The sequence below is a fragment of the Mesorhizobium sp. WSM4810 genome, from assembly GCF_055811235.1.
The window spans coordinates 1-57,671 of sequence record NZ_JBVVQV010000034.1; the positions used below are offsets into that span (position 1 = coordinate 1).

Below are 57,671 nucleotides of genomic sequence, written 5' to 3' on the forward strand. Positions count from 1 at the left end.
TGAATAGTGAATAGTGAATAGTGAATAGTGAATAGTGAATAGTGAATAGTGAATAGTGAATAGTGAATAGTGAATAGCGACCACTCAGTAGTGATTAGTGATTAGTGATTAGTGAAATAATGGCGCTCTCACCACCCTTCACCCTTCACCCTTCACCCTTCACCATTCACCGAACCGTGCCATGATCGACGGTCAAAAACTGCGCGCGTCCGTCGAGACTGGAAAACAGCGCCGCATCGGTCCCGGTCATGAAAGCCTGGCAATTCAGCTCTTCGAGGATCGAGAACAGCGCGGCGCGTCGGCCCGCGTCGAGATGGGCGGCGATTTCGTCGAGCAGCAGGATCGGCGTCATGCCAGACATCTCGCCGGTCAGCCGGGCGTGCGACAGGACCATGCCGACCAGCAGCGCCTTCTGCTCGCCCGTCGAACAGAGTTCGGCCGGCATCGCCTTGGGCCGGTGCCGCACCACGAGGTCCGACCGGTGCGGGCCGTCGAGCGTGCGCCCGGCGGCGCGGTCGCGATCGCGAGCTTCGGCAAGCGCGCGGCGGAACCGCTCCTCGACATCGACAGCCGCGCTGGTTGTGACCTCGCTTTCCAGCGAGCCGGACAGGCCGATGTCGGCTTGCGGAAATGGACCGGAGCTTGGCAGCCTGTCGATCATGGCGGTGAGCAGGCGCACCAGTTCGGCACGCGCCGCGGCAATCGCCACACCGGTTTCGGCCATTTGCGTCTCGATCGCATCGAACCAGGCGCCATCGCGCGAGCCTTCGGCGAGCAGTCGATTGCGGCCGCGCATCGCTTTTTCGTAGTCGAGCGCGCGCTGGCCGTGGCCCGGATCGATCGCCAGCACCTGCCGGTCGAGAAAGCGCCGCCGATCTGCGGCCGGCCCGGTGAACAATGCATCCATCGCCGGTGTCAGCCAGACGACGCGCAACCATTCCAGCATGTCCTCCGCCGAGCGCGCCGCCGCTCCGTTGATCCGCACCCGCCGGCCGCCTTCGGCGGCGTCGCCGCCCGCGATGCCGGTGCCGATCTCGGCCGGGCCGACCGGCCCATCGAGCCGGGCATGAATGGCAAAGCCGCCGTCGCCGCCTTCGCGCGCCACGTCGGCATAAGGCGCACGGCGCAGGCCGCGCCCCGGCGTCAACAGGGAAATCGCCTCCAGCAGATTGGTTTTGCCGGCACCATTGTCACCGGAAAAAACCACCGGGCCGGGATCGAGATCGATCGAAAGTGTTGTGTAATTGCGGAAATTGGTAAGCGAAAGCTTACTTATATGAGTCTGCTGATCGCGCTCAGGCTGCTTCGCAACTCCGGTCATGACAGCAAGATGGCCTCGTTCGGGCCTAAAGCGCGCCGCGTTTGACCGGCCTCATGGGACGCGCTTTAGGTTTGTTGTTTTATGCATGTCGTTATCGCAAAACCGCTGCACACTTTTGCGCGACATGCATCAGACCCGCATCGGCATCAGCACGTAGAGGGTGGTTTCGTCGGCCATGTCGTGGATCAGCGTTGGCGAGCCGGCATCCGCCAGCATGAATTTTGCCTCGGTGCCGGTCAACTGGGCGGCGACGTCGAGCAGATATTTGGCGTTGAAGCCGATTTCGATCGCGTCGGACGAATAATCCGCGGCCAGTTCCTCGGTGGCGCTGCCCGAATCCGGATTGTTGACTGCAAGCGTGACCTGGCCTTCTCCAATCGAAAGCTTCACCGCCCGGCCGCGTTCGGACGAAATGGTCGAGACGCGGTCGACGGCGGCGGCGAAACTCTGGCGGTCGATGATCAGCTTCTTGTCGTTGCCGGTCGGGATCACCCGCTGATAGTCCGGGAAGGTGCCGTCGATCAGCTTCGAGGTCAAAACGACGCTGCCGATGGTGAAACGGATCTTGGTGTCGGACAATTCGGTGGTCACCGCGATATCAGGGTCGTCGACGAGCTTTTGCAATTCGCTCACCGTCTTGCGCGGAATGATGATGCCCGGCATCCCTTCCGATCCTGCCGGCGCGTCGATCTCGGCGCGCGCCAGCCGATGGCCGTCGGTCGCTACCGAGCGCAGCTTCAGCTTGCCGTCGGCGTCATGCGTGTGCAGGTAGATGCCGTTCAGGTAATAGCGCGTCTCTTCGGTGGAGATGGCGAATTGGGTCTTCTCGATCAGGCCCTTGAGCGCGACCGAATCGAGCCGGAAGATATGCGAGAACGATCCGGCCGAAAGCTCCGGGAAATCGGATTGCGGCAGGCACTGCAGGCGGAAGCTCGAGCGGCCCGAGGTCACCGTCATGGCGTTGCCGTCCTCGTCGGTCTTCAGCATGACCTCCGCGCCGTCGGCGAGCTTGCGCACGATGTCGTAGAGCAGGTGCGCCGGGACCGTCGTCGCGCCGCCGCGCTCGACCTTGGCGGGCGTGGCTTCGGTCACCTCCAGGTCGAGGTCGGTCGCCTTCATTTCAAGGGTGGCGCCTTCGGCGCTCAGCAGCACGTTCGACAGGATCGGTATAGTGTTGCGCCGTTCGACCACGCGATGAACGTGGTTGAGCGACTTCAGGAGATTTGACCGTTCCAGGATAACACGCATGACGAAACAGGCTCGCTTGAATGAATGAGCGGGTCTCCGGCAAGCGGCAACCCGCGAAAGGTCTGAACAGGCTCAGAATCTGCACAAACTGACAGGAAAAAACCCGTGAACGCAAGCCCGTGCTGACGGTTCGGGCCGGTTACGCGGGCTTTCTTGGGTTAAAACCGGCGAAGCCCGCAAGCCATGCCTGTCGCCCAAAAGCATGCCCTCGGGTCAGGCCCGAGAGTGTGCATGGGCTTTGCGGCAACGACGTGCATAAAGACAGAGATTTCAAGCGCGTTGCAGCCATCCAGACGCGACACGCTTCTGTTTTTTCGGGCCGGTCAGGCCTGGTCGTTGATCAGTCTTCTCAGCAATTCGAGCTCCTGCGCCAGCGTGTTGTCGACGCCTGAAAGATCCTCGATCTTGCGCACGGCGTGCAGCACCGTCGTATGGTCGCGGCCACCGAAACGCCGCCCGATCTCCGGCAAGGAGCGCGGTGTCATCACCTTCGACAGGTACATCGCGACTTGCCGCGGCTTGACGATGGTGCGGGTGCGCCGGTTGGACAGAAGTTCCGTCTTCGACACATTGTAGTGGCGCGCGACGATGCGCTGGATGTCCTCGATGCGCACCCGCTTCGGCTCGCCCGAACGATAGATGTGGCCGAGGATCTCATCGATGCGGTCGATGGTGATCTGCGGTTCGAACGACTGGCGGAACAGAAGCTGGTTGAACGCACCTTCGAGTTCACGCCCGCTGCCGGTCACCGTGCGGGCGACATGGTTGAGGATCTCCTCCGAGATGTCGAGCGATTGATCGTCGGCCTTGGCGGTGGCAAGGCGCAGCTTGAGCATGCCGATCCGCATGGCGAAATCCGGCGCCGACATTTCGAGCGCGACGCCGCCGTTGAGGCGCGAGCGGACGCGGGGCTCCAGTGATTCCAGTTCCGACGGCGGCCGGTCGGCGGCGACCACCACCTGCTTGGCGCTGTCGAGCAGCATGTTGATCAGATGGCAGAATTCATGCTGGATCGACTTGCCCTGCAGGAACTGCATGTCGTCGATGATGAGGAGGTCGATGTCGCGCAACTGTTCCTTCAGCGTCAGCGCGTTGTTATCGCGGATCGCGGTGGCAAACCGCCACATGAAATATTCGGCCGTGAGATAGACGACGCGCGACTTCGGATTCTGCTTCAGCGATTCCGCCGCGATCGCCTGCAGCAGGTGCGTCTTGCCCAGCCCCACCGTCGCGTGCAGAAACAGCGGATTGAAGCGCACCGCGCTCGACTGCGATTCCGCCACCGCCTTGGCGGCGGCGAAGGCCACCCGGTTCGACGGTCCTTCGATGAAGGAGCCGAACGTGTAGCGCGGGTCAAGCGGCGAACCGAGCACATTGTGCCGGAACTCGGTCTCGGCAGGCATTCCCGGGCGAGGTGCCGGTACCCGCTCCACCCTGCCGGGGGCCGCTGTTCCCGCGGCCAGCGCCGTTTGCGCTTGCCTGGTCATCTTGCGCGCCGGGGCCACTTCGGGCTCGACGCCGTTGCGCCCCGGGCGGGTAGCGGTGCGCACGACGATCTCGATCTTGAGGATTTCAGGATCCTCGTGTTTCCACAGCTCGGCGATGAGGTCGAGGTAGTGGCCGTTGATCCACGAGCGCAGGAAGGCGGTGGGCACCGAGATGCGGACAATGCCCCGGGACGCCTCGGCGACCTTCATGCGCCCGAACCAGCTCGAATAGACTTCGGTTCCCAGACGCGCCTTCAACTGGGCCTTGACCCGGTCGAACTTTTGTTCCGCGTCGATGGAAGCCGACATAGCGTCCCCTCCGGTTAAGGTCCCAGGGAATGGGAGGTCGCCCGTAAGCTCCCTTTCGATGCCGCTCTGCATGATCGAGTTCCTTGTCCTTTTGTACCTTTTTCCGCCGGGAATGCGCCTCCTGCATCCATGTTTCCGGCGACCGTGTCCTCACAGCGACACCATCGCCGCCGCCGGCAGCTGATGTCGCCTCATTGTCGGGGAACCGGCGCCGGCTCCTCGGAGCCAGCCCGCTTTGGTCATGTCAGGGCAATGCAATTCCGCCCGGCGAAACGCCGGCGCGTCATTGATCTGCCATGTACAATTACGCCATTCCCCTACCGTATCGAAAAGGCAAACCAAACCCGTACGCGGAGATGATCCGCGTCATGAATTCTGCCACTTTTTTGCTGGCCGATTCAGGCTGGGTTAAGGGCCAACGGCCCGTCCCTCTCGATAGACAGACCTTAGCGAAATCGCTGTGGATAGGGCAAGGCCACGACTAACGGATTTTTAAGGAATGTGGTTAGCGCAAACGGGTTCGGAGCCTGCGTTGCACTGGCTTGTTTTGACAAACCCATTGTGATTCAAACCCTTTTCCGGCGAATGTGAAAAAGGCCGCGTCGCGCGAAATTTTATCAAATAATTTTCTTGACAGGCAATTGTCCCCCATCCCTCGCACCCGATGTGAACAAGCTGTGGATGACCGTCCGCAACCGTTTGAAAAATAAAGGTCATTTTCGACAGTTGATATTTTCGCCGTGAACGCTTTCAGCGGCTGCGCCTGTCAGCCGGCATGTATATGCCGGCAAAGCAATTCGAACTTCGAAATCGTGCGGGGTGTTGCTTGCGGGCTTTCTTTTTAAGTACTTGCCGGCAAACGAAAAAACCCGGCACGAGCGGCCGGGTCTGAAAAGGACAAGTTTAGTAAAGGTATATCAGCCCGGATATCCGGGTTAGGCCGACAACACCTTGAGGCGCTGGGCCAGGCGCGACACCTTGCGGGATGCCGTATTCTTGTGCACCACGCCCTTGCTCGCGGCGCGCATCAATTCCGGCTCAGCCACCTTGAAAGCAGCCTGGGCGGCCGCCTTGTCGCCCGAGGCGAGCGCCTCTTCGACCTGGCGGATGTAGGTCCGCACGCGCGAGCGGCGGTTCTTGTTGATCGCCGTGCGGCGGGCGATCTTGCGCGTTGCCTTTTTGGCCGAGGAGGTATTGGCCATGATGCCTCTCTTCTGATCTGGTGGGCGCATGCGGGATGCCGCAAGGCGCAAAAAACAAACGGGCAGCCACAGGGCCGCCTCGGTTGGTGCGGCTTATAGTTCAGCTTTTCCGGCGCGTCAACGCTGCTTCGCCTTCTTTTTGGGCCGCTGCTGTCGCTCGCTCCCGGCTGATGTCGTCCCCATCTACCAGTTCGATAAATTTGGCTACCTGTTCGAGAAATTTGGCTTCCGCTTCTCGACAAAGGCCGCCATGCCTTCCTTCTGGTCATCGAGCGCAAACAGTGAGTGAAACAGCCGGCGCTCGAACCGCAGCCCCTCGGCCAGTGTCGTTTCATAGGCGCGGTTGACGGCCTCTTTCGCCATCATCACCGACGGCAGCGAAAAATCGGCTATCTTGGCCGCCGCCTTCAACGCCTCCTCGAGCAATTCGCCGGCGGGCACGACACGCGACACCAGGCCGCAACGCTCGGCTTCCGCCGCATCCATCATCCGTCCGGTCAGGCACATGTCCATCGCCTTCGACTTGCCGACGAAACGGGTCAGGCGCTGCGATCCGCCCATGCCCGGCATGACGCCGAGCGTGATCTCGGGCTGGCCGAACCTGGCGTTGTCGGCGGCGATGATGAAATCGCACATCATCGCCAGTTCGCAGCCGCCGCCGAGCGCATAGCCGGCCACCGCCGCGATGACAGGCTTGCGCGCCCGGGTGAGCTCTTCCCAGCCGATAAAGAAATCCTGCACATAGGCGTCGACAAAAGAGATCGCCTGCATTTCCTTGATGTCGGCACCTGCCGCGAAGGCTTTTTCGGAGCCGGTGATGACCATCGCGCCGATGTCGGCATTCGCGCAGAAGCCGTTCACGGCCGCGACCACGTCCGCCAGGACCTGCGAGTTCAGCGCATTGAGCGCCTTCGGCCGGTTCAGCGTGATCAGCCCGACCTTGCCGCGGGTTTCGACGATAATCGTTTCATAGGCCATGACTGTATCTCCTCACTCGGTCATCTCCTTGCATCAGGCGTCCAACTCACACCCGGCACCTGGCTTACACCCCCACCTAAGTCACAACTGACAGGTCCGGCAATAGAAGGTGGAACGCCCGCTTTGCACGATGCGTTCTATATGGCCGCTGCAGCCGTGCTTGGAGCAGGGCTCGCCCTCGCGATCATAGACGGCGAACGAATGCTGGAAATAGCCCAGGGACCCGTCGGTCTGCACGTAGTCGCGCAGCGACGATCCACCGGCGGCGATCGCATCGGCGATCACTTCGCGGATTGCTTCGGCCAGGGCGTCGCGCTGCTGTTTGGCCTTCTTTCCAGGCTTTGCGATGGTGCCCGCCTCGCGCAACGGCGACAGGCCGGCGCGCCACAGCGCCTCCGACACATAGATATTGCCGAGCCCGGCGATCAGCCGCTGATCGAGAAGTGCTGCCTTTAGCGGCGACTTCCGGCCTTTCAGCAGCGAGGCGAGCAGCTCGCCGTCCAACGCATTGCCTGTCGGCTCGACGCCAAGCCCCGCCAGCATCGGATGCGTGTCAGGCGTCCCTTCGGAAAACAGCATGAAGCCGAAACGGCGCGGATCGTTGAAGGTCACCCGGGACCGGGCGCCTTGGGGAGAGACGATATGGAAGACGACATGGTCGTGCGCCGCGCTCTTCGGGCGCTCGTGATAAAACGCGCCCAACATTTCGTTGCTGTCGGGTATTTCGCCGCCATCGGAGGTTTCGATGCGGAACGAACCCGACATGCCGAGATGGCAGATCAGCACCGGACCGCCTTCCAGGTGCATCGTCAGGTATTTGGCCCGGCGGCCGAGCGCCGTAATCGTCTTGCCGGTCAGCCTCTCCAAAAATTTCTCGGGAAACGGAAAGCGCAGGTCGGGCCGGCGCGCCTCGACACGGGCGATGCGGGCACCTTCCAGAACCGGCTGCAGGCCCCGCCGCACCGTTTCGACCTCAGGCAACTCAGGCATGGCCGCCTATCGCTGTGTAGAAGGAGGTGCCGTGACGGCCGCGTGCCAACCCAAGATGTTCGGCGACGGTTTCACCGATGTCGGCGAACGTCGCTCTCAACCCGATGTCGCCACCAAAGCCTGGTCCGGTGCCGATCACCGGAATGCGTTCGCGCGTATGATCGGTACCGTGCCAGGTCGGGTCGTTGCCATGGTCGGCCGTCAGGATGAGAAGGTCGCCTTCCCTGAGCCGTGCAAGCGCCTCCGGCAGCCGCCGGTCGAAGGCCTCGAGCGCGGCGGCATAGCCGGCAACGTCGCGCCGATGGCCGAACTCGGTGTCGAAATCGACGAAATTGGCGAAGACGAGATCGCCGTCGCCTGCGTTATCCATCGCGCCGAGCGCCTTGTCGAACATCGCCATGTTGCCGGCGGCCTTGCGGACTTCCGAAATGCCGCGATGCGCGAAGATGTCGCCGATCTTGCCGACAGCGATGACCCGGCTGCCGCGCGCCGTCAGCCGGTCGAGCAGGGTCGGTTCGGGCGGCGGCACCGAATAGTCCCGGCGGTTGTGCGTCCGTTCGAAGCTGGCGCCAGTTTCCCCAATGAAAGGCCGCGCGATCACCCGTCCGATGTTCAGCGGATCGACCAGCCTGCGCACCACCTTGCAGAATTCGTAGAGCCGCTCCAGGCCGAAGTGAACTTCATGCGCGGCGATCTGCAGGACGGAGTCGACCGACGTGTAGCAGATCGGCTTGCCGGTGCGGACATGCTCCTCGCCGTACCGCTCGATGATCTCGGTGCCCGGAGCATGGCAATTGCCGAGAATGCCCGGCACCTCTCCTTCGCGAATGATCGCTTCGGTCAGGTCGGCTGGAAAGGCGGGAACCGTGTCCGGGAAATAGCCCCAGTCGAAGCGGACCGGCAAGGCGGCGATTTCCCAATGGCCTGACGGCGTGTCCTTGCCGCTGGAAATCTCCTGCGCCGCGCCGTGGAAGGCGGAGGCAAGCAGGCCGCCGCTGTCGAAGCAGAATCCTGTCGCGGTTTTCGCCGCGTGCGCCAGGCCGAGCGAGAGCATGTTGGGCACGAAAAGCGGGCCTTTGCGCAGCCCCTCGCGATCCGCCCGGCCTTCCGCGCAGGCTCGAGCGATGTGTCCGAACGTGTTGGAACCGGTGTCGCCATAGCGCTCGGCGTCGGCCGCGCCGCCGATGCCGAAGGAATCGAGAACAAAAAGGAAGGCGCGCGCCATGCAGGGGATCATTATTATCGTTTGTCTGTCAGCCCAGACATAGGCGGCCGCGCCGCCATTGGCAATTCGGAACCAGACGGCTGTGTGCTCGTCCGGGCGCGATGGTAGAATTGTCGCCGGCATCGGCGTGGATCGACGAAAACGAGAGGGAACTCACATGCGACATGCAAGGCATCCGCGGCTATCGTGCGCCTGGTGTCAGGCCGATAGCAATGGCGATCGGGCGCCGTCGTTCAGCAGGTGTCGCAGGTAATCGTCGGGCTCCTGCGGGGCCTGAGATAATAAGTTTCGCCCATCGATATCGAGTTGAAAGCCGAACTGAAGCCAAGCCGCTTTTCACTATCCGCCGACCAGGTGATGATCGGCTCGTATGCCAGATTGCTTTCGACGCGAACGAGAAACGTGCCCTTGACCTCGAGCTGCGGTGCAACCGTGGTGACGGAGTTCTTGGCGGCGCCGGCGCTGAAGGCATCGCCGACCATCTTGCGTGACCAAGCGACCAGCACCCGCGGCGTCGGCTGGTTCGTGACCTCTATTGCGGTGATGGTGATTTCCGGGGTCGATCGGTTGTACGGCTGAAGGGTGGAGTTGCCGATCTGCATGATCGCATCGAGTTCGGCCGGCGTGACGGTCTGCTGCTGGGTGACGAGATCCGCCACCATGCTGCCGATGCGACTGACCTTCTTGTTGGTCTCGATGGCTTGCGAGGCTTCCATGGTCAAGAAGTACATCATCAGCAGGACGGGCACGATGAAGGCAAACTCAACCGCCGCGACACCGCGGCGATCACGGCAGAACCGTATGGCTTTCGCGCAGATCCCAGCGGTCCTCATATGTGCCCCCGCACGCCCCATGCTATCGTCCTTTTCCCACGCAGCGGTTTGCATTTTCAGTCGTCGAACGGCTCGTTCTTCCAGGTCATCGATGCGAAATGCAGCGTGTTGCCGTCTTTCAGATTGGCCATCGACTTGGCCATGAAATCGGTCATGACGGGCCATTTGTAAAAAACCCGCAGCATGTTTATCGATTCAGCCAAGCCCGGGGATACCGTAAAAGTCGAGGGGGTCGTCCCGGTCAAGGCGATTTCGCCGTCTTGGATATTGAAGCCCGCCTGGGCCGCAGCGGCGAAGCTCGGATACCCGCGCAGATCCACTTCCAATCCCGGGCAGTCCTTGACGACCATGATCTCCAGCCGGCTGCAGATCATGGACTTCAGCGTCGCCTCGGTCACGTTGGCCTGCCTTATCTGGCCAGTCCGCAGCTGGCGCGCGACATCGTCGGTGATATTGGCCATCACCTCTTGCCCGGCAAATGAAATGCAGCTCTCCAGTATGGCAAAGACGAGGGGCGCAAATGGCACCGCAAGCATCGCGAACTCCAAAGCGGTGCTGCCGCGCCGGTCGCCAACGAAGCGCGCCGAAAAGCCTGATCGTCCTGCTTTGCTCATGTCCCGTGCCTGCCGATCCCTTAGGGGTGTCGGAGCAACATTAGCGCAAACCCATTGAAGTGCGGTTTGGATGATCGTTAAATTCGGCTGGAGGGTTTTAACAGGCCGATAACCGAAGCGGCTTTTTCAGCGAGACGAAACGGTCGGGTCGCTTACTGGCCGGCGCTCATCTCGGCTTCCGAGGCCTTTTCCGCCTCGCTTTTATATGAGCTTTCGCAATACGGCGTGCACGACATGGTCTGTATTTCGGCGCGTCGATAGATGCGCACCGAGGACGCGTCCTGTCGCACGACGGTGATCTGCTCGTCGACGATCGGACGGCCCTCCTGATCGAGGACGACGAGATTGGTGACGCCGAAGCCCTTGCCCGTCAGCACGATCGTCGAAGCATCCTGCACCGAGGCGTCGGCGATCGCCGGATTGCCGACGACGATCGTATCGGCAGCGCGCGACAATTTGACGATCTTCGCCTGGTTCATGGTGACCTCGATGCCGGCGCCGGCCTTGGCCGTCACCACGAAGGCGGTGGCGGCAAGCAGCGCGGCAATTGGAAAGGACGATCTCGGCCCGGTCATTGAAGCGCTCCACGGCGGCAATTTGCTCAACGGAACATGAACGAGATTGGTGAAGCAAGGGTTAAGCGGAGGGGAGCCGTGATGATGTCGGGCTCGGCCCTTTGATCGCCTGGAGCTGGGATCGCCAGGAGCGGCCCGCCCCTTTCTCAGGCCGCTAAATTGCGCCTTTCGCAGCCTGCTGCGCCTGTCGGGTCCATAGGCGTCACTTAGTCTACGGTTAACCACGCAATGTCATCGAAGCCGGAAAGGAATCGGTAAGGCTGTTTATTAAGCCGATTGAAAGAGCTTCTCGATAGATTGGCAGTATCCGATCAGCCAACAGAGAAGTTGACGGAATTGCTGTAACACCTGGAGTAGGAGCTCTCGAATGTCTAATCTCATTGCACGTTTTGTGAAGGACGAATCCGGCGCGACCGCCATCGAATACGGTCTGATCGCCGCTCTCATCGCGCTCGCCATCATGGTCGGCGCCGGCCAGCTCGGCACTGCCCTGGACACCAAGTTCAAGGCTATCGGAACCGCGGTGACCAACGCCCCCAACGCCCCCGCCACCCCAACCCCCTAAGGCAGCTAACGGCGCTCAGCTGTTTCCAGATAGGGCCGCCGCACTGGCGGCCCTTATCCATTCATGCCGCATGATTTGAATTTTCGGCCTCATCAATCGTTAATCGGACATGCCTAGGCTGAGACCAGCACAGTTCGACCACAGGCGCCACGCCCATGCTTGAAGCCCTGATCTTCGTTGTCTTTCCGTTCTGCATGCTTTTCGCCGCGATCTCCGACATGCTGTCGATGACGATCGCCAATCGCGTGCCGGTGCTGCTTGTCGCCGTCTTCGCCCTGGTCGCGCCGCTGACCGGCATGGACTGGGCAAGCTATGGCTGGCATTTTGCCGCCGGCGGCCTGGTCCTCGCCGTGACCTTCGGGCTGTTCGCGCTCGGCGGCATGGGCGGCGGCGACGCCAAGCTGCTGGCCGCCAGCGCCGTCTGGATGGGGCTGAACATCCACCTCGTCGAATACCTCCTGGTCTCGACCGTCCTCGGCGGCCTGCTGACGCTCGCCATCCTCGTCTATCGGAAATCACCGCTTGCGGCCGTTACCAGCCATAGCCGGTTTTTACGCCATTTCGCCGACGAGACATCAGGCGTTCCCTATGGCATTGCGCTTGGCATTGGCGGCCTGCTCACCTTTCCGGCTTCGCCGTTGATGGCATGGGCGCTCGCAAGCCTGGCAGGCTGATTCTTCCCGCGTCAGGCCAGCCTACCACATTCGATTTGGCGTTGGAGCAGGCGGCTTGGCCGCCTTTATTGCTGGCCGGACCGGATGCTTCAAACTTATATAAACCTTAAATTAATCACGATCGTAAGTATTAAATTAACCTTGTTTTGACGATTGCCGCTGCAAGGTCCGGCTTGGCTAGGTTGTTTGCCAAGGCGAGGTTCGGACAGATGCCAGCATCCCGACTGATCATTCTAGGCGTGGCGGTGGCCGCGGCGGGTGGCGCAGGATATGTCGCAAAAAACATGGTGGCGGCGCCGCCGCCTCAAATTGTCGATTCCGGCCCCGAGGCGCCGGCAATCGCGTTGCAGGACGTGCTTGTCCTGTCGGGCGACGTTCCGATGGGCAGTCCGCTGGAGAACAACATCAGTTGGCAGTCCTGGCCGGCCGACGGCATCAACGCGAATTTCATAACCCGCGCCGCGGAGCCCGATGCGTTGGAGAAGCTGAAAGGCGGCGTCGCCCGTGTGGCGATGTATGCCGGTGAGCCGTTGCGGCGCTCCAAGCTGATCGGCGAGGGACAGAGCTTCATGTCGTCGATCCTGCCCTCCGGCATGCGGGCCGTCGCCACAGCCGTATCGGCCGACACGTCGGCCGGCGGCTTCATTCTTCCCAACGATTTCGTCGACGTCATCATGACCCGCAGAGCCGATCCGGCGGCCGGCGGCAGCGGTTTTACCACCGAGACCATCCTCAAGAACATTCGCGTCCTGGCGATCGACCAGACCATCCAGGAGGACGAGGAAGGCAAGCGGACCAGGGTCGGCCAGACCGCCACCCTGGAACTGACACCGCAGCAGGCGGAAATCATCACCGTCGCCCAGCAGATGGCGGATCGCCTGACGTTGGCGCTGCGGTCGATCACCGACACCCAGGAGAAGAACCTGGGCGAGGCCGACTATCTCGTTTCCGGCAATGGCCGGCGCGGGACAGTGCGCCTGATCAAGTCGGGCGAAGTTTCAGAAGTGGGAGCAAGGCAATGAGGTTAAACGCTCCGGTCGCACTGGCTGCGGCAATCGGCCTGTTCCTGCTTGCATCGAATGCGCATGGCCCCCTCGAGGCGAATGCGGCAGGCGCCGAGGTGTCGGCTTCGACCGCCACCCAGCGCGTCAAGCTCGGTCTCAACAAGTCGGTGGTCATCGACCTGCCGAGCGATGCCTATGATATTCTCGTCGCCAACCCGGCTGTCGCCGATGCGGTGACCCGCACCGCGAGGCGCATCTATCTCTTCGGAAAGGCGGTCGGCGACACCAACATCTTCGTCTTCGGCCCTAATGGCGAACAGATCGTCAGCCTGGATCTGGCGGTCGAACGCGACGTCGCCGGACTGGAAGACTATATCAGGCGCTTCATACCGTCTTCGAGCATCACGGTCGAATTGCTGAACGACAACGTCGTCCTGACCGGAACCGTGGACACTCCGCTGGATGCCAAGCGCGCGGTCGATCTGGCCACCATCTTCGTGTCCGGCGGTGAAGCGACCACGGGGCAGTATTCGCAGACCGCCTCCGGCGGCTCGGCCGAAGCCGGTGTCGACATCGACAATCCGGATTCCGAGCGTCGCGTCAGCCAGATCGTCAACCTGCTGCAGATCATCGGCGACGACCAGGTGACGCTGAAAGTGACGGTGGCCGAGGTCAGCCGCTCGGTGATGAAGCAGCTCGGCGTCAACCTGATCGGCAGCGGCAGCAGCAACGGCATCAGTTGGGCCGCGGTAAGCGACAATTTCACCGGCCTGGGCAAGTCGCTGTCGAACTCTGGCCTGGCTATCGGCACCTCGACGCTCGACGCCTACATCAACGCCATGGAACAGTCAGGCGTCATGAAAACCCTGGCCGAGCCGACGTTGACGGCCGTATCCGGCGAGAAGGCGACCTTCAAGGTCGGCGGCGAGTACAATATGGTGACCGGCGTTTCCCAAGCTGTGTCCGACGATAACCAGACCGGTGTGAAGACGTATGACATCGAGAAGCTCGAATACGGCATTGGCCTGGAATTCCAGCCGGTGGTGCTGTCTCCCGGCCGCATCAGCCTGAAGGTCAGGACTTCGGTTTCCGAGCCGACGACGGAGGGATCGGTATCCTTGTCCGAGGGTGTAACCAGCCCCGGCACGAACGTCCTGTCGCTCCGCAAACGCTTGGCCGACACGACAGTGGAGCTGCCTTCCGGCGGCTCGATGATGATCGCCGGCCTGGTACGGGATGACATCAGGCAAGCCGTCAACGGCCTGCCCGGGCTGACCAAAATCCCGGTGCTTGGCACGCTGTTCCGCAGCCGTGACTTCGTCCGCAACGAGACCGAGCTGGTCATCATCATCACGCCCTATCTGGTCAAGCCAGTGACGCGCAACGCCCTTGCCAAGCCGGACGACAATTTCAACGCGGCCAGCGATGGCGCCGGCATGTTCCTTGGCCGTGTCAATCGCGTCTACGGCACCATGCAGACCGACAAGCCCAACGGCCGTTACCACGGCGTCGTCGGCTTCATCTACAAGTAAGCGGGGAAGCGGACATGTCTCAGTCAGCGTTGAAGCCAAGCACGATCACCGCAGCGACGCGGTCCGGCCGTTCGCGGATCTGCCGGCCGGTCCTGGCGATTGCGGTCGCGGCATTGTTGGCGGGCTGCGCCAACCGGGACAGCATCACGGTCGGCGCTGTTCCGGACGACTATCGCACCAACCATCCGATCGTCATTACGGAGAAAAACCAGAAGATCGACCTTCCGGTCGGCGCCGGCGATCGCGGCATGACCGGGTCCCAGCGCGACACGCTTCTCGGCTTCCTGGATGGCTATGACAAGAGCGCCGCTCCGACCCTGACGATCTCGATCCCGAGCGGTTCGGCCAACGAGATCGCCGCGACCGCGGCCGGTCGCGATTTCGCCAGGCTTGCGATTGCCAGCGGCATCAGCCGCAACCGGATCGTCATCACCACCTACCAGTCGGTTTCGGCCGAAGCGTCCGCCCCGATCCGCGTCGCCTATGTCTCGGTGAAGGCACAGACCGACAGGTGCGGACGCTGGCCCGAAGACCTGATGCAGACCTCGGAAAACAAGCACTATGCCGATTTCGGCTGCTCGTATCAGAACAATCTTGCCGCCCAGATCGCAAATCCGACCGATCTGCTCGGGCCGCGCAAGCAATCCGATATCGACGCGGAAAATCGCGGCGCGGTAGTCGACGTCTACCGCCAGAGAGGCATTTCGGACGAATTCCTCGGCAATTCGGAAGTCGAGTATTGAGCTCGAGCCGCCCAAGTCACGGGAAGACAAGTCACGGAAAGAAATGACAATGAGCAATCTTGCCTACGACACGGCGATAGATGGCGGCGATACCTCTCAGCAGGATGTCGCCGCCATGCAGGCGTTGCGGCCGATCCCGCGCATCTCGATCCAGGCATTTTGCGAGACCGAGGGCGTTGCCAATCCGGTCGAGCGCGCCGGCGAGGATCGCCGCATGGCGAAGGCCCATCTGAAGGTCCATATGGGTGGTGTCGCCACCGCCATCGAATTCTACCAGTCGGCGCCGACACCGAACCTGATCCTGCTGGAATCGCGCAGCGAGCCGAAGCAATTGCTCGAGCAGCTCACGCAGCTCTCCGAATACTGCGATCCGACCTCGAAGGTCGTGGTCATCGGCCACTACAACGATGTCGGGCTCTATCGCGAGCTCATCCGCTCCGGCATTTCCGAATATGTCATCGCGCCGGTATCGATGGCCGATATCGTCAGCGTGATATCGACGATCTTCGTTGATCCGGAAGCCGAGCCGATCGGCCGCTCGATCGCCTTCATCGGCGCCAAGGGTGGCGTCGGCTCCTCGACCATTGCCCATAATGTGGCTTGGGCGATGTCGTCGCTGTTCAAGTCCGAAGTGGTTGTCGCCGATCTCGACCTGGCTTTCGGAACGGCCAACATCAATTTCGATCAGGATCCGGCGCAAGGCATTGCCGAAGCTGTTTTCTCACCGGAGCGCCTCGACGAGGTCTATCTCGATCGGCTGCTTGCCCAGTGCGCCGAGCATCTGTCGCTGCTTGCAGCGCCTTCAACGCTCGATCGGGTCTACGATTTCGACCCGGAGGCTTTCACCCAGCTTATCGACACGGCGCAGCGCAGCGTGCCGCTGCTGGTGCTCGATGTTCCGCACGTCTGGACGGGCTGGACCAAGAACATACTGGTCAAAGCCGACGAGATCGTGATCACGGCGACGCCGGAGCTGGCCAATTTGCGCAACACCAAGAATCTGGCCGACATGTTCAAGCGGCTTCGCCCGAACGATCCGCCGCCGAAGCTGATCATCAATCAGGCCGGCGTGCCGAAGCGCCCGGAGATTTCGTCGTCCGACTTCGCCGACTCGCTCGGCCTGTCGCCGATGTCGGTCATTGCTTTCGAGCCGCTGCTGTTCGGAAACGCCGCCAACAACGGGCGCATGCTCGGCGAAATGGATGCCAGGAACCCGGTTGTCGGCATTATCAACGAGATTGCGCATGTGCTGACCGGGCGCAGCGAAATCAAGGCAAGAAAGAAAGCGGGCCTCGGCAATCTCCTTGGCAAGCTCTCGCGCGGCAAGAAGTGATGCTTCCGGAGCGGAATTGGTAATCGATCATGTTTGGTAAAAAAGGCAGCGACGACGGCAGCCGATTCACCCCGGAATTCCGTCAGCCGGCACCTGCGCCTGCCGCGCCGGCGGCAAAACCTGCGGAAACGGCGGTTCTTGCCAAGCCCGCACCGCCGCCATCTGGCACACCTGGCGCGTCTGCTGCGCCGCCGCCCGTGCGCCGTGCGGTCGAGGCGCCGCCATTGACCCCTGAGCCGAAAAAGCTCCAGCGCCAGAAGAGCGAAACCTATTACGACACCAAGAGCCAGGTCTTTGCCGCGCTCATCGACACCATCGACCTGTCGCAGCTCGCCAAGCTCGATCCCGAAAGCGCGCGCGAGGAAATCCGCGACATCGTCAACGACATCATCGCGATCAAGAATTTCGCGATGTCGATCGCCGAGCAGGAAGAACTGCTCGAGGACATCTGCAATGACGTGCTCGGTTACGGGCCACTGGAGCCGTTGCTCGCTCGCGACGACATCGCCGACATCATGGTCAACGGCTCCAAGGACGTCTATATCGAGGTCAACGGCAAGGTCGAGCAGACCGGCATCCGTTTTCGCGATAACCAGCAGCTCCTCAACATCTGTCAGCGCATCGTCAGCCAAGTTGGCCGCCGCGTCGATGAATCGAGCCCGATCTGCGACGCGCGCCTTCCCGACGGCTCCCGCGTCAACGTCATCGCGCCGCCGCTCGCCATCGACGGCGCCGCTCTCACCATCCGCAAGTTCAAGAAGGACAAGCTGACACTCGACCAGCTGGTCAAGTTCGGCGCCATTTCGCCGCCCGGCGCCGAGATTCTCAAGATCATTGGCCGCGTCCGCTGCAACATCGTCATTTCAGGCGGTACCGGTTCGGGCAAGACGACGCTGCTCAATTGCCTGACCAACTATATCGACCGCGATGAGCGCGTCATCACCTGCGAGGACTCGGCCGAGCTGCAACTGCAGCAGCCGCATGTCGTGCGTCTGGAAACCCGCCCGCCCAACCTCGAGGGCGAGGGTGAGGTGACCATGCGCGATCTGGTCAAGAACTGCCTGCGCATGCGGCCCGAGCGCATCATCGTCGGCGAAGTGCGCGGACCTGAAGTGTTCGATCTTCTGCAGGCGATGAACACCGGCCATGACGGCTCGATGGGCACGATCCACTCGAACAGCCCGCGCGAATGCCTGAACCGTATCGAATCGATGATCGCGATGGGCGGTTACACGCTGCCGCAGAAAACCGTGCGTGAAATCGTGGTCGGTTCCGTCGATGTGATCATCCAGGCCGCACGCCTGCGCGATGGATCGCGGCGCATCACCCACATCACCGAGGTGATCGGAATGGAGGGCGACGTCATCATCACGCAGGACATCGTTCTCTACAACATCAAAGGCGAGGACGCGAACGGCAGGCTGCTGGGCGAGCACGTTTCGACAGGCATCGGTCGTCCGCATTTCTGGGAGCGCGCCCGCTACTATGGCGAGGAACAGCGCCTCGCCAATGCGCTCGAGGCGATGGAGAAACGCGCTGACTGATTCATTTGGAGGCGTAGGGGCCAGGGCCGATGTTTGGAATTGACGGCACCGTGCTGGCATTCGTCGTGCTCGCCGGCTTCAGCGCCGGCGCGGTCGCCTATGCTTTTCTGTTCAACCGGATCAGTACCGAAAAGCAGGTCGGCAGGCGGCTTGAAACGATCAAGACCGCCGAGACGGATGGTGCCGTCGTCAAGGCTTCTCGCGATCGCGTGGCGGAAGCGGCCAAGCGGCGCAAATCGGTTCAGGATTCACTGAAGGACCTCGAACAGAAGCACAAAACCAGCCAGAGCCTTGCCAAAAAGCCGCCTCTGAAGGCCCAGATCCGTCAGGCGGGCATGAAGGTCTCGCTCGAGCGCTTCTATCTCTACTCGGCGGTTTGCGGCGTCGTCCTGACGTTTCTCGCCTATTTCGCCGGTGCGCCTTTGTATGTCTTGCCGGGTGCGCTGCTGGTCGGTGGCCTCGGGCTGCCACGCTGGTTCGTTTCGTTTAGCCGCGCCCGCCGGGTCAAGGCGTTCCTCAACGAATTTCCGAACGCGCTCGACATCATCGTGCGTGCGGTCAAATCCGGCCTGCCGCTGAACGACGCCGTCCGCCTGATCGCCAATGAATCCCCCGAACCGGTCAAGACCGAGTTCCGCCGCATCATCGATTCGCAGCAGATGGGCCTGTCGATCCCCGACGCCAGCATGCGCATGGCCGAGACGATGCCGTGCACCGAGGCGAGCTTCTTCGGCATCGTCATCCAGATCCAGTCCCAGGCCGGGGGCAATCTTTCCGAGGCTCTGGGCAATCTTTCGCGGGTGCTTCGCGACCGCAAGAAGATGAAGGCCAAGGTCCAGGCGCTGTCGATGGAAGCGAAGGCGTCAGCGGTGATCATCGGCGCCTTGCCCTTCGTCGTCGCCTGTCTCGTCTACCTGACAAGCCCGAACTACATCATGCCTTTGTTCACCACCAGCGTCGGCAATCTGATCCTCGGCTGCTCCGCGGTCTGGATGTCGATCGGCATCCTGGTGATGCGCAAGATGATGAACTTCGAGGTTTAGGATTTCACCGCATGACCGAGAACGTCGTCAAAACCCTTACCGATCCGGCATTTCTGATTGCCCTGCTGGTCGGCATTGCGGTGTTTGCCACCGTGTTCACGCTGCTGCCTGCCTTTGGCGGAAACCAGCTCAAGGCGCGCATGAAATCGGTGGCGCTGGAGCGCGACGAACTGCGCGCCAAGCAGCGTGCGCGGCTTGCCCTCGATTCCGATCGCCGCCGCAAGGGCCTGCGCGAGCAACAGTCGATCGGCATGCGCAATATTGTCGACCGGCTGGACCTCAGGCGCGCCCTGGCCGATGAAGGCACCTTGCAGAAACTCAAGGTGGCTGGCTTCCGCGGGCAGAATCCGTTGACGCGTTTCCTTTTCTTCCGTCTGATCCTGCCGTTTGTCGGCTTTGCCCTGGCTGCGATCTATCTGTTCGTGCTCGGCGGGTTGCCGGAGCAGCCGCCTCTCATCAAGTTGTTCGTCTGTATCGTCGTCGCCTATGCCGGTTTTTACGCGCCGGTGCTCTATGTCAACAACCGCGCCACCAAGCGCAAGCAGTCGATCCAGATGGCGTGGCCGGACGCGCTCGACCTGATGCTTATCTGCGTCGAATCCGGCATGTCGGTGGAGGCGGCGTTTCATAAGGTCGCCGACGAGATCGGCGCGCAGTCGGTGGCGCTTGCCGAAGAGTTCATCCTGACCAATGCCGAGCTTTCCTACTTGCAGGAGCGCAAGCAGGCCTACGAGAACCTAGCAAGCCGCACCGGCCTGGAATCGGTCAAGTCGGTGTCGCAGGCGCTGGTCCAGGCCGAGCGCTACGGCACGCCGGTGGCGCACGCACTGCGCGTGCTTGCCGGCGAAAGCCGCGACATGCGCATGAACGCCGCCGAGAAGAAGGCCGCGGCCTTGCCGCCGAAGCTCACCGTGCCGATGATCCTGTTCTTCCTGCCGGTGCTGTTCGCCATCATTCTGGGCCCCGCCGGCATCCAGGTCAGCGAGCGCGGCATTTTCGGCGACCAGCCGGCATCGAGCAGCCAGTAATGCATTCTTGACAGGTCGGCGCTGCCCCTCATTGCCCTGCCGGGCATTTCTCCCCGTAAACGGGGAGAAAGTAGCTGGATGCCCCTCGGCGCCCTTCCTGCAATGCTTGTCGTTGGCGAAACCGTCGACGACGGGGCTTTCTCCCCGTCACTATACGGGGAGAAATGCCCGGCAGGGCAATGAGGGGCAGCGCCGACATCGATATGTATGGCAGGCGCGGTCAGTTGGTGGCGGGCTTTGTCTTGTCCTGGTCCTTGAGCTGGCTCCAGGCGTTCTGCTGGGCGAGCATCTGGCGAAGGTACGTCACGTTCGCCTGCGCCTGTTCGGGCGACAGCTCCTGCGAGGCGATCGTCTCGGCCTCGTCGAAGCGGCCCTGCAGGCCGACGACCAGCGCCAGGTTCTGGCGGACGCGGCTGTCGGCATTCGGCTGCTGGGCGGCCGAGCGCATATAGGTTTCAGCCGTGCGCAGGTCACCTTCCAGAACATAGGACATGCCGAGATTGGAAAGGATCGAAGGTTCGTTCGGCTTGAGGTCAAGCGCCTTGCGGTAATTCTGGCGCGCCCCGTCTCTCTGGCCAAGCTGGTCGAGAATAGCGGCTTCCGCCGACACCAGCTTCCAGTCGGGATATTCCGGTGTCTGCGCGCGGCGCACTGCGTCGAGCGCCGGCTCGAACTGTCCGTTGGCGGCAAGTGCCTTGCCATAGGCGGCGAGCACGTCGCGGTCTTTCGGCAGCACGATCGCCAGTTTGCGCATCACGGCGAGCGACTGGTCGGCGTCGCCATCCATTTGCAGCGCCGCGGCATAATTCGTCGCGACCCGCTTGTCGTTGGGGTTCTTGGCGTAGGACTGACCCAGCGCGATCGTCGCCTTGTGCAACTCGCCGGCCGACATGGTTTCCAAGGGTTTGCCGCTGGGGCGTCCGATCGAGCCGGTCGTCAGCTTGCTGGTTCCGCAGCCTGCGACGCTGGCCGCGAGCGCTATTATGAACGCCGTGGTGATCAGCCGCTTCGCCGTGGCGTTGGTCATGCGGTTGGTCGGCATCTGCACCAGGGCCTCCATTCGTCAAATTGGCTTTTACGTGGCCATCTTCCCTCTCGCAGAAATATTCTGTTAACCCTAACGGATCGTTAAAACGCGCCGACTCGGAAGCCGGAGACCGTCGAATGCCAGTCGAACTCATCGAGAGAGAACTGAAGACCACTTTGCCGGTTCATCTGGTGGCGAAGGATAGACTGGAGGGGGCAGGGCTTGCCTCCTCCTCGCTCGCCTGGGCCAAGGCCAACGGCTTTTCCGGTCAGGCCGGGAGGACGCTGATCCTGCCCGACGAAAACGGCGCGCTTGCCGGAGCACTGTTCGGCACGGGCGATGGCGAAGGCGCGCTTGCCATCGGCGCGCTGGCGAGAGCCTTGCCCGCAGGCGACTGGCATTTCGCCTCCACACTGGCGGAGCCGGAAATCGCGGCCATCGCATTGGCGCTCGGCGGCTATGTCTTCACCCGCTACGGCAAAAAGCCTGGCAAGACACTGCGTTTCTCGCTGCCGCCCGGCGCTGAAGCGGCTTACGTTCGCCGCATCGCCGATGGCGTTTTCCTGACGCGCGATCTGGTCAACACGCCGACCAGCGACATGGGACCTGACGAGTTGGAGAAGGCAGTTCGGACGCTGGCCGGGACGTACGACGCCGAAGTGTCGGTGACCAGGGGCGACGACCTGGTCAAGAACAATTTCCCGATGATCCATGCGGTCGGCCGCGCTTCCGTCGGCGCACCTCGGCTGATCGACCTGATCTGGGGACCGGAGAACGCCCCGAAGGTGACGCTGGTCGGCAAGGGCGTCTGCTTCGACACCGGTGGTCTCGACATCAAGCCGTCCTCGGGCATGCTTTTGATGAAGAAGGACATGGGTGGCGCTGCCAACGTATTGGGCCTCGCCTCGATGATCATGGCCGCCGGGCTGAAGGTCCGGCTGCGTGTGCTGATCCCGGCGGTCGAAAATTCGATTGCCGGCAACGCCTTCCGGCCCGGCGACGTGTTGGTGAGCCGCAAGGGCACCACCGTCGAGATCGGCAACACCGACGCCGAGGGACGGCTGGTGCTGGCGGACGCCTTGGCTCTGGCAGACGACGACGAGCCGCAACTGCTGATCGACATGGCGACCTTGACCGGGGCTGCTCGCGTCGCGCTCGGTCCCGATCTGCCACCGTTCTACACCGGCGATGAAGCGCTGGCCTCCGACCTGGCTGCGGCCTCCGTCGCAGTCGAGGATCCACTGTGGCGCATGCCGCTGTGGAAACCCTATGGCGCAAAGCTGTCGTCGAAGATCGCCGACATCAACAATGTCACGTCAGACAGTTTCGCCGGCTCGATCACCGCGGCGCTTTTCCTGAAGCGCTTCGTCGAGAAGACCGCCGCCTGGGCGCATTTCGACATCTTCGCCTGGAACCCGTCCGATCGTCCGCACGGTCTCGCCGGCGGCGAGGCGCAAGGCATCCGCGCGCTGGAAAGGGTGATCTCGAAACGCTACGCCTGACGGTGCGGTGCAGGACATTCTCGTGACTGAAACGGAACCGAAACAATTTGCCGTCATTGTGGCCGGATGTCGATTTCGATGCGCCCGAGCCAGGCCTTGCGACTGTGGCAGCAGGTGATGCTGCACCAGGTGCGCGACGATGCGCCGGACCTCACCATGCGCCAGACGGCGATCCTGTTCACGATCTATCTCGATCCACCGCCGCATACAGTGCGCGGCCTCGCCGCGCGGCTCAATGTCACCAAGCCGGTGATCACCAGGGCGCTAGACACGATGGGCGCAATAAAGCTGGTTTCGCGCCATCGCGATGAGCTCGACAAGCGCAACGTGCTGGTCAAGCGAACCGTAGAAGGGGCTCTCTTTGTCGAGCGCTTCGGCGATGTTATCATTGCCAGAGCCCAGGAATTGCCGATCTAGAGCAGGATTCCGAACCGCAGGTCAGCGAAGCAAAGCAGCACCGTTTTCGGGACCATGCTCCAACACCAAGCCAGAGCCGAGTTGCCGATTTGACCGCCAGGGATGCCCGCCTTCACGCCTTCCGTTCCGATCTCGCCGATATCAGGCTGAAAGGCGAGGTCGCCGCCGATCGCTTCGTCGCCGGGCGGCCAGCGCGGGTTTCAGCCGCAGTGGCCGACATCCGCAAGGCGCCGCGGCCGGATGCCGGCGTCAACACGCAAGCCCTGTTCGGTGACGACGTCCTCGTCTTCGAAGATGCCGAGGGCTGGGCCTGGATCCAGTCGGAGCGCGACGGCTACGTCGGCTATGTCGCCGACACCGTGCTGGGCGGACGGGACCATGCGCCCACCCATGTCGTCTCGGTGCCGCGCACCTTCCTCTATCCGGGACCTGATTTGCGGCTTCCGCTGAGCGGGCAGCTGTCGATGGGATCGGCGCTGACGGTGACCGGCGCGGCAGAAACGCGCGGCACGCATTATGCGCTGCTGCCGTCCGGCGAGGCTGTCATATCAGGCCATCTCAGGCCTCTGGGAGAGCCGGCTGCCGACTATGTCGCGGTCGCGGAGGCTTTTCTCGGCACGCCCTATCTGTGGGGCGGCGCCTCCGGCTTCGGCATCGATTGCTCCGGCCTCGTGCAATTGGCGATGCACATGACCGGCAGGCAAGTGCTGCGCGATTCCGACATGCAGGCGGCGACCATCGGCGAGCCGCTCGACCCGGGTCCGGATCTTGCCGGGTTGCGGCGCGGCGACCTGGTGTTCTGGAAAGGCCATGTCGCTGTCATGACCGACCCGGAAACGATGATCCACGCCAACGGCCACACCATGCTGGTCTCGCGTGAAGGGTTCAGGCAAGCCCTCGCCCGCCTCGGCTATCTCTATGGCGGTCCGACAGGGTTTAGGCGGCCGTAGCGCAAGCGCTTTTCCTTCTCTAATCACCAACGTTGCAGGATTGGCGGCCAAAGCGAAGCTGCCGATCTCCCCCCAAGTGGGGGAGATGTCCGGCAGGACAGAGGGGGGCGCCGTAGAGCGCCAACCTCAATACGGACCGAGCACTGACCAAATGCCTCACACGCCACTGCCTCCGCGAAATCGCGCAAATGCCAAATCGATGCGCAAAGCCATGACCGACGCCGAACTGAAGCTTTGGAACGAGCTTCGCGCGCATCGGCTGATGGGGCTTGGCTTCCGCCGACAATTTCCGATCGCTGGTTACATCGTCGACTTCGCTTGCCCGGACAAGAAGCTCGTCGTCGAAGTCGATGGTTCGCAGCATGCAGAAGCCAATACAGGCGACGAGGCGAGGACAAAGCGTCTGGAACGGGATGGCTGGACCATCCTGCGCTTCTGGAACGACGACGTCATTCGTGACATCGACAATGTCTGCCAGCATATTGTCATCGAGGCGGGGCTCGCCGGTGCGACTTGATACGCCGGCGCGAGGCGCCCCCCTCTGTCCTGCCGGACATCTCCCCCACAAGGGGGAGAATGGCAGTTTCGCTCTGGCCGCCAATCCTGCAACGTTGGTGATTAGCGGAAGCAGACAAGACAGCCAATCTCCCCCCTTGTGGGGGAGATGGCCGGCAGGCCAGAGGGGGCGCAGTAGAGCGCCCACCTCACTTGCGACCGAAGCCGCGCACGATCACCTTTTGTTCCGATTCTGCTTGGCGATTGCGCGGCGCCGCGCTACCTCTGGCGGGTGACAGAGCAGCCGCGCCTCGCCGAACAGAATGCCGCCGTGCGCTTGCCCGAGCCATTCCTCAAATGGTTCGCGCAAAGAGGCTGGTCGCCGCGCGCCCATCAGATCGAATTGTTGGCGACTGCCCAGGCCGGGCAATCGGTTCTGCTGATCGCGCCGACCGGCGCCGGCAAGACGCTGGCCGGGTTTATGCCTTCACTGACCGAGCTGGCCCGGAGGCCGGGGAGAAAGCCGGGGCAGGCGCGTCGCGGCATCCACACGCTCTACATCTCGCCGCTGAAAGCGCTGGCCGTCGACATCGAGCGCAATCTCGGCAAGCCGGTGGAAGAGATCGGTCTGTCCGTCACCATCGAGACGCGCACCGGCGACACGCCCGCGCACAAGCGCCAGCGCCAAAAGCGGGCCCCGCCCGAAATCCTCCTGACCACGCCCGAGCAACTGGCGCTGCTGATTGCTGCGCCCGACGCCAGGCGCTTCTTCGAGGATCTGCGCTATGTCGTGCTCGACGAACTGCATTCCTTGGTGACGTCGAAGCGCGGGCATCTCCTGTCGCTCGGGCTGGCTCGGCTGCGATCCTTTGTTCCCAGCTTGCAGACGATCGGCCTGTCGGCGACGGTCGCCGAGCCGGACGAATTGCGGCGCTGGCTGGTCAGCCAGAATCCACCCGGCGGCATGGCCGAATTGATCGTCGTCACCGGCGGCGCCAAGCCCGACATCTCCATCCTCGACTCGGAACAGCACGTGCCGTGGGCCGGACATTCGGCCCGCTACGCGACACCGGAAATCTATAGCGAGATCAAGCGACACAAGACGACCCTGCTGTTCGTCAACACGCGCAGCCAGGCCGAACTGCTGTTCCAGGAATTGTGGCGGGTCAACGAGGACACTTTGCCGATCGCGCTGCATCACGGCTCGCTCGATGTCGCCCAGCGCCGGCGCGTCGAAAAAGCCATGGGCGAGAATGCCTTGCGTGCCATCGTCGCCACGTCGACGCTCGACCTCGGCATCGACTGGGGCGATGTCGACCTGGTCGTGCATGTCGGCGCACCGAAGGGTGCGAGCCGGCTGGCGCAGCGCATCGGCCGCGCCAACCACCGCATGGATGAGCCGTCGAAGGCGATCCTGATTCCGGCCAACCGCTTCGAGGTGCTGGAATGCCGGGCGGCGCTCGACGCCAATTACCTCGGCGCCCAGGACACGCCGCCGCTGGTCAATGGCGGGCTCGATGTGCTGGCGCAGCATGTCCTGGGTTGCGCCTGCGGCGCGCCTTTTCATGCCGATGCGCTGTTCGAGGAGGTGCGAACCGCCGCGCCCTATGCCGAACTCGACCGGCCGACGTTCGATCGTGTCGTCGACTTCGTCGCCACCGGCGGATATGCGCTGAAGAACTACGAGCGCTACGCCCGCATCCGCCTGAACAAGGACGGGCTGTGGCGCGTCTCCAATCCTCGCATCGCCCAGCAGTACCGGCTGAATGTCGGCACCATCATCGAGGTGCCGGCGCTCAACGTGCGTTATGTCAAGGCCGGCAGCAAAGGCTCTGCCTCGCGCGGCGGTCGGGTTCTCGGCAAGATCGAGGAGGCGTTCCTCGAAACGCTGACGCATGGCGATACCTTCATGTTCGCCGGCAAGGTGCTGCGCTTCGAGGGCATCCGCGACAATGAGTGCTTCGTGTCGAATGCGCCCGGCAGTGACGCCAAGGTGCCCTATTATGGCGGCGGCAAATTCCCGCTTTCGACTTACCTCGCCGAACAGGTCCGCATCATGCTGGACGACCCGCAGCGCTGGAAGAAGCTGCCGGAACAGGTCGCCGACTGGCTGCGCTTCCAGGCCGACAAATCGGTGCTGCCGAAGCGCGACGACCTGCTGATCGAGACCTTTCCGCGCGGCAACCGCTACTATCTGGTGGCCTACCCGTTCGAGGGCAGGCTGGCGCACCAGACGCTTGGCATGCTGCTCACCCGCCGCCTCGACCGGGCGGGAGCCAGGCCGCTCGGCTTCGTCGCCACCGACTATGCGCTTGCCATCTGGTCGCTGGCCGATATGGGCAGGATGTTCCGGGCGAAGAAACCGTCGCTGGCCGCGCTTTTCGACCAGGACATGCTGGGCGACGATCTCGAAGCCTGGCTCGCCGGCAGCTGGCTCTTGAAGCGCACCTTTCGCAATTGCGCGCTCATTTCCGGACTGATCGAAAAGCGTCATCCGGGCCAGGAGAAGAGCGGCCGCCAGGTCACCGTCTCGACCGACCTCATCTACGACGTCCTGCGCAGCCATGAGCCCGACCATATCCTGCTGCAGGCGACGCGTGCCGACGCGGCCACGGGTCTGCTGGATGTCAGCAGACTTGCCGAGATGCTCTCGCGTATCCAGGGACGAATCGTGCATAAAGACCTCGAGCAGATTTCGCCGCTCGCCGTGCCGATCATGCTCGAGATCGGCAAGATGCCGGTGCATGGCGAGGCCGATGATACGCTGCTGATGGATGCGGCAACGCTGGTCGAGGAGGCCATGGGGACGAAATGACATTCGCACTCGCCATGACGGCGCTCCTGGCGGATGCCGATCCTATCGGCATCGCCGGCGAGCGTGCGATCTGCGATCGGCGCGGCGTGCTTTATTTTCCCGAGCTTCGGCTTCTGACCGTGTCCGACCTGCATCTGGAAAAGGGTTCGTCGCTGGCACGGCGCGGTACGTTGATCCCGCCTTATGATACCGGTGCGACGTTACTGCGGTTGCAGGCGGTGATTGCCGATTATCAGCCGGCGATCGTCATCAGCCTCGGCGACAGCTTTCATGACGGCGGCGGCGCCGCGCGCATGCATGCAAGCTTTCGCGAACGCCTGGAAGCGCTGATGGCCGGCCGCGACTGGTTCTGGGTTGCCGGCAATCATGACCCGGATGCGCCGGCCGATCTGCCCGGCGAGACGGTGCGCGAGCTGGCCATAGGCTCTCTCGTATTCCGGCACGAGCCTTCGGCGGTGAGAGTGGAAGGCGAGGTATCAGGTCATCTGCACCCTTGCGCCCGCATCGTGCAGCAGGGCCGCTCGGTGCGGCGGCGCTGCTTTGCCGGCGACGGCGGCCGCATGATCATGCCGGCCTTCGGCGCCTATACCGGCTCGCTCAATGTGCTCGACCGCGCCTATGCCGGGCTGTTCCGCCGCGAGACGCTGATGGCCTATATGCTCGGCACCGAGCGCATTTTTGCGATTTCCCACGCGATGCTGCGGCCGGGCTGAGCTGCTCTACCTGCCGTAGTAGAGGGTGACGGTGTGTTTCGCTTCGGCGAAGAACAGCCAGCGTTCGACCAGCATGCCGGCGAATTGGGCTGATGTGGCGAGTGCCGATAGCACCGCCGCATAGGGCCATGGCAAGGCGAACGCGGCAATCAGCAGCAAGACGGGCAGAGCGAAGGCCAGCACTTGCGTGATCTGGCGCAGCCGCGCCTTGTGCTTGCGGGCGATGCGAAAGCCCATCTCCTTGAGCAGGTAGTTTTCTTCGGTGTGCGGCCATTCCAGCGACCGCACCGTACCGCCGGCAAGCCCGGTCGCGGTGTTGGCGTTGGTCGGGATTTCCAGCCTGTCATTGTATCGCCAATTTGCCAGCTTCCAGCCCCAGCCGAGCAAGGTCAGCAGCACGCAACCTGTCAGAACGATAGTCGAGCCGAGCGCGAAAGCCTGCAGCAGCGCGTTGAGAAGCACGCTGCCGCTCATCGCCGAAAAGATCAGGTAGCCGGGCAAAGTGAAGCGGCTGTGCCACTGGGCGATCGGCTTCAGCGATGCGTATATCATGCCGGTGGCGCAGACGGTGGCGACCGCGCCGACCGCAGCCAGCAGCCCGGCGACGGCCACCCAGCCGTTTGTGCGGCCGAGGAACAGCCAGCCGAAGGCGAACAATCCCGCCGGCACGAAGGTCGCGACCGAGGCAACGCCTTCGCGCGACAGCCATGAGCTGCGCCATTGCGAGAATGCTCTCCAGGCGCGTTCTGGTCGGCCGAGATGGCCGGCCGACGACAACAGGCCGGCCGAGATCAGGCCGAGAGCCAGGCCCATGCCGACGAGGCCGAGCCAGAAGTCAGGCGGGACAAATCCTTGTCCGGCCAGCACGCCGAGCAGCGCGAGCAGGCCGTAACCGGCGCCCGTGGCAGTGGTGAAGAAGACGACGGAGAAGGCTGGATGCATGGATGCTGATCAATGCGAAAGCATGCGGTCGACCCAGCCGAGGAAACCGCCTTCAGCCCGCACCGGTTCGAGTCTCGGCGCCGGCACTGATGCGGCGCGCGGCGTGTGGGCGCGCGGCGGCAGATATTTGTTGGTCGGGTGATAGCCGAGTTCGGGCATCAGGTCGACGCCGCCGCGCTCGGCCACCAGTTGCGAGATCGCCGATGCCGGGTCGCCGAGATCGCCAAAGTGCCGCGCGCTGGTTGGACAGGCGGCGACGCAGGCCGGCACGCGGTCTTCTTCCGCCAGATTGTCGTTGTAGATGCGGTCGACGCACAGCGTGCACTTCTTCATCACGCCGACATCGGTATCGAACTCACGCGCGCCATAAGGGCAGGCCCAGCTGCACAATTTGCAGCCGATGCACTTGTCTTCGTCGACCAGCACGATGCCGTCCGAGGCCCGTTTGTAGGAGGCGCCGGTCGGGCAGACGGTGACGCAGGCCGGTGTCTCGCAATGCAGGCAGGAGCGTGGGAAATTGACCGTGCGCCCACCCATCTCCGTCATGTGCTCATAGCTGTGCACGCGGTTGAACCAGACCCCGTCGGCATCGCCGCCATAGGGATCGATGTCGGTCAGTGGCCCCATGTGACCGCCGGTGTTCCATTCCTTGCAGGCGGTAACGCAGGCCTGGCAACCGACGCAGGTGTCGAGGTCGATGACCAGGCCGAGCTTCTTGTCGGTATGGGCGGGAAGGCAGGTCATGGTCTGGAAGCTTCTCTTGCCCGGCGAAACTCGGCGCCAAAACTGAGCTTGTCGGGCGAGGGTTTGAAATGCGGTGGCTGCCGGAAGCGCTCGAACTGCGGCTCGGTGAAGCCGGCTTCTTCAGCCGCGCATTTGACGATGCGGACGCGCAGGTCGAACCATGCCGCCTGGCCGGTGATCGGATCGGAATTCGAGTAGCGCTTGCCGTTCGCATCGGCAGAAGTTTGGTCGCCGATGATGTGGTTGAGCAGGAAGCCGCGGTTGGATTCGGCCGCGTCGTCCTTCAGGCCCCAGCTGCCGCGCCGCTTGCCGATCGCGTTCCAGGTCCACACCGTGTCGGCGTTGACCCCGTCGACCAGCTTGATCTGTCCCTTGACCCTGCCGTTGATGCTCTCGATCCAAACCCAGTCGTCATCGGCAAGCCCGAGGCCGGCGGCGGTTCGGCTGTGCACGAACAGCCGGTTCTGGCTGGTGATCTGCCTGAGCCAGGCGTTCTGCGAGCCCCAGGAATGATACATGTGCATCGGCCGCTGCGTCAGCGCATGCAGAGGGTATTTCTCAACGTCGACAACCGCCTCCTCGAAGGGCGTGTACCAGAACGGCAACGGGTCCATATAGGTTTCGATGCGGCTGCGCTCCGCCTCCGGCGGCAGCACCCTGCCATGGCCGCGCGCGGCGAGGCGAAACCGCTGCATCGGCTCGGAATAGAGCTGGAACACGATCGGCTCGGCCTTCGGGATGAAACCCATGGTCTCGGCAAACTCGAGGTAGGATCGGTTGGCCATCTTGTAGTAGCGCTGGTCGCCGGCAAAATCGTGGTGCCAGAAGCCGCCATTGTCGATGTAGCGCTGAAGCTGGTCGGGATTGGCATCGCCCTTGCCGATCAAAATTCCGTCCTTGCCGCGCCAGCCGGCGAGCGGGCCGATGCCTGGCCTGCGCTCATGATTGACGATGTAATCGGCATAGTCGCGGTATTTGGCCGAGCCGTCGTCGGCGACGAAGCCGGGCAGGCCGAGCCGCGCGCCGAGCTCGATCAGCACCGTCTGGAACGCCCGCACGTCGCGGTCCGGCTCGACAACCGGATGACGGATAGCGTCACCCGGTCCATCGGCGTGGCTGATCGGCCGGTCGAGCAGGCTGATGCAGTCATGACGCTCGAGATAGGTGGTGTCGGGAAGCACGAGATCGGCGAACGGCACAGTCTCGGAATAATAGGCGTCGGAATAGATGATGAACGGGATCCTGTACTCGCCTGACGCATCCATGTCGGTCAGCATCGCCATCGTCTCGACGGTATTCATCGACGAGTTCCAAGCCATGTTGGACATGTACATGAACAGCGTATCGATCCGGTAGGGGTCGCCGGCCCAGGCGTTACGGATGACCGTGTGCATGAGCCCGTGTGCTGCCAGCGGCGCATCCCAGGAATAGGCCTTGTCGATACGGATCGGCGTGTCGGTGTCGTCGACCAGCAGATCGTCCGGGCCGCAGACGAAACCGAGCGGCATGCCTTCGAGCGGCGTCATCGGCCTGACGTCCTTGCCCGCCGGCTTCGGCCCCGGCGGCGCCGACCGCGGATAGGGCGGCTTGAAGCGAAACCCGCCGGGCACGTCCACCGTACCCAGGAGTACTTGGAGCAGGTGGATGGCGCGGCAGGTGTGAAAACCGTTCGAATGGGCCGAGATGCCGCGCATCGCGTGCATCGACACCGGCCGGCCCTTGATCGTCTCGTGTCGGCGGCCGGCCCAGTCGGTCCACGCCACCGGCAGTTCGATCGCCTGCTCGAAGGCGACATGCGCCAGTTCGGCGGCGATGCGGCGGATGATGTCGGCGGCAACGCCGCAGCGTTCGGCGACCGCATCGGGAGAATAACTCTCGTGCAGGTAGCGGTCTGCGATAAGCTGGAAGACCGGTACGCAGCGGCGGCCATCGACCTGGAAGTTGCCGGTCAGCGCCGGCTTTGCGTCGGTATCGGTGGCGCTGACGGAGACTTTGGCCAGCCTGTCCCAGGCCAGCGGATTGCCGCCGCTGTCGCGTGCGAACAGCCCGTCATCGGCTGCACCCGGCTCCTGGATGACGAGGACATGGGCGTTGGTGTAGCGCAGCAAATAATCGAGATCGACGCGGCCGGCCTTCAGCAGTTCATGGATGAGAGCAAACACGAACAGGCCGTCGGTGCCGGGCCGGATGCCGATCCAGTCATCGGCAATGGCGTTGTAGCCGGTGCGGCATGGATTGATCGAGACCACCTTGGCGCCGCGCGCCTTGAGCTTGCCGAGACCGATCTTGATCGGGTTGGAATCATGGTCCTCGGCGACGCCGAACAGCATGAAGTACCTGGTGTTGTCCCAGTCGGGTTCGCCGAACTCCCAGAACGAGCCGCCGATCGTATAGAGCCCGCCGGCCGCCATGTTGACCGAGCAGAAGCCGCCATGGGCGGCGAAATTCGGCGTGCCGAACTGGCTCGCCCACCAGCCGGTCAACGATTGCGACTGGTCGCGCCCGGTGAAGAAGGCGAGTTTCTTTGGGTCGGTGCGGCGGATTTTCGAAAGCCGTTCCGTCGCGATCGAGAAGGCCTCCTCCCACTCGATCTCGCGAAACTCTCCCGAGCCGCGCGGACCGCTGCGCAGCAATGGTTTCTTCAACCTGGCCGGACTGTAGTGCTGCATGATGCCGGCGCTGCCTTTGCCGCACAGCACGCCGCGATTGACCGGATGGTCCTTGTTGCCGTTGATGTAGCGGACCTTGCCGTCCTTGATGTGGACGTCGATACCGCAGCGGCAGGCGCACATGTAGCAGGTGGTCTTGGCGATGCTGTCGGAGACATCAGGCGAGGTATCGACGCCATCACCCTCGTCGGGCGCGCGGGTGTCGGCAAGCGACCGTTGGGACGGTGCGGAATTGGCGCCGCGCAGCGGTCCGTGGTTCATGATTCGGCGCTTTTGCGGTCTGCGAATTTGGCTCTCGTCTTCGGCCCGGGGCCGCGCATATAGTGTTCTTCCGGATGATAACGGTCGCCGGCAAGCCGACGCCGCAGGCCGCGGGTCCAATGGGCAAACAAGGATTTGAACCGCCCGATCACTTTTCTACCCGTTCCAGGTTGGCCGCGATTTTTCCAACTCCGCCGGGAAAATTAGAACAAAGCAATCGATCCGTCTAACAAGTTGCTCTTGTAATTCCAATCGAAATTCTTTCTTAATTCTCCGCATGACCCTGGACCAACTGCGGATATTCGTTGCTGTCGCCGAACGGGGGCACATGACCAAGGCGGCCGAGCTGCTGGGCATTTCCCAGTCAGCCGCCTCGGCCGCCATCCGCTCGCTCGAACAGCAGCATGGCGTCCAGCTGTTCAACCGGGTCGGTCGCAACATCGAACTGGCGCAGACCGGGCGCAGGTTTCTGCCCGAGGCGAAGGCCGTGCTCGAACGGGCGGCTGCCGCCCACGACGTGCTGGAGCACGTCTCGCAGACGATCACCGGCAGCCTTTCCATCGCCGCCAGCCAGACCATCGCCAGCTACTGGCTGCCGCGCCGGCTGGCCTCCTTCCACGAGGCCTATCCCGCCGTCAGGCTGAGCGTGACCATCGGCAACACCAGGCAGGTTGAGACCACCGTACTCGACGGTACGGCTGATTTTGGCCTGGTCGAGGGGCGCACTGAATCGGACATATTGCGGCGCGCCAAGGTCGATGTGGATCGCCTGATGCTGGTCGTGGCGCATTCGCATCCCGAGATCGCCGAAGTCTCGCGCGGGCATCCCGATATCAGGGAACTCCGCTGGATCATCAGGGAAGGCGGATCGGGCACGCGCGAGGTGCTGGAAGATCTTGCCCGCCGCGAAGGGATATCGTTCGCAGAGCTGCGGATATTCCTGGTGCTGCCGAGCAACGAGGCGGTCCGTCAGGCGGTCGAGGCCGGCGCCGGCGCCACCATCATTTCGGAGCTCGTTGTCGAACGCGCGGTCGCCGAGGGCAGCCTGCGAGCCGTGCCGATCGATCTGCCAAAGCGCGATTTCGCCATGATCACGCATCGTGACCGGCAAGCAAGTCTGGCCCAGATGGCGCTCAAGGCGCATCTGGGCGTGAGGGCCGGCGAGACCGTCCGCGGGTAAGCCGGGTCAACCGAATTTCCGCTGCGCATCGAGCGCCAGCCCAAGCCCGACCGAGCCGAACATATCACCTTCGATGACCGACGCCTGCGGCACCAGGGCCAGTATCTGCTGCCTTGCCAGCGGGATGGCGGTCGATCCGCCGGTCAGGAACACCGCGGTGATGTCGGACGGTTTCACCTGCGCGTCGCGGATCGTCTCACCAACCGTCGCGGCCACCCGTTCGATATCCCTGGCGATCGTGTCGTCGATCCCGGCGCGCTTAATTTCGGTCGCAAACTTCGCTCCCGTCAGCGCGACCATCACCTCGGCGGACGGTTGCTCCGTCAGCTCGATCTTGGCCCTCTCGACCAAAGCGGCCAGCGCGTGCCCGTAACGATGCTCGACGATGTCGATGAGCCGGTCGACCAGGTCGGCGCGTTCCGCCTCATAGCGGATCTGGCGCAGATGCGTCATCGCCCGGGCGGTGTAGACCAGATTGATGCGCTGCCATGTCGCCAGGTCGATGAAGTAGCTGGCCGGCAAGTTGCGCTTGCCGTCCTTGGTCGGCGAGAGGTAGCCGAGCTGCGGCATCACATGGGCGATGCTCAACAGCCGGTCGAAGTCGGTGCCGCCGATGTGGATGCCTCGGCTGGCCAGAATGTCGTCCTTGCGATCCAGGGAGCGGGCGCGCTGCGGCGAGACCCGCACGATCGAGAAGTCGGACGTGCCGCCGCCTATGTCGACGATCAGCGCCAGCTCTTCGCCCGTCACCGTCTGCTCGTAGTCGAGCGCCGCCGCGATCGGCTCGAACTGGAAGGCGATATGCTTGAAGCCCTGGGTGCGGGCCGCGTTTTCGAGTTCACCTTCGGCCTTGGCATCGGCCTCGGCATCGTCGTCGACGAACTGCACGGGACGACCGAGCACCACGCTTTCAACCGTATCGTCCGCATCCTCTTCCAGCCTTTTCCTGAGATGGCCGACGAACAGGCCGATGATCTCGGTGAAGGCGATCGATCGGGTTTTGATGCGCGTCTTTTCATGGACTAGCGTACCGCCGAGTACGCTCTTCAGCGAGCGCATCAGGCGACCCTCGATGCTGTCGGTATAGTTGGCGATGGCGCGGCGCCCAAAGTAGGTGCGGTTGTCCTCGAAATTGAAGAACACCGCGCTGGGCAGGGTCACCTCGCCGTCTTCCAGCGCCACCAAATGCGGCTGCCCGTTCCTGATCACGCCGACGGTGGAGTTCGAAGTGCCGAAGTCGATACCGCCGAATGCTGGTCGCATCGCAAAGTCCTGTATTTTTTATTTGGGGAGCGACAGCCGGTGTTCGGCCGGGCCGGGGTCGCGGTCTAACCCACGAGCGTAAAAAGGGGAACCGCCTGTTGAAGAGAGTTTAATCCTTCCGGAAGACGAGCCTTCCGAGCCAGCCGGTCAGCATGGCCAACGACACCGCGAAGACGCCATACAGGAAAGAATAATCGTGGGCGACGCGGAAGATCGACTGTTCGAAACCGGATTTGCGGATTTCGAGCTGGGCGGAGCTTTCCTTGATGAACAGGCCGCTCTTGAACAGGAACGCGCGTGCCTTGTGGGTACCGACCGGAACATTGGGGGCGAGCCTGACGGTGGCGCGGAACAGGTTCTGCGACAGGAACTGCACGCCGCCGACATTCACGCTGTAGAGGCCGGTCGCCGTCTTGCGCTCGCGCAGTGCCGCGGTGAACTCCTCGATGGTCGCCGGACTGTCGCCAGCGTCGGCCGGCTGCATATAGATGTTGGCGGCGCCGAGCGACAGTTGCTTGTAGCTGTTGGGGTCGGTGACGTCCTGCAGCGGCCGCGTCGTCGCCACCGAATAGGACACCGGCACATTCTTGAAGGTCTCGGACTCCAGATTGATCCAGATGCCGAGCACCCGGTCCTTACGGCGCACGACGACCTTCCGGGCCGGACCCTCAAGCACGACCACGATGTCGTAGCGCCCCTGGCGCGCGACACGCGGGTCGGCATTTTCCAATGAGCCGAAGATGGTGAGGTCGGCGCCGGAAAAGCCGGCGGTGATTGAGACATGGTCGGTGGACAGGCCGATCTGGATGTTTTCGGTAACCGGCGTCTGCGCTCTTGCCGGTGACGAGGCGGCGAACAGCGACAGCGAGGCAACGGCCAGGAACGTCCTAAAACCCGCCATCAGGTCGGATCCGCGCCGGACAGCGAATAGAGGCTGGGCGGCGTCACGAACAGATCGATGGCGAGCCGGATGGCAACCGCCAGGACCAGCAGTGCGAGCAGCGCCCTGAGCTGCTCGCCGCGCAGCCTTTGGCCGGCCTTGGCGCCGTATTGCGCGCCGGCGACGCCGCCCGCCATCAACAAGAAGGCGAGCATGACGTCGACCGTCTGGTTGGTGGTGGCATGGACCAGCGTGGTGTAGGCCGAGGTGAAGATGATCTGGAACAGCGAGGTGCCGACGACGACGTTGGTCGGCACTTTCAAGAGATAGATCAGCGCCGGCACCATGATGAAGCCGCCGCCGACGCCCATGATCGACGACAGGAAACCGATGCCGGCGCCGAGGCCGAGCACCGGGATGACGCTGACGAACAGCTTCGAGGCCCTGAACCGCATTTTCAGCGGCAAGCGGTGGATCCAGTTGTGCTGGCCGGATTTCTTCAGCACCGGTGCCGCGCCGCTGCGCGTGGCGCGCAGCGCATTGACGCTCTCGACCAGCATCAGCCCGCCGACGGTGCCGAGCAGCACGACATAGAGCAGCGAGATGAACAGGTCGAGCTGGCCGAGCCGGCGCAAGAAGCCAAAGACGAAGATGCCGCCGGTCGAGCCGACGATGCCGCCGGCCAAAAGCACACCGCCGAGCTTGAAGTCGAGCGTGCCGCGCTTCACGTGCGACAATGCGCCGGAGAAGGAGGAGGCGATGACCTGGTTGGCGCCGGTGGCGACTGCGATCGCCGGCGGTATGTTGTAGAAGATCAGCAGCGGCGTGATCAGGAAGCCGCCGCCCACTCCGAACATGCCCGAGAGGAAACCCACCGCCGCGCCCATGGCCAGCAGCACGAAGATGTTGACGGAAATTTCCGCGATCGGGAGATAGATGCCCACCCGTCAGTCTCGATCAGTTTGCCCGTCGGCGAATGCAACCATGGCGGGCATTCGCGCCAAAAGCCTGTCCGTTCTTGCGCCGGCCGGGCGGCGAAGTCAAACCTCGCCACGTCGCCGAAACAAAAAACAACTCAATCAGTTAACAGGCAAATGTGTGGCAAAGGCGTCGCGGAAACGACGCATCTGACGTTATTTGCGCGCAAGCAGCGCCTTGACCAGCTTTTCGTCGACCGTGCCGGTAGGCTTCAGATCGTTGTCGGTCTGGAAAGCCATGATGGCATCCTTGGTTTTCTGGCCCATCACGCCGTCGTCATTGCCGGCCTCGTAGCCGTTCTTGTTGAGAATGCGCTGGATGTTCTGAACGACCTTCTTCATGTCGACGCTGGCGGTCGTCTGCGGCGTGCCGTCCTGCCACGATTCGGGAATATCGGCCGAATTGGCCGCAGGATCGAGCGGCTTTGCCTTCCACAGCTCCGTGGCGGCGCGTGCGCGTTCGAGCTGCTCGGGCCTGAGCGCCTTGGCGATCTCGTCGCGCTTTGCCGCCGCATCCTTGTCGCCGGTCTTGGCGACGAGCGCGAACCATTTGTAGGACTCTTCGAGATTCTGCTTCATGCCGACGCCCTTCGCCGCCAGGATGCCGAGATTGAACTGGCTGTCCTTGACGCCGAGATCGGCGGCGGCCTGGAACCAGTGCGCGGCCGATTCATTGTCGGTCACGCCGTCCGCCGCCATGGCGAAGAGCACGGCGAGGTTGTGCATGGCGCTGGCGTTGCCCTGCGCGGTGGCGAGCTGGTACCAGGTCTTCGCCTTCTTGACGTCGCGCGCGACGCCGGTGCCCTTCTCGTAGAAGTTGCCGATGCGGTATTCCGCCGGTGCGAAGCCGAGCTCGGCTGATTTCTCGTACCATTTGGCGGCCGCTGCCATGTCTTGCTTGACGCCGCGCGATTCGGCGTAGCGCGAGCCGATCTCGAACAATGCCTTGGCGTCGCCGCCGGCCGCTGCGTCACGCAAGGCAGCCGGGCCGGCATCGGCTGGAATGTCGATCTTGGCAGTGGCCGCCGCCGTCGAAGCAACCGCTGACGTGACCGTGCCGGTCATGTCCTGGGTCGCGGGCGTGGCGTCCGGCGCGGTGGCCATTGGTTCGGCGTCCGCAGCCGTCGGGCCCGCAGGTGCCGACGCTGTCACGTTAGCCGCCGCCGGATCGGGCGACGTCGTTGAAGCCATTGGCGCAGGAACAGGCTCGGCCGCGGACCCTGAGTCGATCGGCGTTTCGGCATCCGCCGATCTTTCGCCATATGACGGCGTGACGATGGCGGCCTGCGCCGGCATGTCGTCCTCGGCTACCGATTCGGATGGCTCTGCCTGCCGGACAGCGTGGTCTGGTGCGCTATCCCCTGCAGTTTCTGTGTCCGTCTTCGGCTCGTTGACGGTACCGATCGATGCGCTTTCCGCTGGCTGCGCGGCAGCCATCGGCGCCGTGTCGTTGCTGGCAATATCGACCGGGTCGGAGACAAAGGCCTTGCCTAATTGCAGGCCGGCGAGCGCCAGCATGACCGCGGCGGCTGCCATCAGAATCGGCTTGCGTCGCGCCTTGAGCAAGTCGCCGATCCTGAGCGCCTTTACCGGCCCCCTCATCGTCGATTGCCGCTTGAGAGCGTCGGCCTCGGCAGCGGCCGCTTGCGCCGCGCGCCTGGCTGCGGCGATGAAGTCGGATTTCGATGCGTCGGCATTGCCGGCCCTGCCGGGCGGGCCGCGTTCGTCGCGCACGCGCTTCATGATGGCGTTGAGGTCAGGTGGGCCGGAGCCGGGCTCCAGCGGCCGGTTGGCAACCTTCGGGTCCAGCGGCTCGTCGAGATCGGCAATCGGTATCTCGACATCAGGCGCGGAGCCGGCAAGCGGTGGAACGATCGTCTCCTTCTTGGCCTTGAAGGCGCGCGCCAGTCCGCCGAGCATCGACTTCCGGCCGCCGGTCGGCTGGCTTTTTTCCGACGTGTCCGAGCCAAGCGCCGCCATGGCCGCGGCCGCGGCGGCTTCGGCCGGCGTACGCGTGCCCGGGTCGCTACGCGTGCCCGGTTCGCTATGGGAACCTGGTTCATCGCTGATCATGGCAGAGACATGGCTGTCGAGGTCGGCCATGTCTTCCGTCAGCGGCAGTGGCTGGTCGATGTCCATGGACGGCGCGTCACGTACGGCCATCTTTGACGATCGCACGCCGCGCCAGCTGTCCGGCTCGGCCGGTTGCGTATTCAGAAGTTCGCTCACAGCGTCGGTCGGCTCGCCGGTTTCCAGCGAGCCCAGCCGGTCGACGATCTTGAGCAGCGTGTCGTGGATGGCTTCGAAGGTCCTCGAATTGCGCTCGTCGGAACGGCGCGTCAGTGCTTCGAGCGTCTTCAGATCCTGGGCGAGGCCAGAGACGGCCGCCGTGTTGGCACTGGAGCCCGCCAACGAACGGACGGCGCTCTCGGCTGCCTCGCGCGCCGCGCTGAGGATGGAATCGCGGGTGCCAGCCAGCGACTTCTCGATTTCGTTGAGACGAGGGCTGATATCCTCCAATTCCGGCAGTGGCGCGCCGGGTTTCGAAAGGTGCGCCGACAGGCCCGCGACCTGCGCTTCCAGGCTGCGGATCAGGGCCGGGTCGATACCGGCGACTTGTGCCGCCGATGAATCCAGCCGGATTGAAATGTCTTCGAGCCGGCTTTCCAGGCCACGGATCGCGGCTTCACCTGCGTGATCGGGAACGCGCGTCTCCAAGCGCTTGGCCAGCGCGCTGAAGCGGGCGTCGAGGGCGTCCATGATGCCGGCCCCGTCGATCTGCGGCATGCGCTGGTCCAGCCTGTCGGCAACTTCGTCCAGCCGGCGCTCGAGATCGCGAAACAGCATGTTGCCCTGTTCGATCGCGTCGCCCTGGCGGCGCTCCATCATGCCGGACAGCACGTCGAAACGCTGTTCCAGCCCCTGGAAGATATAGTCGGCGTCCGGCATGGCAGGCGCCCGGTCGATCTTGTCGGCAATAAGCGCGATCTGCTTGTCGAGACGCTCCATCGCCTGCTCAGGCAAATTGGCCCGGCTGGCAAGATCGTCGACCCGGCTCGACAGCATGTTGAGGCGGTCGATGACCTCGCCGCTGGGGTGGACTTGCGTCACTTCCTCGATCTGTTCGGCAAGCGAGGCGATCCGCTTCTCGATACGCTCGAATGCTTCGGGGTCGAATGAATTGGCCTGCGCGGCGACGGTCGAGGCGACGATGGCGCGGGAAATCTCGTCCAGCCGCTCGTCGATCATTGCGAATGTGCTGCTGCCGAGACTGTCCTGCTGGCGGGCGAAATGATCGACCGCGCTAGCAAGCGTGCGGACCTTCTCTTCGAGCGAACGCAGCGACAGCGATTCCGGCAGATTGTTGACGGCATTGCTGATCTGTTCGAGCCGTTCGGTCAGCATCGAAAGACCGGGTGCGTCCGACCGCTGTCGCTGATCGGCATCGACACGATCCTCGAACGCGGTCCAGCGGCGGTCGAACTCGTCCCAGCGGCGGCCGACCGCCTGCACACTCTCCTCGCGCGCCAATGTGTCGAGCGCGGCCTTGACCTGCTCCAGATCGAGCCGGAGCATGTTGACGCTTCTGTCGTCGCTCTTTTCGGCCAGGGACTGGATGGCGCCGGAAAGCCGCTCGAACTCGACGCCGAGTTCGGCGCTGCCTTTGCCTCCCGCCGACAGGCCACCCGTCTGGGTGCTTGCCTGGAAAGCTCGCTCGATGTCGTTGCGCAGCGCTTCGAATTCGCGCTGTAGGCCGGCGGTCATCTGGTGGCGCAGTTCCTCGCGCAGGCCGCGCAATTCGCCGGCGATCTTGCCGACCACGGCGACGCCGTCCTCTTGGCCGCGCACGCGATCGATGTCGCGGGCGATCGCCTGGTAATTCTGGTCGAAGGCAGCCGGCGCTGGGCTTTTCGGCGGCTGCTCGGGGCGCGGATCCTCATAGGGCCGGGCGCTGGCATAGCGCGGCTCCGCGCTCAGCCGGCGCGGATCGGGACGTTTGCTCAAGTCCTCGCGCGTCCGCTCCAGCCGCTGCTCCAGCGTTTCCAGGGAACGGTTGAGCTGTTCAAGCGTGGTGTATGGCCTGCGCTGCCGGCCGGTGTTGAGTGTATCGAGATAGGACCGCTTGCTGTTCATCGATGCGCCCGTTCACAATCGCTGCTGGCTTATGACCAGTTCCCAAAGTCCTGCCGGAAACGAAGACGGCCGCGGCTTTGCTGCGGTGGACTCCGAAACCGTGAAAAATTCGCTACAGGATAACCACGGGTGACCGACATGCGCACAATTCGCCCAACGTGGTAAACAACGCGTTAACCAAGCTTAAGAAGTTGCAACGATGTTGACGAGCGCCTGAAGCGCCGCCGGGCCATGCGGTGGCGGATGCGGCAAAAAGGTCCTCCCGCACGTCGCCCTTGCTTCGTGAGGCGGCTATCGATATAGAATTGACGTAAACGTAAGGGTGCAGATTGTGCCGTTTGCGATTTTGTTTGTTGAAACCACGAGTGGAAGCACGCCCCCGCTTCGACTCAAGCGACGCACGGTCCAGGACCGCGGCGCCACCAGATGGGGAAAGCCAGTGACCATGAAACTTGTTTCGCCCGGCGAAGCCGCGGCCAATACCAATGACATGTCCGATAAAGCCGGCGAGGATCTTGTCCGCATCGGCGAGATGGCCAAGAAATACGGAGTAACGCTGCGTACGCTGCGTTTCTACGAGGACAAGGGCCTTCTCAATCCGCAGCGCGACGGCTCGACCCGTCTCTACACGCGCCGCGACAAGGCGCGGCTGAAGCTGATCCTGCTCGGCCGCAAGGTCGGGTTCTCGCTGCGCGACGTCAAGCAGATGATGGACCTCTACGACCCCAGCGGTTCCAACACCAAGCAGTTGCGACTAACGCTCGACAAGTCGGAGAAGCAGCTTGCCCGCCTGCAGAAGCAGCGGGCTCTGATCGACGATGCCATCAACGAGTTGAGCAACTCGATGGCGGCGGTGCGTCAGATGCTGAGCGAACGCTCGGCGCCGCAGGCCAGCGTCGCCGGGTAATTCTTCGCCGGCTTCCGGTGAACGGCCTTCTGGAGAGAGCCGCGTGGCCTTGGCTGCGCGGCTCTTCCCTCTGTCTTGCGGCTGCGACGGGACGAATATCTTTCAATCTGTTCGGACTGGCTACGGCCAGCGCCCTTACGCTATGAGCGAGCGGCGGGGATTAATTTGTCGCATCAAAAAATTGACGTTTACGCAAACGTCAACTTTTGCTATTCCGACCTGAACATTGGTCCGCATGCCCGTCTGACTTCACATTGGGGATTCGGGGCCAAGGCCGCATGGTGGAGGAAATGCATGCCGATCTACAGGGCGCCGGTCCAGGACACGCTGTTTGTGCTGAAAGAAGTGCTGGGCTACCAGCGCTATTCCAATCTTCCCGGATTTTCCGACGCGACGCCGGACGTGGTCGAGGTCATCCTCGCCGAGGGCGCCAAGCTCGCTGAAAATGTCATGCAGCCGCTGAACCGCGTCGGCGACATGGAAGGCTGCGAGCGCCATGGCGACGGTTCGGTGACGACGCCAAAGGGCTTCAAGGAGGCCTTCGACCAATACCGCGAGGGCGGCTGGTTGGGGCTGGCCGCACCCGTCGAATTTGGCGGCCAGGGTCTGCCTTACGCGGTGCATACCGCTGTTTCCGAATATATGATTTCGGCCAACATGTCGCTGATGATGTACCCCGGCCTGACGCAGGGCGCGATCGCCGCGATCATTACCCATGGCACCGACGAGCAGAAGGCGATCTGGTTGCCGAAGCTGGTCGAGGGCGTCTGGACCGGCACCATGAACCTGACCGAGCCGCATTGCGGCACCGATCTCGGCCTGCTGCGCACCAGGGCGGTTCCCAATGGCGACGGCACCTACAGGATTTCGGGCCAGAAGATCTTCATATCGGCTGGTGAGCACGACATGGCGGACAACATCGTCCACCTGGTGCTGGCCCGCATCGACGGCGCGCCGGAAGGCGTGAAGGGCATTTCGCTGTTCATCGTGCCGAAACTCAAGCTCGATGCATCAGGCAATCCTGGCGAGAAGAACACCGTCTCCTGCGGCTCGATCGAGGAGAAGATGGGCATCCATGGCAATTCGACCTGCGTCATGAATTATGACGAGGCACAAGGCACGCTGCTTGGCGAGACGAATGGCGGGCTGAAAGCCATGTTCACGATGATGAATGAAGCGAGGCTCGGCGTCGGCCTGCAGGGGCTTTCTCTGTCGGAGGTCGCCTACCAGAACGCTGTGTCCTATGCCAAGGATCGCCTGCAGGGACGCTCGCTGTCTGGGCCGAAGGCGCCGGACAAGAAGGCCGACCCGATCATCGTCCACCCCGATATCCGCCGCAGCCTGATGACCATGAAGGCCTTCAACGAGGCCGGTCGCGCACTGGCGCTGTGGACGGCGATCAAGTCCGATATCGCCCACCGTGCCAGTGACGACAAGGACCGCCAGGCTGCCGACGACTACACCGGGCTGATGACGCCGGTGGTCAAGGGCGTGCTCACCGACAAGGGTTTCGACCACGCGGTGATGGCGCAGCAAGTGTTCGGCGGGCACGGCTATATCGAAGAGCACGGCATGAGCCAGTTCGTGCGCGATGCCCGCATCGCCATGATCTACGAGGGCGCCAACGGCATCCAGGCGCTCGACCTCGTCGGCCGCAAGCTGGCCTTGAATGGCGGCCGTGCCGTGCAGGCCTTCTTCAAGGAGGTCGGCGAGTTCTGCGATGAGAACCGCACTGACGAGAAGATGGCGCCCTTTACCAAGGCGCTGAAGAAGGGCCTCAACGATCTGCAGGCGGCGACGATGTGGCTGATGCAGAACGGCATGGCCAAGCCCGATAACGCCGGTGCCGCCTCGACCGACTACATGCATCTCTTCGGCCTGGTGGCGCTGGGCTATATGTGGGCGCAGATGGCCAAGGCGGCCGGGGCGAAATTGGCGAACGGCGCCAATGGTTCTTCGGCGTTCTACGATAGCAAGCTGGTGACGGCGCGCTTCTTCATGGAGCGGATCATGCCGGAAACGTCGGCGCACCTCGCCCGCATCTCCAGCGGCGCCGATACATTGATGGCACTGCCGGCGGAAGCGTTCTAAGCTCGACGTTCCCTCCCCTCGAGGGGAGGGGGACGTCGGCGCAAGGGAGAAACAGCATGAGCAACCCCGCCGAAATTCTTGGCCTTCCCAAACCAGCCTGGGCGGCGGACGAGGTCGGCATGCTCTACGACATGGCGCACCGCTTCATGTCGGAAGAGATCGCGCCACGCTATGACGAGTTCGAGAAGAACGAGATGGTCGACCGTGAGTGCTGGCTGAAGGCGGGCGCGGCCGGTCTGCTCTGTGCCTCGATGCCGGAGGAATATGGCGGTTCGGGCGGGACGTTCGCGCATGAGAGCGCCATCATCGAGGCGATCGGCCATGTCGGCGTCGACGGTTTCGGCATCGGCCTGCACAATTCGATCGTCGCTCCTTACATCCTCCGCTACGGCTCGGAGGAGCAGAAGAAGAAGTGGCTGCCGAAACTGGCGACCGGCGAGCTGATCGGCGCCATCGCCATGACCGAGCCCGGCGCCGGCTCCGACCTGCAAGGCGTCAAAACGCGCGCCGAGAAGGACGGCAACCAGTACAAGGTCAACGGCTCAAAAACCTTCATCACCAACGGCCAGCTCGCCAATTTCATCATAATTGTCACCAAGACCGACCCGGAGAAGGGCGCCAAGGGCACTTCGCTGATCGTCGTCGAGACCGACGAGGTGGAAGGGTTCGAGCGCGGCCGCAACCTCGACAAGATCGGGCTCAAGGCCAACGACACGTCGGAACTGTTCTTCAACGATATGCGCGTGCCGACTTCCAATCTGCTCGGCCACGAGGAAGGCCAGGGCTTCGTCCAATTGATGCAGCAATTGCCGCAGGAGCGGCTGCAGATCGGCACCGGCGCCATCGCCATGGTCGAACGGGCGCTGGCGTTGACCATCGACTACGTCAAGGAGCGCAAGGCCTTCGGCAAGGCGATTATCGATTTCCAGAACACCCAGTTCAAGCTGGCCGAATTGAAGACCGAGGCGACCATCGGCCGGGTCTTCTACAATGACTGCGTCGCCCGCCATATCAATGGAGGCCTCGACCCGGTGACGGCCTCGATGGCCAAATACTGGCTGTCAGACCTGCAGGGAAAAGTCGTCGATGAATGCCTTCAATTGCATGGCGGCTATGGCTACATGAATGAGTATCCGATCGCCCGCATGTTCCGCGACGCCCGCGTCCAGCGCATCTACGGCGGCACCAACGAGATCATGAAATTGCTGATCGGGCGCTCTCTCTGAGAGACTTTCAGCAAACCAAGGAGCAGGAAAATGGCCGAAGCTTATGTCTATGACGCCGTGCGCACGCCGCGCGGCAGGGGCAAGAAGGATGGCTCGCTGCACGAGGTGCCGGCGGTGCGGCTCGGCGCCAAGGTGCTCGAGGCGATCCGTGACCGCAATGGGCTGGACACCGGCGCCGTCGACGACATCATCTTCGGCTGCGTCGATCCGGTCGGCGAGGCGGGTTCTGTCATTCCGCGCGCCGCCGCCTTCGAGGCCGGTTACGACACGAAAGCGCCCGGCATGCAGATCTCGCGTTTCTGCGCCTCTGGCCTGGACGCCATCAATTTCGGCGCCGCCAAGATCGCGCAGGGCGCCGACGAGATCGTCATCGCCGGCGGCGTCGAATCGATGTCGCGTGTCGGCATGGGCGCATCCGGCGGCGCCTGGTTCATGGACCCCTCGGTCGGCCTGCCGGGCTGGTTTGTGCCGCAAGGCATCTCGGCCGATCTGATCGCCACGAAGTACGGCTTTTCGCGCGACGACGTTGACGCCTATGCGGTCGAAAGCCAGAAGCGCGCCGCCAAAGCCTGGGGCGAAGGCCGCTTCAAGAATTCGGTGATCTCGATCAAGGACCAGAATGGCCTGACCATCCTCGACCACGATGAGCACATGCGGCCTTCGACCGATATGCAATCGCTGGCGGCCCTCAACCCGTCTTTCGTCATGCCCGGCGAAATGGGCGGCTTCGATGCCGTCGCGGTGCAGAAGCATCCCGAGGTGGAGGAGGTCAATCACGTCCACCACGCCGGCAATTCGTCCGGCATCGTCGACGGCGCGGCGGCCGTTCTGCTCGGCTCGAAGAAGGCTGGAAAGTCGCTCGACCTGAAGCCGCGCGCTCGCATCCGTGCATTCGCCAATATCGGTTCGGAGCCGGTGCTGATGCTGACCGGTCCGGTCGACGTGACCGAGAAGCTGCTGAAGCGTGCCAGGATGAAGCTGTCGGACATTGATCTGTTCGAGCTCAACGAGGCGTTCGCCTCGGTGGTGCTGCGCTACATGCAGGCTTTCGACATTTCGCACGACAGGATCAACGTCAATGGCGGCGCCATCGCAATGGGCCATCCGCTCGGCGCAACCGGTGCGATGATTTTCGGAACGGTGCTGGACGAACTGGAGCGCCGGGACCTGAACACCGCGCTGGTGACGCTCTGCATCGGCGCCGGCATGGGCACCGCAACGATCATCGAACGCGTCTGACGGGAGAGAGACCGATGAGCTACACCAACTTCACCCTCGACATCGACGCCGATGGCATCGCGCTGGTCACCTGGGACATGCCCGACCGCTCGATGAACGTCTTCACCGAAGAGGCGATGCTGGAGCTGAACGCCATCGTCGACAAGGTGGCGAGCGACGCGTCGATAAAGGGGGCGGTGATCACCTCCGGCAAGGACACGTTCTCCGGCGGTGCCGACATCACCATGCTGCAGAAGATGCTGTCGAAGTTCGCAGCCGATAAAGCCAAGGACCTGGATAAGGCGACCAAGGCATTGTTCGACAATGCCGGCTACATGACCGGCTTGTTCCGCAAGCTGGAGACCTCAGGCAAGCCGTGGGTATCGGCGATCAACGGCACCTGCATGGGCGGTGCGTTCGAGCTGTCGCTCGCTTGCCATGGCCGTGTCGCGGCCGATTCCGACAAGGTCAAGATGGCGCTCCCCGAAGTGAAGATCGGCATCTTCCCGGGTGCCGGCGGCACTCAGCGCGTGCCGCGGCTGACCGACCAGCAGCAGGCGCTGCAGATGCTGACTTCTGGCCAGACGCTGTCGCCGCAGAAGGCCAGGTCGATGGGCCTGATCCATGAGATTGCCGAACCGACGAAGTTGGTCGAAACCGCCAAAGCCATGATCAAAAATGGCTTGAAGCCAGTGGCGCCGTGGGACGAGAAGGGCTTCAAGCTGCCCGGCGGCCCGGTCTATTCGGTGGCCGGCGCCAATCTGTGGCCACCTGCAATCGCCATCCTGCGTCGCGAGACCTATGGCAACTATCCGGCCGCCGCGGCCATCCTGAAATGCGTCTATGAAGGCTTGCTGGTGCCGTTCGACACCGGCTTGCGCATCGAGCAGCGTTATTTCACCGAAATCATGCAGACCAGAGAAGCGGCGGCGATGATCCGCTCGCTGTTCGTGTCGCTGCAGGAACTGAACCAGGGCGCGCGTCGTCCGGCCGGCGTGCCGGAAACCAAGTTCAAGAAGATCGGCGTGCTCGGCGCCGGTTTCATGGGCGCCGGCATCGCCTATGTCACGGCCAAGGCCGGCCTTCCGGTGGTGCTGCTCGACCGCGACATGGACGCTGCCGCCAAGGGCAAGGCGCATTCGGACAGCCTCATCTCGGATCAGGTCGGGAAGGGCCGCGCCAAGCCGGAGGACAAGGACAGGCTGCTGTCGCTGATCACGCCGACGGCGGACTATGCCGACCTCGCAGGTTGCGACCTGGTGGTCGAGGCGGTATTCGAGGATTCGGGCGTCAAGAAAGACGCCACCGAAAAGGCGGAGGCCGTGCTGAAGGCGTCGGCGATCTTCGCGTCGAACACGTCCACCATCCCGATCACGTCGCTGGCGAAGAATTCGGCGCGGCCGAAGAATTTCATCGGCATCCATTTCTTCTCGCCGGTCGACAAGATGATGCTGGTCGAAATTATTCTGGGCAAGAAGACGGGCGACAAGGCGCTGGCCACCGCGATCGACTTCGTCCGCGCCATCAAGAAGACGCCGATCGTCGTCAACGACACGCGCGGCTTCTACGTCAACCGTTGCGTGCTGCGCTACATGTCGGAAGCCTACAAGATGCTCATCGAGGGCGTTCCGGCGCCGATGATCGAGAATGCGGCGAAGGCCGCCGGCATGCCGGTCGGCCCCTTGGCGCTGACGGATGAAACGGCGATCGACCTCGCGCAGAAGATCATGAAGCAGACCATGCGCGATCTCGGCGACAAGGCGGTCGACCCGAAGCAGATGACGCTGATCAACACGCTGGTCGACACGCATGGCCGCTTCGGCCGCAAGAACGGCAAGGGTTTCTACGACTATCCGCAAAAGCCTGCCAAGAAGAAGCTGTGGCCGGGCCTGAAGGATCTCTATCGGCAGTTGCCGCCTGAAAAGGTCGACTATGAGGAACTGAAGCAGCGGCTCCTGGTCATCATCGCGTTGGAGGCGGCCCGGGTGATGGAGGAGGGCATCGTCACCGATCCGCGCGAGGCCGATGTCGGCTCGATTCTCGCCTTCGGCTTCGCGCCCTTTACCGGCGGCGTGCTGTCCTACATCGACGGCATCGGCGCAAAAAAATTCGTCAAGATCGCCAAGGGTCTTCAGAAGAAGTACGGCGCCGAGTTCAAAGCGCCGAAGCTCCTGCTCGACATGGCAGAGAAGGGTGAGACTTTCTACGAACGCTTCGATCCCTATGCCAGGAGCGAGGCCAAGAAGGCGGCGTGACGCCGCCTTCGGTGGTGGACAAAATCACGGCCACCGGTTAGAACGGAGAAGGTATTTTTTCCTGTTCGGAAGGAGAGCAAAAGTGCTCTCGCATGACCGCGTATGGGCCGCCATCGATGCTCTCGCCGAGCGCTATTCGCTCTCGGCCTCGGGGCTGGCGAAACGCGCGGGCCTCGATTCGACCGCCTTCAACAAGTCGAAGCGGCTGTCCTCGGATGGGCGGCCGCGCTGGCCGTCGACCGAGTCGCTGGCCAAGATCATCGAGGCGACCGGCGCCTCGCTCGACGAATTCACCGGACTGGTCGAAGGCCGGGGCAAGACCGTTCCCGGATCTCTGCCGGCACAGACGTCTTCGGTGCCGCTGCTCGGCTTCGCCCAGGCCGGCGCCGGCGGCTTTTTCGACGATGCCGGCTTTCCCGTGGGCCAGGGCTGGGACCTGATCGAGCTTCCGGCACGGGCGACCGAAACCTCCTATGCGCTGCAGGTCCAGGGCGATTCCATGCTGCCGCTCTACCGCAACGGTGACGTGCTGATCGTCGAGCCGGGCGCCGCCACCCGCAAGGGCGATCGCGTCGTCGTCAAGACCTATGCCGGCGAGGTAATGGCCAAGGTGCTGGACCGTCAGACGGCGAAGTCGATCATGCTGGTCTCGCTCAATCCCGATCACCCGGATCGCGACATCCCGATGCGCGATGTCGAATGGGTGGCGCGGATTGTCTGGGCAAGCCAGTAGGGGCCGCCGGTGCGTCCGCTTCATGCCGCCGCCGCGGTGTTGACGATCCTGGCAATGGGGGCTGCGATTGCCGCAGGTGGCCGCGCCGTGCTGCAGGACGAAAATGGGCGCGTCGCGGCTCGGGCGCAGGCCGGCATCGCGGCGCAATCCCGAGCGCCTGCTGCATCAGCAAATCCGCGACCCAAGGCGGCGAGCCCAGAGGCGCATTCCAGGGCGATCGATCCCGAAGTCGTCGCGCCGCCGCAGCTTCAGCCGCAAGAGCTTGAACGGGTCGAGCCGCGCGCGCCGCTGAGTGAGTTGGCGCTGGCCGGACCGCCCAAGCCGCCCAAAACGAAAATGCCCGACGACTGGAACGGGACAAAACTGTTCCAGCCGGTTGCATTGGCCGCCGGTGTGATCGAGGCCAAGGGCTACTCCGTCGCGATTTCCGGCGTCGACATCGTCAGGCAGGACGAAACTTGCACCGACGGCGGCAAGTCGTGGACGTGTGGCACCCGGGCGCGAACGGCGTTCCGTGCCTTCCTGCGCGGTCGGGCGGTGGTCTGCACGGTGCCACCCGAGGGCGGCCGCGACCTGATCACCGCCGATTGCCGCGTCGGCAACCGGGATGTCGGCCAGTGGTTGATCGAAAACGGCTGGGCGCGCGCCGCCAAGGGTGGCCCTTATGTCGAGATCGGCGAGAAGGCCCGTATGGCGAGGAAGGGCATTTTCGGGCCGGCGCCCAGTCTCTCCGGCCTGCCTCCGGCGCCAGCCCCTTTTGCGGCCACAGCCCAGCCGACGCAGCCGATTCTCGATCCGTCGGCGACGGCTACGCCGACATCCGAGACGACTGCTACGCCGCCAACTGACCGGCCAGCGCCTTCTGAATGAGCGCGCGGGTTTCTGCGATGCCGTAGAGCGCGGCGAAGGAACCGAAGCGCGGGCCGCGCTCTTGTCCGATCAAAATCTGGTAGATCATCTGGAAGAAGGCGACGGAGACGCCCGGCCCGCCTTCCGGGCTTTGCTTCGAATGGTCCTGATAGCGTTCGATCTTGCGCGCGACGTTGAGCGCGGCATTCTGGATCGCCTCGCCATCGGCATCTGGCGGCAATGCGGCGAGCGCTTCGGACAGTTTCGTCAGCGCCTCGCGCTCGACCGGGTCGGCGGCCCGGTACACCTTGGCCGGCTTCACGAAATCGTCGAAATAGCGGATCGCATATTCGGCCAGCCGGTCGAGCTCGGGATGGGTCTTCGGCGTCACGCCTGACGTGTGGCGCAAAATGAACCCCCACAGCACGTCCTTGTTCTGGGCGTTCGAGGCACTGACCAGATTGAGCAGCAGCGCGAACGACACCGGCAGGTCGACGACAGGCGGGTTACCGTCATGCATGTGCCAGACGGGATTTCCCAGCCGCTCCTTCCACTCCTGCCGGCGATAGGCGGACAGAAAGGCGTAATACTCGTCCACCGCCTTCGGAATGACGTCGAAATAGAGCTTCTTGGCCTGCCGCGGCCGCTGGTACATATAGAGCTCGAGGCTTTCTGTCGGCGCGTAGGTCAGCCACTCGTCTATTGTCAGTCCGTTGCCCTTCGACTTCGAAATCTTCTGGCCGTTCTCGTCGAGGAACAGCTCATAGACGAAATGCTCGGGCGCGCGCCCGCCCAGGATATTGCAGATACGGTCGTAGATCACCGCATTCGTCTGGTGGTCTTTGCCGAACATTTCGAAATCGACGCCGAGCGCCGCCCAGCGCATGCCGAAATCCGGCTTCCACTGCAGCTTCACCCTGCCGCCGGTTATAGGCAGCGTGGTTTCGGTGCCGTCATCGTCGAAGGTGATAGTGCCGGCCTTGGCGTCGACATGCTTCATGGGGACGTAAAGCACGCGGCCGCTTTTGGGGGAAATCGGCAAGAACGGACTGTAGGTCGCCTGACGCTCCTCTCCGAGCGTCGGCAGCATCACGTCCATAATCTTATCGAAACGTTCGGCAGCGCGCAGCAGAACGTCGTCGAAACGGCCAGCCCTGTAGTATTCCGTCGCGCTGGCGAACTCGTAGTCGAAGCCGAACGTGTCCAGGAAACGGCAAAGCATTGCGTTGTTGTGGTCTGCGAAGCTCGCATAGTCGCCGCCGAAAGGATTGGGGACGGACGAGAGCGGCTTGTGCAGGTGCGGCTCGAGTGCGGCGCGATCGGGGACGTTGTCCGGAATCTTGCGCATGCCGTCCATGTCGTCGGAAAAGCACAAGATCTTGGTCTTGACCGTGTCCCGGGTGAGGACGCGGAAGGCGTGGCGCACCATCGAAGTGCGTGCGACTTCGCCGAAAGTACCGATGTGCGGCAGCCCCGACGGACCGTAGCCGGTCTCAAACAGGACAGTCTCGGGAAAGTCAGCCCCTTTGTAGCGCGCGACGATCTTCCTGGCTTCCTCGAACGGCCACGCCTTGCTTTCGGCCGCTGCCGCAAGCACCTCGGGATTGAGATCGATGATGTTTGATCCCGCCATGTCAGTGTTTTCCAAACTATTCGCCGGCATCGCCGCAAGAAGGGGCCGGATGATTTTTTTCAACCGGTCTCTAGGCGTGCCTGCCTTGGGCGTCAACGATCGCGGCGCTTTTTCCTTGCGACGTCGGTGCCGCGTTCCTAACTTCGGAGCCCGTTTGAGGAGTTGTTACATGCCATTGCCGCCGCACGAAGCCCTGATCCATCTGATGGTAATAACCTCCGCGTCCGATCGCGACATGACCGATGTCGAATTGGCGCGGATCGGCGACGTCGTCCGCTCATGGCCGGTGTTCGAGGATTTCGACCACGACCGGCTGGTCGGCGTCGCCCAGGACTGCCAGAAGCTGCTGCACGAAAAGGACGGGTTGGAAGGCGTTTTGGCGCACGTCGCTGAAGCACTGCCCGAGCGCCTGCTTGACACGGCCTATGCCGCAGCCTTCGAGGTTGCGGCGGTCGACCTCGAAATGCGCCTGGAGGAGGTGAGGGTGCTGCAGCTTATTCGTCGCCAGCTCGATCTCGACACGCTCACCGTCGCCGCTATCGCCCGTGCTGCCAAGGCTCGCCTGCGCACGCTGACTTGATCCAGACCCCAACGGATCAGAAAAAGCTGACCGGGCCGGATCAGAAAAAACTGACCGGGAAATAGCGCAGATAGAATTCGGCGAAGATGCCCTTCACCGAAATCTCCTGCAGTGCGTAGTCGAACGCTACGGCCAGCGCTGGATCGTTGGCCCTGGTGGCGATGGCCATACCCGACCCCAGATATTCGGGCGCCAGATAGGGACCGCCGGCAAAGCGGCAGCAGGCTGCGGCATTCGAACTGCCCAGCCAGAAGGCGAAGCGCATGCCGTCGCCGAAGCCGGCGTCGACCTTGCCGGCCTTGAGACCATCGTAGAGCGCTTCCAGCTGCGCGAAAGGAACGACCTGGACTGTGCCGAAATAATCGCGCAGCATCCGCTCATGCGCGGAGCCTGCGACCACGCCGACGCGCTTGCCACGCAGTCTGTCGAAGATAGACTCCGTGAGCGCCTTTGCCTTCGGCATGATGAAGCGCGCCGGAAACTGCAGGTAGGAACGCGAGAAGGCATATTTTGACCGCGACTCCGGCGTGGCGGCAATGCCGGCAATGATCGCTTCCCCTTCGCCCTTCTGCAGTGCCCCTTCGAGCTCGGCCCAAGGCAGCGCCTGGATCTGGCATTTTTCGGCGATGCCGAGCTCGGCGCAGATCGCGCGCGCCAGATCGACATGGAAGCCGGACAAGCGGCCCGCTCCGTCGAGGAAGTTGAACGGCGGGAAATCGGTGGTGGTCAGGAATCTCAGACGCGGCAGCGCGGACAGGTCAGGCTTCGGCAGCCGCTCCTTGGCATCCCACAGCACCGGCACTTGCGGCTCCGCGGCACGCGCTCCCGTGAGCCACGCTGCCCCCGTCATTGCCAGCATCAAGACGATGGTCATCCACCGAATCGTCACGATCGAGCTCCGCCCTGTCCTGTCCAATGTGGCTTTTGGTACGAAAATGCCACAGGCACAACGGTTTTTGATTTCATCACGCCGATTTAGGGCTATGCTTCAGCGAGCTTGCAAACATGTGTGGCGGTCGGCTGGAGGGTAGCCGCAAGCCGCTGCAAACTGAGGGGAGCAGGTTTGTAATCCGGGGTCGAGGGCAAAGTGCGGGTCAAGCACTGGGCCGTTGATCTCAACGCGGGAAGGCAACATGGGGTAGATGTTGCAATGGGCCACTTCGATCGCACACTGGAATTCATAGATCAGCTGCAGCACGCCGATACGGCGGCCGCGGTCTGCGAAAAGCTGCTTGGCATAACCTCGGAGTTCGGCCTGACGGCGCTGATGGCCGGAACGGTTCCGCAGCCGGGCACGCCAAGAGGCCAGCAAAAGGACCATGTGCTGCTTTGCGAGTGGCCGGGAGAATGGCTGGAGCGCTATGTGGCGCGCAACTATGTCGACCATGACCCCGTCGTCAGCCACATGAAGCAGCTGCAGGCGCCGTTCCAGTGGCGGGAAGCGTCCCAGAGCATCCGCATCGACAAGAGCAGCGGCGAAGTGATGGGCGACGCCGGCGAATTCAAGCTGCGCGACGGATTGGCCTTCCCGCTGATCACGCTCGATGGCCAGATCGTCATGGTGTCGCTGGGTGGCGAGGCCGTCGAATTGTCGGGCGCCGATTTTGGGCTGGTGTCGCTGGTGGCGACCTATGCGATTGGCCGCGCCATGCAGATCCACACGATGGCGGCCAAGACCCTCGACCACCACGTCGAACTGACGCCGCGTGAGCGCGAATGCATGCAATGGGCCGCCGTCGGCAAGTCCGAATGGGAGATTTCACAGATTCTCGGCATTTCGGAACACACATCAGAGAAACACCTTCTTAACGCCAAAAGCAAACTCGGTGCCGTCAACCGGGTGCAGGCGGTCGCGGAAGCGATAAGGCGCGGCTATATTAGCTAGCTCGGCCGTGCCGGCCTAGAAATTCTTGCCTACGTGATCGCGTAATTTCCTCGGGACAGCCCGGCCGTATCTTCCTATTGAACCTAGGAGACGGCAGATGCTTTTTTCCCTTACAACACAGGAACTTATGGAACGTCCCGACCTTTGGGAGGCCGTTCATCGCTTACGCTACAAGATTTTCGTCGAGGAGATGGGGTGGACCGATCTGCAGCGCCCCGACGGCCTTGAGATCGATCAGTTCGACCATGACGAGGCGGTGCATCAGCTCGTCATCCGCAATGGCGAGCTCGCCGGTTATCAGCGGATGTTGCCGACAACGCGTGCGCATCTTCTGACCGAGGTGCTGGCGGACCTCTTTGAAGGCACGCCGCCATCCGGGCCGAACGTCTGGGAACTGACCCGCTATGCGGTCGCGCCGGGCTTTCGTGACGGCAAGCGCGGCGTCTCGACGGTCGGCACCGAGCTCATTGCCGGCTTCGTCGAGTGGGGGCTGAAGCGGAATGTCAACCAGGTGATCATCGAGTTCGAACCGATGTGGGTCCTGCGGGCGCTGCAGTTGCACTTCCTGGCGAAGCCGCTTGGCTACCAGCGCACCTATGGCAACCAGCAGGTCGTCGCCACACTGCTCACCTTCAACGAGCACACGCTTGAGGTGGTGCGGTCGCGTCGCAGTCATTTCGCGCCGGTTCTGGCCAGGGGATATCCCGACAGGCTCGGAATGAGGCAGGCCTCGTGAGAATTGGAGACAGCCATGAACATCCACCCGCAAACAGAGTTCCGCAATCATTCGCTGATCGTCACGGTGTCGTCGGATGACGGCCGGCCGGTGCTGGACGGGCGAGCCTATGAAAGCCTGGCCAGGATCTTCCACGAAGCTGCAATCGACGATGATGTGCGCGTCGTGGTGCTGCGCGGCCTCGCCGGCTGCTTCTGCCTCGGCGGCGATTTCTCCGAGTTCCTCGACGCCACCAAGCATCAACGGTTGATCGCTGCCGTCACCGACATGTTCCGCACGTTGGCGACGTTCCCCAAACCGGTCCTTGCCTGTGTCGACGGCGACGCCGTCGGTGTCGGCTGCACCATCCTGTTCCATTGCGACATGGTGATCGCATCTGACGAAAGCACGTTCCGGGTGCCGTTCGTCGATTTCGGCCTCGTGCCGGACGCGGCGACCAGCATCCTGGCGCCGCAGAAACTCGGTTATGCCGGCGCTTTCCGCTTCTTCTGCCTGGGCGACACGCTCAGTGCCGCGGACGCCAGGATGCTGGGCCTGGTCACGGAGATCGTGGTCGGCGACGTCGAGGAAGCCGCACTTGGCAGAGCCAGGCAACTCGCCAAGAAGCCGGTTGCCGCACTGCTGCAGACGCGCGACCTGCTCAAGGGCGACACAGGCGCACTCTGCGATCGCATCGACCAGGAGATTTCGCTATTTCAGCAGGCTTTGCAGGACGATACCACACTGCGGCGGCTGCAGCGGATTGCCCGGCTGGCGGCATGAGATGTCATTCGGCAGAATGACAAAAATATCCGGAATCGTGCCGCGCGTCCTTGGGGGCGCGCGGCAGCGCTTCAGGCCTGTCTTCCCAGGAACGAAGGCCCTTCCCCGATGATTTTCTTGTCTTCCTTGCCGATGGCGTCGAGATCGCGGCCGTCATAGGGAAGCGACAACAGGATGCGCCGGATGATGGCAAGTCGCGCGCGCCGCTTGTCGTTGGCCTGGATGATGATCCAGGGCGCGAATTCCTTATGGGTGCGTTCGAACATGAGATCGCGCGCCTTGGTGTAATCGTCCCATTTGGCGATGCCGGCAATATCGATCGGCGAGAATTTCCAGTTCTTCAAAGGACTCCAGCGGCGATCGTGAAACCGCTCAAGCTGTGTTTCCCGACCGATGTTCAGCCAGAATTTGAAGAAATGGATGCCCTCGTTGCAGATCATCCGTTCAAAATACGGCGTCTCGTCCAGGAATCTCTGATGCTGCTCCGGCGTGCAGAAGCCCATGACCGGCTCGACGCCGGCTCGATTGTACCAGGAGCGGTCGAAGGTGACGAACTCGCCGGATGTCGGAAAGTGCGCGACATAGCGCTGGAAATACCATTGCCCGATTTCGGTTGGGCTAGGCTTGGTCAGCGCCACGTTGCGCGCTGTCCTGGGGTTCATGTACTGGCGCAGCGCGAAGATTGTGCCGCCCTTGCCGGCGGCATCGCGTCCTTCGAACAGCGACATCACCCGCTTGCCCGTCGATTGCAGCCATGCCTGCGCCTTGACCAACTCGATCTGCAGCCGCTCGAGCGTCTCGTCATACTCGTCGCTTTTCATTTTCTTGTCGTAGGGGTAGCCGCCGGCGGTCAGCTTGTTGTCCTCGATCCAGTCCGGAAGCTTGGGATCCTCGATGTCGAACTCGAACTCCTTGCCGTTGATCCGGATGTTTTGCGGACCCGGAACAGGCGCGGCGGCATCTTCCTTGGGGTTTTTCATCGAGACCAACCTTTCCAGCTTCCGGACTTATGCTATTGGGAGCCTTACTGCATCGGCCCGAAAATCGGAATCGATTTTCGAAAGGAACGATGCAGCAGATTAGTGATAGCGCCGGTCAGCGGGAAGTTTCCAACCTGCCGGTCGGGGTGGGGACGGAGGCATAGTGCGCGCGAATGGCTGACAGTAGCTGACAATGGCTGATATGGGCGGCGCAGAACAGCGAACCACGGCGCAAGCCGTCGTCACCCGGTTGTGGAACAGCCGCTGGCTGCTTGCGACCGGCATCGTCGCGATCTTGACGGTCTATGGTTTCGCAGACATGTCCTTCCATGTTGTGCTGCTGGCATGTGCTGTGCTGCTGCTCGCCGCCGCGATGCTGCCGGCCGGCGTAGCGCGCCAATCCGCGGAGGATGCCGCGGCGATCGAGGCAGGCGGGCTGCAACAGCTGTCGGGAGAATATCTGGCGGCTGCCGTTGCCGATCCGCTGATCATCTTCGATCGCGCCGCGACGATTGTCCATGCCAACGCCGCCGCCTTCGCCGCCTTCGGCGGCATTGCACCGGGCATGTCGCTGTCGCTGAAATTCCGCGCGCCCGAGA

General features: G+C 62.9%; 49 protein-coding genes (1 of these 49 running past the window's edge). 28 read left to right on the forward strand and 21 right to left on the reverse strand.

Going from position 1 to position 57,671, the window contains the following annotated elements; all coding sequences use genetic code 11:
• Positions 1–166: 166 nt before the first annotated feature.
• From recF to AC0L3O_RS31045, 10 genes are all read right to left on the reverse strand, one after another.
• Positions 167–1,321 carry a DNA replication/repair protein RecF gene (recF, locus tag AC0L3O_RS31000; RefSeq protein WP_473617534.1) on the reverse strand — a complete coding sequence of 385 codons (1,155 nt, stop codon included), beginning with the start codon at positions 1,319–1,321 and terminating at the stop codon, positions 167–169.
• Positions 1,322–1,450: 129 nt separating this feature from the next.
• Positions 1,451–2,569 carry a DNA polymerase III subunit beta gene (gene dnaN / locus AC0L3O_RS31005; RefSeq protein WP_023802134.1) on the reverse strand — a complete coding sequence of 373 codons (1,119 nt, stop codon included), beginning with the start codon at positions 2,567–2,569 and terminating at the stop codon, positions 1,451–1,453.
• Positions 2,570–2,892: 323 nt separating this feature from the next.
• On the reverse strand, positions 2,893–4,365 hold the full coding sequence (dnaA, locus tag AC0L3O_RS31010) for a chromosomal replication initiator protein DnaA (protein WP_023802135.1): 1,473 nt from the start codon (positions 4,363–4,365) through the stop codon (positions 2,893–2,895).
• 935 nt (positions 4,366–5,300) lie between these two features.
• Complete coding sequence (gene rpsT / locus AC0L3O_RS31015) at positions 5,301–5,567, reverse strand: 30S ribosomal protein S20 (protein ID WP_023802137.1); 267 nt, start codon at positions 5,565–5,567, stop codon at positions 5,301–5,303.
• Between the two features lie 204 nt (positions 5,568–5,771).
• Complete coding sequence (locus AC0L3O_RS31020) at positions 5,772–6,545, reverse strand: enoyl-CoA hydratase (protein WP_091599972.1); 774 nt, start codon at positions 6,543–6,545, stop codon at positions 5,772–5,774.
• An 81-nt stretch (positions 6,546–6,626) separates the two neighbouring features.
• Positions 6,627–7,535, reverse strand: coding sequence for a bifunctional DNA-formamidopyrimidine glycosylase/DNA-(apurinic or apyrimidinic site) lyase (gene mutM, locus AC0L3O_RS31025; protein ID WP_473617536.1), 909 nt, complete (start codon positions 7,533–7,535; stop codon positions 6,627–6,629).
• Positions 7,528–8,760, reverse strand: coding sequence for a phosphopentomutase (locus AC0L3O_RS31030; protein WP_473535835.1), 1,233 nt, complete (start codon positions 8,758–8,760; stop codon positions 7,528–7,530). The genes mutM and AC0L3O_RS31030 overlap by 8 nt, the downstream gene beginning before the upstream one ends.
• A gap of 233 nt (positions 8,761–8,993) precedes the next feature.
• Complete coding sequence (locus AC0L3O_RS31035; protein ID WP_473535834.1) at positions 8,994–9,614, reverse strand: TadE/TadG family type IV pilus assembly protein; 621 nt, start codon at positions 9,612–9,614, stop codon at positions 8,994–8,996.
• Positions 9,615–9,649: 35 nt separating this feature from the next.
• On the reverse strand, positions 9,650–10,207 hold the full coding sequence (locus AC0L3O_RS31040) for a TadE/TadG family type IV pilus assembly protein (RefSeq protein WP_473617537.1): 558 nt from the start codon (positions 10,205–10,207) through the stop codon (positions 9,650–9,652).
• Between the two features lie 152 nt (positions 10,208–10,359).
• Positions 10,360–10,782 carry a pilus assembly protein N-terminal domain-containing protein gene (locus AC0L3O_RS31045; RefSeq protein ID WP_236379134.1) on the reverse strand — a complete coding sequence of 141 codons (423 nt, stop codon included), beginning with the start codon at positions 10,780–10,782 and terminating at the stop codon, positions 10,360–10,362.
• 367 nt (positions 10,783–11,149) lie between these two features.
• Here AC0L3O_RS31045 and AC0L3O_RS31050 point away from each other — a divergent pair, with 367 nt between their 5' ends.
• The 9 genes from AC0L3O_RS31050 to AC0L3O_RS31090 all read left to right on the forward strand — a co-directional run bounded on the left by AC0L3O_RS31050 (position 11,150) and on the right by AC0L3O_RS31090 (position 20,248).
• Positions 11,150–11,347: a Flp family type IVb pilin gene (locus tag AC0L3O_RS31050; RefSeq protein ID WP_287234998.1), complete on the forward strand. Its 198-nt coding sequence runs from the start codon at positions 11,150–11,152 to the stop codon at positions 11,345–11,347.
• A gap of 155 nt (positions 11,348–11,502) precedes the next feature.
• On the forward strand, positions 11,503–12,021 hold the full coding sequence (locus tag AC0L3O_RS31055; protein ID WP_473535832.1) for an A24 family peptidase: 519 nt from the start codon (positions 11,503–11,505) through the stop codon (positions 12,019–12,021).
• Positions 12,022–12,230: 209 nt separating this feature from the next.
• Entirely contained in the window at positions 12,231–13,043 is an 813-nt protein-coding gene (cpaB, locus tag AC0L3O_RS31060; RefSeq protein WP_023802146.1) for a Flp pilus assembly protein CpaB, read from the forward strand.
• On the forward strand, positions 13,040–14,557 hold the full coding sequence (locus tag AC0L3O_RS31065; protein ID WP_473535831.1) for a type II and III secretion system protein family protein: 1,518 nt from the start codon (positions 13,040–13,042) through the stop codon (positions 14,555–14,557). The genes cpaB and AC0L3O_RS31065 overlap by 4 nt, the downstream gene beginning before the upstream one ends.
• A gap of 14 nt (positions 14,558–14,571) precedes the next feature.
• Positions 14,572–15,300, forward strand: a complete 729-nt coding sequence (locus AC0L3O_RS31070; protein WP_473535830.1) for a CpaD family pilus assembly protein — start codon at positions 14,572–14,574, stop codon at positions 15,298–15,300.
• Positions 15,301–15,349: 49 nt separating this feature from the next.
• Positions 15,350–16,633, forward strand: coding sequence for a CpaE/TadZ family protein (locus AC0L3O_RS31075; protein WP_473535829.1), 1,284 nt, complete (start codon positions 15,350–15,352; stop codon positions 16,631–16,633).
• A 29-nt stretch (positions 16,634–16,662) separates the two neighbouring features.
• Positions 16,663–18,177: a CpaF family protein gene (locus AC0L3O_RS31080; protein ID WP_473535828.1), complete on the forward strand. Its 1,515-nt coding sequence runs from the start codon at positions 16,663–16,665 to the stop codon at positions 18,175–18,177.
• A gap of 29 nt (positions 18,178–18,206) precedes the next feature.
• Complete coding sequence (locus AC0L3O_RS31085; RefSeq protein WP_473535827.1) at positions 18,207–19,220, forward strand: type II secretion system F family protein; 1,014 nt, start codon at positions 18,207–18,209, stop codon at positions 19,218–19,220.
• A gap of 11 nt (positions 19,221–19,231) precedes the next feature.
• Positions 19,232–20,248, forward strand: a complete 1,017-nt coding sequence (locus AC0L3O_RS31090; protein ID WP_473535826.1) for a type II secretion system F family protein — start codon at positions 19,232–19,234, stop codon at positions 20,246–20,248.
• A 220-nt stretch (positions 20,249–20,468) separates the two neighbouring features.
• Here AC0L3O_RS31090 and AC0L3O_RS31095 read toward each other — a convergent pair whose 3' ends face one another.
• Entirely contained in the window at positions 20,469–21,290 is an 822-nt protein-coding gene (locus AC0L3O_RS31095; protein ID WP_473617555.1) for a tetratricopeptide repeat protein, read from the reverse strand.
• A 122-nt stretch (positions 21,291–21,412) separates the two neighbouring features.
• Here AC0L3O_RS31095 and AC0L3O_RS31100 point away from each other — a divergent pair, with 122 nt between their 5' ends.
• The 6 genes from AC0L3O_RS31100 (at position 21,413) to pdeM (ending at position 28,167) form a co-directional block, all read left to right on the forward strand.
• On the forward strand, positions 21,413–22,777 hold the full coding sequence (locus tag AC0L3O_RS31100; RefSeq protein WP_419695890.1) for a leucyl aminopeptidase family protein: 1,365 nt from the start codon (positions 21,413–21,415) through the stop codon (positions 22,775–22,777).
• A gap of 66 nt (positions 22,778–22,843) precedes the next feature.
• Positions 22,844–23,194 carry a MarR family winged helix-turn-helix transcriptional regulator gene (locus AC0L3O_RS31105; protein WP_473617538.1) on the forward strand — a complete coding sequence of 117 codons (351 nt, stop codon included), beginning with the start codon at positions 22,844–22,846 and terminating at the stop codon, positions 23,192–23,194.
• Positions 23,195–23,283: 89 nt separating this feature from the next.
• Entirely contained in the window at positions 23,284–24,144 is an 861-nt protein-coding gene (locus AC0L3O_RS31110; RefSeq protein ID WP_473617540.1) for a C40 family peptidase, read from the forward strand.
• A 151-nt stretch (positions 24,145–24,295) separates the two neighbouring features.
• Entirely contained in the window at positions 24,296–24,661 is a 366-nt protein-coding gene (locus tag AC0L3O_RS31115) for an endonuclease domain-containing protein (RefSeq protein ID WP_091600317.1), read from the forward strand.
• 270 nt (positions 24,662–24,931) lie between these two features.
• Positions 24,932–27,454: a ligase-associated DNA damage response DEXH box helicase gene (locus tag AC0L3O_RS31120; RefSeq protein WP_473617541.1), complete on the forward strand. Its 2,523-nt coding sequence runs from the start codon at positions 24,932–24,934 to the stop codon at positions 27,452–27,454.
• Positions 27,451–28,167, forward strand: a complete 717-nt coding sequence (gene pdeM / locus AC0L3O_RS31125) for a ligase-associated DNA damage response endonuclease PdeM (protein ID WP_027155152.1) — start codon at positions 27,451–27,453, stop codon at positions 28,165–28,167. The genes AC0L3O_RS31120 and pdeM overlap by 4 nt, the downstream gene beginning before the upstream one ends.
• Positions 28,168–28,173: 6 nt before the next feature.
• Here pdeM and AC0L3O_RS31130 read toward each other — a convergent pair whose 3' ends face one another.
• From AC0L3O_RS31130 to AC0L3O_RS31140, 3 genes are read right to left on the reverse strand one after another with little or no spacing between them, the layout of a single operon-like run.
• Positions 28,174–29,109, reverse strand: a complete 936-nt coding sequence (locus AC0L3O_RS31130) for a dimethyl sulfoxide reductase anchor subunit family protein (RefSeq protein WP_473535823.1) — start codon at positions 29,107–29,109, stop codon at positions 28,174–28,176.
• Positions 29,110–29,118: 9 nt separating this feature from the next.
• Complete coding sequence (locus tag AC0L3O_RS31135) at positions 29,119–29,853, reverse strand: 4Fe-4S dicluster domain-containing protein (protein ID WP_473617543.1); 735 nt, start codon at positions 29,851–29,853, stop codon at positions 29,119–29,121.
• On the reverse strand, positions 29,850–32,783 hold the full coding sequence (locus AC0L3O_RS31140; protein ID WP_473535822.1) for a molybdopterin oxidoreductase family protein: 2,934 nt from the start codon (positions 32,781–32,783) through the stop codon (positions 29,850–29,852). The genes AC0L3O_RS31135 and AC0L3O_RS31140 overlap by 4 nt, the downstream gene beginning before the upstream one ends.
• Positions 32,784–33,060: 277 nt before the next feature.
• Between AC0L3O_RS31140 and AC0L3O_RS31145 the strand changes: the two genes are divergently transcribed.
• Positions 33,061–33,963, forward strand: coding sequence for a LysR substrate-binding domain-containing protein (locus AC0L3O_RS31145; RefSeq protein ID WP_023802162.1), 903 nt, complete (start codon positions 33,061–33,063; stop codon positions 33,961–33,963).
• A gap of 6 nt (positions 33,964–33,969) precedes the next feature.
• Here the strand turns inward: AC0L3O_RS31145 and AC0L3O_RS31150 are convergent, their stop codons facing one another.
• The 4 genes from AC0L3O_RS31150 to AC0L3O_RS31165 all read right to left on the reverse strand — a co-directional run bounded on the left by AC0L3O_RS31150 (position 33,970) and on the right by AC0L3O_RS31165 (position 41,217).
• Positions 33,970–35,226: an Hsp70 family protein gene (locus tag AC0L3O_RS31150; protein ID WP_473617544.1), complete on the reverse strand. Its 1,257-nt coding sequence runs from the start codon at positions 35,224–35,226 to the stop codon at positions 33,970–33,972.
• A 109-nt stretch (positions 35,227–35,335) separates the two neighbouring features.
• Positions 35,336–36,127: a TIGR02186 family protein gene (locus AC0L3O_RS31155; protein WP_236379107.1), complete on the reverse strand. Its 792-nt coding sequence runs from the start codon at positions 36,125–36,127 to the stop codon at positions 35,336–35,338.
• Entirely contained in the window at positions 36,127–37,050 is a 924-nt protein-coding gene (locus tag AC0L3O_RS31160; RefSeq protein ID WP_023802164.1) for a sulfite exporter TauE/SafE family protein, read from the reverse strand. Before AC0L3O_RS31160 ends, AC0L3O_RS31155 begins: the two co-directional genes overlap by 1 nt.
• Before the next feature lie 189 nt (positions 37,051–37,239).
• The gene (locus AC0L3O_RS31165) at positions 37,240–41,217 is read right to left on the reverse strand and encodes a peptidoglycan-binding protein (protein ID WP_473617545.1); all 3,978 of its coding nucleotides are present in this window, start codon (positions 41,215–41,217) and stop codon (positions 37,240–37,242) included.
• Between the two features lie 445 nt (positions 41,218–41,662).
• On the opposite strand from AC0L3O_RS31165, the gene AC0L3O_RS31170 reads away from it, so the two are divergent.
• From AC0L3O_RS31170 to AC0L3O_RS31200, 7 genes are all read left to right on the forward strand, one after another.
• Positions 41,663–42,124, forward strand: a complete 462-nt coding sequence (locus AC0L3O_RS31170) for a MerR family transcriptional regulator (RefSeq protein ID WP_023802166.1) — start codon at positions 41,663–41,665, stop codon at positions 42,122–42,124.
• 294 nt (positions 42,125–42,418) lie between these two features.
• Positions 42,419–44,215: an acyl-CoA dehydrogenase gene (locus AC0L3O_RS31175; RefSeq protein WP_473617547.1), complete on the forward strand. Its 1,797-nt coding sequence runs from the start codon at positions 42,419–42,421 to the stop codon at positions 44,213–44,215.
• Between the two features lie 56 nt (positions 44,216–44,271).
• Positions 44,272–45,441 carry an acyl-CoA dehydrogenase family protein gene (locus tag AC0L3O_RS31180; RefSeq protein WP_473617548.1) on the forward strand — a complete coding sequence of 390 codons (1,170 nt, stop codon included), beginning with the start codon at positions 44,272–44,274 and terminating at the stop codon, positions 45,439–45,441.
• A 30-nt stretch (positions 45,442–45,471) separates the two neighbouring features.
• A complete protein-coding gene (locus AC0L3O_RS31185) occupies positions 45,472–46,680 on the forward strand; it encodes an acetyl-CoA C-acetyltransferase (RefSeq protein ID WP_023802169.1) in 1,209 nt (402 codons plus the stop codon).
• A gap of 14 nt (positions 46,681–46,694) precedes the next feature.
• Positions 46,695–48,914 (forward strand): 3-hydroxyacyl-CoA dehydrogenase NAD-binding domain-containing protein, encoded by a 2,220-nt coding sequence (locus tag AC0L3O_RS31190; RefSeq protein ID WP_473617549.1) that lies wholly within the window; start codon positions 46,695–46,697, stop codon positions 48,912–48,914.
• Positions 48,915–48,996: 82 nt separating this feature from the next.
• Complete coding sequence (locus tag AC0L3O_RS31195) at positions 48,997–49,647, forward strand: S24 family peptidase (protein ID WP_128170882.1); 651 nt, start codon at positions 48,997–48,999, stop codon at positions 49,645–49,647.
• Between the two features lie 9 nt (positions 49,648–49,656).
• A complete protein-coding gene (locus AC0L3O_RS31200; protein ID WP_473617550.1) occupies positions 49,657–50,517 on the forward strand; it encodes a thermonuclease family protein in 861 nt (286 codons plus the stop codon).
• Here AC0L3O_RS31200 and AC0L3O_RS31205 read toward each other — a convergent pair.
• The gene (locus tag AC0L3O_RS31205; RefSeq protein WP_473617551.1) at positions 50,480–52,129 is read right to left on the reverse strand and encodes a lysine--tRNA ligase; all 1,650 of its coding nucleotides are present in this window, start codon (positions 52,127–52,129) and stop codon (positions 50,480–50,482) included. The genes AC0L3O_RS31200 and AC0L3O_RS31205 overlap by 38 nt on opposite strands.
• Positions 52,130–52,298: 169 nt before the next feature.
• Between AC0L3O_RS31205 and AC0L3O_RS31210 the strand changes: the two genes are divergently transcribed.
• Positions 52,299–52,709 carry a tellurite resistance TerB family protein gene (locus AC0L3O_RS31210; RefSeq protein ID WP_027155168.1) on the forward strand — a complete coding sequence of 137 codons (411 nt, stop codon included), beginning with the start codon at positions 52,299–52,301 and terminating at the stop codon, positions 52,707–52,709.
• A 40-nt stretch (positions 52,710–52,749) separates the two neighbouring features.
• On the opposite strand, the gene AC0L3O_RS31215 is transcribed toward AC0L3O_RS31210, so the two are convergent.
• A complete protein-coding gene (locus AC0L3O_RS31215) occupies positions 52,750–53,568 on the reverse strand; it encodes a transporter substrate-binding domain-containing protein (RefSeq protein WP_473617556.1) in 819 nt (272 codons plus the stop codon).
• Between the two features lie 291 nt (positions 53,569–53,859).
• Here AC0L3O_RS31215 and AC0L3O_RS31220 point away from each other — a divergent pair, with 291 nt between their 5' ends.
• From AC0L3O_RS31220 to AC0L3O_RS31230, 3 genes are all read left to right on the forward strand, one after another.
• Complete coding sequence (locus AC0L3O_RS31220) at positions 53,860–54,594, forward strand: helix-turn-helix transcriptional regulator (protein ID WP_023802176.1); 735 nt, start codon at positions 53,860–53,862, stop codon at positions 54,592–54,594.
• Between the two features lie 97 nt (positions 54,595–54,691).
• A complete protein-coding gene (locus tag AC0L3O_RS31225; RefSeq protein ID WP_027155170.1) occupies positions 54,692–55,330 on the forward strand; it encodes an acyl-homoserine-lactone synthase in 639 nt (212 codons plus the stop codon).
• A 15-nt stretch (positions 55,331–55,345) separates the two neighbouring features.
• Positions 55,346–56,092 carry an enoyl-CoA hydratase-related protein gene (locus AC0L3O_RS31230; protein WP_084646899.1) on the forward strand — a complete coding sequence of 249 codons (747 nt, stop codon included), beginning with the start codon at positions 55,346–55,348 and terminating at the stop codon, positions 56,090–56,092.
• A 71-nt stretch (positions 56,093–56,163) separates the two neighbouring features.
• On the opposite strand, the gene ppk2 is transcribed toward AC0L3O_RS31230, so the two are convergent.
• The gene (ppk2, locus tag AC0L3O_RS31235) at positions 56,164–57,072 is read right to left on the reverse strand and encodes a polyphosphate kinase 2 (RefSeq protein ID WP_473617553.1); all 909 of its coding nucleotides are present in this window, start codon (positions 57,070–57,072) and stop codon (positions 56,164–56,166) included.
• A 193-nt stretch (positions 57,073–57,265) separates the two neighbouring features.
• Here ppk2 and AC0L3O_RS31240 point away from each other — a divergent pair, with 193 nt between their 5' ends.
• Positions 57,266–57,671: the beginning of a sensor histidine kinase gene (locus AC0L3O_RS31240; RefSeq protein ID WP_473617554.1), read on the forward strand. Its footprint extends 863 nt past the window's final position; the window shows 406 of its 1,269 coding nt (coding positions 1–406); it begins with the start codon at positions 57,266–57,268; its stop codon lies off the right edge, out of view.

Coding starts and splice junctions, on each gene's coding strand:
- recF (WP_473617534.1), bottom strand. CDS start 1,321: ATGACCGGAGTTGCGAAGCAGCCTGAGCGCGATCAGCAGACTCATATA.
- dnaN (WP_023802134.1), bottom strand. CDS start 2,569: ATGCGTGTTATCCTGGAACGGTCAAATCTCCTGAAGTCGCTCAACCAC.
- dnaA (WP_023802135.1), bottom strand. CDS start 4,365: ATGTCGGCTTCCATCGACGCGGAACAAAAGTTCGACCGGGTCAAGGCC.
- rpsT (WP_023802137.1), bottom strand. CDS start 5,567: ATGGCCAATACCTCCTCGGCCAAAAAGGCAACGCGCAAGATCGCCCGC.
- AC0L3O_RS31020 (WP_091599972.1), bottom strand. CDS start 6,545: ATGGCCTATGAAACGATTATCGTCGAAACCCGCGGCAAGGTCGGGCTG.
- mutM (WP_473617536.1), bottom strand. CDS start 7,535: ATGCCTGAGTTGCCTGAGGTCGAAACGGTGCGGCGGGGCCTGCAGCCG.
- AC0L3O_RS31030 (WP_473535835.1), bottom strand. CDS start 8,760: ATGGCGCGCGCCTTCCTTTTTGTTCTCGATTCCTTCGGCATCGGCGGC.
- AC0L3O_RS31035 (WP_473535834.1), bottom strand. CDS start 9,614: ATGGGGCGTGCGGGGGCACATATGAGGACCGCTGGGATCTGCGCGAAA.
- AC0L3O_RS31040 (WP_473617537.1), bottom strand. CDS start 10,207: ATGAGCAAAGCAGGACGATCAGGCTTTTCGGCGCGCTTCGTTGGCGAC.
- AC0L3O_RS31045 (WP_236379134.1), bottom strand. CDS start 10,782: ATGACCGGGCCGAGATCGTCCTTTCCAATTGCCGCGCTGCTTGCCGCC.
- AC0L3O_RS31050 (WP_287234998.1), top strand. CDS start 11,150: ATGTCTAATCTCATTGCACGTTTTGTGAAGGACGAATCCGGCGCGACC.
- AC0L3O_RS31055 (WP_473535832.1), top strand. CDS start 11,503: ATGCTTGAAGCCCTGATCTTCGTTGTCTTTCCGTTCTGCATGCTTTTC.
- cpaB (WP_023802146.1), top strand. CDS start 12,231: ATGCCAGCATCCCGACTGATCATTCTAGGCGTGGCGGTGGCCGCGGCG.
- AC0L3O_RS31065 (WP_473535831.1), top strand. CDS start 13,040: ATGAGGTTAAACGCTCCGGTCGCACTGGCTGCGGCAATCGGCCTGTTC.
- AC0L3O_RS31070 (WP_473535830.1), top strand. CDS start 14,572: ATGTCTCAGTCAGCGTTGAAGCCAAGCACGATCACCGCAGCGACGCGG.
- AC0L3O_RS31075 (WP_473535829.1), top strand. CDS start 15,350: ATGAGCAATCTTGCCTACGACACGGCGATAGATGGCGGCGATACCTCT.
- AC0L3O_RS31080 (WP_473535828.1), top strand. CDS start 16,663: ATGTTTGGTAAAAAAGGCAGCGACGACGGCAGCCGATTCACCCCGGAA.
- AC0L3O_RS31085 (WP_473535827.1), top strand. CDS start 18,207: ATGTTTGGAATTGACGGCACCGTGCTGGCATTCGTCGTGCTCGCCGGC.
- AC0L3O_RS31090 (WP_473535826.1), top strand. CDS start 19,232: ATGACCGAGAACGTCGTCAAAACCCTTACCGATCCGGCATTTCTGATT.
- AC0L3O_RS31095 (WP_473617555.1), bottom strand. CDS start 21,290: ATGCCGACCAACCGCATGACCAACGCCACGGCGAAGCGGCTGATCACC.
- AC0L3O_RS31100 (WP_419695890.1), top strand. CDS start 21,413: ATGCCAGTCGAACTCATCGAGAGAGAACTGAAGACCACTTTGCCGGTT.
- AC0L3O_RS31105 (WP_473617538.1), top strand. CDS start 22,844: ATGTCGATTTCGATGCGCCCGAGCCAGGCCTTGCGACTGTGGCAGCAG.
- AC0L3O_RS31115 (WP_091600317.1), top strand. CDS start 24,296: ATGCCTCACACGCCACTGCCTCCGCGAAATCGCGCAAATGCCAAATCG.
- pdeM (WP_027155152.1), top strand. CDS start 27,451: ATGACATTCGCACTCGCCATGACGGCGCTCCTGGCGGATGCCGATCCT.
- AC0L3O_RS31130 (WP_473535823.1), bottom strand. CDS start 29,109: ATGCATCCAGCCTTCTCCGTCGTCTTCTTCACCACTGCCACGGGCGCC.
- AC0L3O_RS31135 (WP_473617543.1), bottom strand. CDS start 29,853: ATGACCTGCCTTCCCGCCCATACCGACAAGAAGCTCGGCCTGGTCATC.
- AC0L3O_RS31140 (WP_473535822.1), bottom strand. CDS start 32,783: ATGAACCACGGACCGCTGCGCGGCGCCAATTCCGCACCGTCCCAACGG.
- AC0L3O_RS31145 (WP_023802162.1), top strand. CDS start 33,061: ATGACCCTGGACCAACTGCGGATATTCGTTGCTGTCGCCGAACGGGGG.
- AC0L3O_RS31150 (WP_473617544.1), bottom strand. CDS start 35,226: ATGCGACCAGCATTCGGCGGTATCGACTTCGGCACTTCGAACTCCACC.
- AC0L3O_RS31155 (WP_236379107.1), bottom strand. CDS start 36,127: ATGGCGGGTTTTAGGACGTTCCTGGCCGTTGCCTCGCTGTCGCTGTTC.
- AC0L3O_RS31165 (WP_473617545.1), bottom strand. CDS start 41,217: ATGAACAGCAAGCGGTCCTATCTCGATACACTCAACACCGGCCGGCAG.
- AC0L3O_RS31170 (WP_023802166.1), top strand. CDS start 41,663: ATGAAACTTGTTTCGCCCGGCGAAGCCGCGGCCAATACCAATGACATG.
- AC0L3O_RS31175 (WP_473617547.1), top strand. CDS start 42,419: ATGCCGATCTACAGGGCGCCGGTCCAGGACACGCTGTTTGTGCTGAAA.
- AC0L3O_RS31180 (WP_473617548.1), top strand. CDS start 44,272: ATGAGCAACCCCGCCGAAATTCTTGGCCTTCCCAAACCAGCCTGGGCG.
- AC0L3O_RS31185 (WP_023802169.1), top strand. CDS start 45,472: ATGGCCGAAGCTTATGTCTATGACGCCGTGCGCACGCCGCGCGGCAGG.
- AC0L3O_RS31190 (WP_473617549.1), top strand. CDS start 46,695: ATGAGCTACACCAACTTCACCCTCGACATCGACGCCGATGGCATCGCG.
- AC0L3O_RS31205 (WP_473617551.1), bottom strand. CDS start 52,129: ATGGCGGGATCAAACATCATCGATCTCAATCCCGAGGTGCTTGCGGCA.
- AC0L3O_RS31210 (WP_027155168.1), top strand. CDS start 52,299: ATGCCATTGCCGCCGCACGAAGCCCTGATCCATCTGATGGTAATAACC.
- AC0L3O_RS31215 (WP_473617556.1), bottom strand. CDS start 53,568: ATGCTGGCAATGACGGGGGCAGCGTGGCTCACGGGAGCGCGTGCCGCG.
- AC0L3O_RS31220 (WP_023802176.1), top strand. CDS start 53,860: ATGGGCCACTTCGATCGCACACTGGAATTCATAGATCAGCTGCAGCAC.
- AC0L3O_RS31225 (WP_027155170.1), top strand. CDS start 54,692: ATGCTTTTTTCCCTTACAACACAGGAACTTATGGAACGTCCCGACCTT.
- AC0L3O_RS31230 (WP_084646899.1), top strand. CDS start 55,346: ATGAACATCCACCCGCAAACAGAGTTCCGCAATCATTCGCTGATCGTC.
- ppk2 (WP_473617553.1), bottom strand. CDS start 57,072: ATGAAAAACCCCAAGGAAGATGCCGCCGCGCCTGTTCCGGGTCCGCAA.